The 57,671-nt window shown below is 34.4% G+C and carries 59 protein-coding genes, 3 tRNA genes and 2 pseudogenes (2 of these 64 only partly in view); 41 read left to right on the forward strand and 23 right to left on the reverse strand.

Features of this window, described 5'->3' with window-relative positions:
- Together ACQ4M0_RS03610 and ACQ4M0_RS03615 are read right to left on the reverse strand one after the other, a co-directional pair.
- Positions 1-83, reverse strand: the beginning of a protein-coding gene (locus tag ACQ4M0_RS03610; RefSeq protein WP_438456243.1) for a dihydroneopterin aldolase. 304 nt of this gene lie to the left of the window's left edge; only the first 83 of its 387 coding nucleotides appear in the window; the start codon lies at positions 81-83; the stop codon falls past the left edge of the window.
- 22 nt (positions 84-105) lie between these two features.
- A complete protein-coding gene (locus tag ACQ4M0_RS03615; protein WP_213863796.1) occupies positions 106-765 on the reverse strand; it encodes a CADD family putative folate metabolism protein in 660 nt (219 codons plus the stop codon).
- A gap of 180 nt (positions 766-945) precedes the next feature.
- On the opposite strand from ACQ4M0_RS03615, the gene ACQ4M0_RS03620 reads away from it, so the two are divergent.
- Positions 946-2,067, forward strand: a complete 1,122-nt coding sequence (locus tag ACQ4M0_RS03620) for an alpha/beta hydrolase (protein WP_213863797.1) — start codon at positions 946-948, stop codon at positions 2,065-2,067.
- 853 nt (positions 2,068-2,920) lie between these two features.
- On the opposite strand, the gene ACQ4M0_RS03625 is transcribed toward ACQ4M0_RS03620, so the two are convergent.
- The 3 genes from ACQ4M0_RS03625 to ACQ4M0_RS03635 form a co-directional block, all read right to left on the reverse strand.
- Positions 2,921-2,997: transfer RNA gene (locus tag ACQ4M0_RS03625), tRNA-Ile, on the reverse strand.
- A 39-nt stretch (positions 2,998-3,036) separates the two neighbouring features.
- Entirely contained in the window at positions 3,037-3,363 is a 327-nt protein-coding gene (trxA, locus tag ACQ4M0_RS03630) for a thioredoxin (RefSeq protein ID WP_007302120.1), read from the reverse strand.
- Between the two features lie 79 nt (positions 3,364-3,442).
- Positions 3,443-4,063, reverse strand: coding sequence for a ribonuclease D (locus ACQ4M0_RS03635; protein ID WP_438456244.1), 621 nt, complete (start codon positions 4,061-4,063; stop codon positions 3,443-3,445).
- Positions 4,064-4,222: 159 nt separating this feature from the next.
- Here ACQ4M0_RS03635 and ACQ4M0_RS03640 point away from each other — a divergent pair.
- From ACQ4M0_RS03640 to ACQ4M0_RS03655, 4 genes are all read left to right on the forward strand, one after another.
- Positions 4,223-4,295 (forward strand) — tRNA-Gly (locus ACQ4M0_RS03640).
- A 102-nt stretch (positions 4,296-4,397) separates the two neighbouring features.
- Positions 4,398-4,847 (forward strand): hypothetical protein, encoded by a 450-nt coding sequence (locus ACQ4M0_RS03645; protein WP_019236723.1) that lies wholly within the window; start codon positions 4,398-4,400, stop codon positions 4,845-4,847.
- A 44-nt stretch (positions 4,848-4,891) separates the two neighbouring features.
- Positions 4,892-5,776: a GTPase Era gene (era, locus tag ACQ4M0_RS03650; protein WP_213863799.1), complete on the forward strand. Its 885-nt coding sequence runs from the start codon at positions 4,892-4,894 to the stop codon at positions 5,774-5,776.
- Entirely contained in the window at positions 5,769-6,596 is an 828-nt protein-coding gene (locus ACQ4M0_RS03655) for a 3'-5' exonuclease (RefSeq protein ID WP_438456245.1), read from the forward strand. The genes era and ACQ4M0_RS03655 overlap by 8 nt, the downstream gene beginning before the upstream one ends.
- A gap of 42 nt (positions 6,597-6,638) precedes the next feature.
- Here the strand turns inward: ACQ4M0_RS03655 and ACQ4M0_RS03660 are convergent, their stop codons facing one another.
- Positions 6,639-7,952, reverse strand: a complete 1,314-nt coding sequence (locus ACQ4M0_RS03660; protein ID WP_007302125.1) for a lipase family protein — start codon at positions 7,950-7,952, stop codon at positions 6,639-6,641.
- Positions 7,953-8,283: 331 nt separating this feature from the next.
- Here ACQ4M0_RS03660 and ACQ4M0_RS03665 point away from each other — a divergent pair, with 331 nt between their 5' ends.
- The 7 genes from ACQ4M0_RS03665 (at position 8,284) to ACQ4M0_RS03695 (ending at position 12,717) form a co-directional block, all read left to right on the forward strand.
- Positions 8,284-10,323: a WD0745 family porin gene (locus ACQ4M0_RS03665; protein ID WP_438456246.1), complete on the forward strand. Its 2,040-nt coding sequence runs from the start codon at positions 8,284-8,286 to the stop codon at positions 10,321-10,323.
- Positions 10,324-10,444: 121 nt separating this feature from the next.
- Entirely contained in the window at positions 10,445-10,669 is a 225-nt protein-coding gene (locus ACQ4M0_RS03670) for a ParD-like family protein (protein ID WP_226079579.1), read from the forward strand.
- 32 nt (positions 10,670-10,701) lie between these two features.
- Positions 10,702-10,944 carry a type II toxin-antitoxin system RelE/ParE family toxin gene (locus tag ACQ4M0_RS03675; RefSeq protein WP_438456247.1) on the forward strand — a complete coding sequence of 81 codons (243 nt, stop codon included), beginning with the start codon at positions 10,702-10,704 and terminating at the stop codon, positions 10,942-10,944.
- Positions 10,945-10,981: 37 nt separating this feature from the next.
- A complete protein-coding gene (locus tag ACQ4M0_RS03680) occupies positions 10,982-11,770 on the forward strand; it encodes a DUF2163 domain-containing protein (RefSeq protein WP_438456248.1) in 789 nt (262 codons plus the stop codon).
- A 31-nt stretch (positions 11,771-11,801) separates the two neighbouring features.
- A tRNA-Ser gene (locus ACQ4M0_RS03685) sits at positions 11,802-11,888 on the forward strand.
- Between the two features lie 354 nt (positions 11,889-12,242).
- Positions 12,243-12,452 carry a DUF6290 family protein gene (locus ACQ4M0_RS03690; protein WP_007302130.1) on the forward strand — a complete coding sequence of 70 codons (210 nt, stop codon included), beginning with the start codon at positions 12,243-12,245 and terminating at the stop codon, positions 12,450-12,452.
- Positions 12,415-12,717: a type II toxin-antitoxin system RelE family toxin gene (locus tag ACQ4M0_RS03695; protein WP_230440381.1), complete on the forward strand. Its 303-nt coding sequence runs from the start codon at positions 12,415-12,417 to the stop codon at positions 12,715-12,717. The genes ACQ4M0_RS03690 and ACQ4M0_RS03695 overlap by 38 nt, the downstream gene beginning before the upstream one ends.
- Before the next feature lie 287 nt (positions 12,718-13,004).
- Here ACQ4M0_RS03695 and ACQ4M0_RS03700 read toward each other — a convergent pair whose 3' ends face one another.
- Positions 13,005-13,163 (reverse strand): type II toxin-antitoxin system RelE family toxin, encoded by a 159-nt coding sequence (locus tag ACQ4M0_RS03700; protein ID WP_019236727.1) that lies wholly within the window; start codon positions 13,161-13,163, stop codon positions 13,005-13,007.
- A 138-nt stretch (positions 13,164-13,301) separates the two neighbouring features.
- Here ACQ4M0_RS03700 and ACQ4M0_RS03705 point away from each other — a divergent pair, with 138 nt between their 5' ends.
- Positions 13,302-13,682: a hypothetical protein gene (locus ACQ4M0_RS03705; protein WP_096097218.1), complete on the forward strand. Its 381-nt coding sequence runs from the start codon at positions 13,302-13,304 to the stop codon at positions 13,680-13,682.
- On the opposite strand, the gene trhO is transcribed toward ACQ4M0_RS03705, so the two are convergent.
- Positions 13,679-14,524, reverse strand: coding sequence for an oxygen-dependent tRNA uridine(34) hydroxylase TrhO (trhO, locus tag ACQ4M0_RS03710; protein ID WP_438456249.1), 846 nt, complete (start codon positions 14,522-14,524; stop codon positions 13,679-13,681). The genes ACQ4M0_RS03705 and trhO overlap by 4 nt on opposite strands.
- A gap of 130 nt (positions 14,525-14,654) precedes the next feature.
- Between trhO and ACQ4M0_RS03715 the strand changes: the two genes are divergently transcribed.
- Complete coding sequence (locus tag ACQ4M0_RS03715; RefSeq protein ID WP_052264833.1) at positions 14,655-16,253, forward strand: ABC transporter permease; 1,599 nt, start codon at positions 14,655-14,657, stop codon at positions 16,251-16,253.
- 202 nt (positions 16,254-16,455) lie between these two features.
- On the opposite strand, the gene apaG is transcribed toward ACQ4M0_RS03715, so the two are convergent.
- A complete protein-coding gene (apaG, locus tag ACQ4M0_RS03720; protein WP_012481895.1) occupies positions 16,456-16,860 on the reverse strand; it encodes a Co2+/Mg2+ efflux protein ApaG in 405 nt (134 codons plus the stop codon).
- Positions 16,861-16,966: 106 nt separating this feature from the next.
- On the opposite strand from apaG, the gene ACQ4M0_RS03725 reads away from it, so the two are divergent.
- Positions 16,967-18,043, forward strand: a complete 1,077-nt coding sequence (locus tag ACQ4M0_RS03725) for a 5-(carboxyamino)imidazole ribonucleotide synthase (RefSeq protein WP_029237555.1) — start codon at positions 16,967-16,969, stop codon at positions 18,041-18,043.
- Between the two features lies 1 nt (position 18,044).
- On the opposite strand, the gene ACQ4M0_RS03730 is transcribed toward ACQ4M0_RS03725, so the two are convergent.
- Positions 18,045-19,067, reverse strand: a complete 1,023-nt coding sequence (locus tag ACQ4M0_RS03730; RefSeq protein WP_052264832.1) for an aspartate-semialdehyde dehydrogenase — start codon at positions 19,065-19,067, stop codon at positions 18,045-18,047.
- A gap of 138 nt (positions 19,068-19,205) precedes the next feature.
- Between ACQ4M0_RS03730 and ACQ4M0_RS03735 the strand changes: the two genes are divergently transcribed.
- The gene (locus ACQ4M0_RS03735; RefSeq protein WP_019236732.1) at positions 19,206-19,631 is read left to right on the forward strand and encodes a hypothetical protein; all 426 of its coding nucleotides are present in this window, start codon (positions 19,206-19,208) and stop codon (positions 19,629-19,631) included.
- A 28-nt stretch (positions 19,632-19,659) separates the two neighbouring features.
- Here the strand turns inward: ACQ4M0_RS03735 and ACQ4M0_RS03740 are convergent, their stop codons facing one another.
- The gene (locus ACQ4M0_RS03740; RefSeq protein ID WP_019236733.1) at positions 19,660-20,946 is read right to left on the reverse strand and encodes an APC family permease; all 1,287 of its coding nucleotides are present in this window, start codon (positions 20,944-20,946) and stop codon (positions 19,660-19,662) included.
- Between the two features lie 70 nt (positions 20,947-21,016).
- Entirely contained in the window at positions 21,017-22,291 is a 1,275-nt protein-coding gene (locus tag ACQ4M0_RS03745; RefSeq protein ID WP_438456250.1) for an APC family permease, read from the reverse strand.
- Positions 22,292-22,429: 138 nt separating this feature from the next.
- Here ACQ4M0_RS03745 and ACQ4M0_RS03750 point away from each other — a divergent pair, with 138 nt between their 5' ends.
- Positions 22,430-23,869 carry a hypothetical protein gene (locus ACQ4M0_RS03750; RefSeq protein ID WP_438456251.1) on the forward strand — a complete coding sequence of 480 codons (1,440 nt, stop codon included), beginning with the start codon at positions 22,430-22,432 and terminating at the stop codon, positions 23,867-23,869.
- A gap of 198 nt (positions 23,870-24,067) precedes the next feature.
- Positions 24,068-24,838 carry a 5'/3'-nucleotidase SurE gene (gene surE, locus ACQ4M0_RS03755; RefSeq protein ID WP_213863802.1) on the forward strand — a complete coding sequence of 257 codons (771 nt, stop codon included), beginning with the start codon at positions 24,068-24,070 and terminating at the stop codon, positions 24,836-24,838.
- Here surE and hisS read toward each other — a convergent pair.
- Positions 24,835-26,058, reverse strand: a complete 1,224-nt coding sequence (gene hisS / locus ACQ4M0_RS03760) for a histidine--tRNA ligase (protein WP_007302144.1) — start codon at positions 26,056-26,058, stop codon at positions 24,835-24,837. The genes surE and hisS overlap by 4 nt on opposite strands.
- Positions 26,055-26,627 carry a NifU family protein gene (locus ACQ4M0_RS03765; protein ID WP_006015115.1) on the reverse strand — a complete coding sequence of 191 codons (573 nt, stop codon included), beginning with the start codon at positions 26,625-26,627 and terminating at the stop codon, positions 26,055-26,057. The genes hisS and ACQ4M0_RS03765 overlap by 4 nt, the downstream gene beginning before the upstream one ends.
- A 196-nt stretch (positions 26,628-26,823) precedes the next feature.
- On the opposite strand from ACQ4M0_RS03765, the gene ACQ4M0_RS03770 reads away from it, so the two are divergent.
- The 14 genes and pseudogenes from ACQ4M0_RS03770 to ACQ4M0_RS03835 all read left to right on the forward strand — a co-directional run bounded on the left by ACQ4M0_RS03770 (position 26,824) and on the right by ACQ4M0_RS03835 (position 42,457).
- Complete coding sequence (locus tag ACQ4M0_RS03770) at positions 26,824-27,048, forward strand: J domain-containing protein (RefSeq protein ID WP_438456252.1); 225 nt, start codon at positions 26,824-26,826, stop codon at positions 27,046-27,048.
- Between the two features lie 90 nt (positions 27,049-27,138).
- Positions 27,139-28,212 (forward strand): annotated as a pseudogene (locus ACQ4M0_RS03775) (ankyrin repeat domain-containing protein).
- Positions 28,213-28,441: 229 nt separating this feature from the next.
- Entirely contained in the window at positions 28,442-29,491 is a 1,050-nt protein-coding gene (locus tag ACQ4M0_RS03780; protein ID WP_438456253.1) for an ankyrin repeat domain-containing protein, read from the forward strand.
- A 257-nt stretch (positions 29,492-29,748) separates the two neighbouring features.
- Positions 29,749-30,498, forward strand: a complete 750-nt coding sequence (locus tag ACQ4M0_RS03785; protein WP_438456254.1) for an IS5 family transposase — start codon at positions 29,749-29,751, stop codon at positions 30,496-30,498.
- Between the two features lie 118 nt (positions 30,499-30,616).
- Positions 30,617-32,236: an ankyrin repeat domain-containing protein gene (locus ACQ4M0_RS03790; RefSeq protein ID WP_438456255.1), complete on the forward strand. Its 1,620-nt coding sequence runs from the start codon at positions 30,617-30,619 to the stop codon at positions 32,234-32,236.
- A 131-nt stretch (positions 32,237-32,367) separates the two neighbouring features.
- On the forward strand, positions 32,368-33,594 hold the full coding sequence (locus ACQ4M0_RS03795; protein WP_419214500.1) for a cytochrome b: 1,227 nt from the start codon (positions 32,368-32,370) through the stop codon (positions 33,592-33,594).
- A complete protein-coding gene (locus ACQ4M0_RS03800; protein WP_438456256.1) occupies positions 33,594-34,355 on the forward strand; it encodes a cytochrome c1 in 762 nt (253 codons plus the stop codon). Before ACQ4M0_RS03795 ends, ACQ4M0_RS03800 begins: the two co-directional genes overlap by 1 nt.
- 86 nt (positions 34,356-34,441) lie before the next feature.
- Positions 34,442-36,376 (forward strand): excinuclease ABC subunit UvrB, encoded by a 1,935-nt coding sequence (gene uvrB / locus ACQ4M0_RS03805; protein ID WP_438456257.1) that lies wholly within the window; start codon positions 34,442-34,444, stop codon positions 36,374-36,376.
- Positions 36,377-36,679: 303 nt separating this feature from the next.
- Positions 36,680-37,876 carry an MFS transporter gene (locus ACQ4M0_RS03810; protein WP_438456258.1) on the forward strand — a complete coding sequence of 399 codons (1,197 nt, stop codon included), beginning with the start codon at positions 36,680-36,682 and terminating at the stop codon, positions 37,874-37,876.
- A 38-nt stretch (positions 37,877-37,914) separates the two neighbouring features.
- Complete coding sequence (locus tag ACQ4M0_RS03815) at positions 37,915-38,214, forward strand: integration host factor subunit alpha (RefSeq protein WP_007302154.1); 300 nt, start codon at positions 37,915-37,917, stop codon at positions 38,212-38,214.
- A complete protein-coding gene (locus tag ACQ4M0_RS03820) occupies positions 38,211-38,537 on the forward strand; it encodes a MerR family transcriptional regulator (protein WP_012481900.1) in 327 nt (108 codons plus the stop codon). The genes ACQ4M0_RS03815 and ACQ4M0_RS03820 overlap by 4 nt, the downstream gene beginning before the upstream one ends.
- A 52-nt stretch (positions 38,538-38,589) precedes the next feature.
- A complete protein-coding gene (locus ACQ4M0_RS03825) occupies positions 38,590-39,180 on the forward strand; it encodes a murein hydrolase activator EnvC family protein (protein ID WP_007302156.1) in 591 nt (196 codons plus the stop codon).
- Positions 39,181-39,184: 4 nt separating this feature from the next.
- Entirely contained in the window at positions 39,185-41,653 is a 2,469-nt protein-coding gene (gene leuS, locus ACQ4M0_RS03830; RefSeq protein ID WP_438456259.1) for a leucine--tRNA ligase, read from the forward strand.
- Positions 41,654-41,773: 120 nt separating this feature from the next.
- Positions 41,774-42,457, forward strand: a complete 684-nt coding sequence (locus ACQ4M0_RS03835) for a hypothetical protein (RefSeq protein ID WP_438456669.1) — start codon at positions 41,774-41,776, stop codon at positions 42,455-42,457.
- A 114-nt stretch (positions 42,458-42,571) separates the two neighbouring features.
- On the opposite strand, the gene folD is transcribed toward ACQ4M0_RS03835, so the two are convergent.
- The 6 genes from folD to ndk form a co-directional block, all read right to left on the reverse strand.
- The gene (gene folD / locus ACQ4M0_RS03840; RefSeq protein WP_213863808.1) at positions 42,572-43,459 is read right to left on the reverse strand and encodes a bifunctional methylenetetrahydrofolate dehydrogenase/methenyltetrahydrofolate cyclohydrolase FolD; all 888 of its coding nucleotides are present in this window, start codon (positions 43,457-43,459) and stop codon (positions 42,572-42,574) included.
- Entirely contained in the window at positions 43,443-44,018 is a 576-nt protein-coding gene (locus tag ACQ4M0_RS03845) for a UbiX family flavin prenyltransferase (RefSeq protein WP_438456260.1), read from the reverse strand. The genes folD and ACQ4M0_RS03845 overlap by 17 nt, the downstream gene beginning before the upstream one ends.
- Positions 44,011-44,268, reverse strand: a complete 258-nt coding sequence (locus tag ACQ4M0_RS03850; RefSeq protein ID WP_007302162.1) for a DUF2312 domain-containing protein — start codon at positions 44,266-44,268, stop codon at positions 44,011-44,013. The genes ACQ4M0_RS03845 and ACQ4M0_RS03850 overlap by 8 nt, the downstream gene beginning before the upstream one ends.
- A gap of 9 nt (positions 44,269-44,277) precedes the next feature.
- A complete protein-coding gene (locus tag ACQ4M0_RS03855) occupies positions 44,278-45,555 on the reverse strand; it encodes an HlyC/CorC family transporter (protein WP_438456261.1) in 1,278 nt (425 codons plus the stop codon).
- 68 nt (positions 45,556-45,623) lie between these two features.
- Positions 45,624-46,802 carry an aspartate aminotransferase family protein gene (locus tag ACQ4M0_RS03860; protein WP_007302164.1) on the reverse strand — a complete coding sequence of 393 codons (1,179 nt, stop codon included), beginning with the start codon at positions 46,800-46,802 and terminating at the stop codon, positions 45,624-45,626.
- A gap of 122 nt (positions 46,803-46,924) precedes the next feature.
- Entirely contained in the window at positions 46,925-47,344 is a 420-nt protein-coding gene (gene ndk / locus ACQ4M0_RS03865; protein ID WP_007302165.1) for a nucleoside-diphosphate kinase, read from the reverse strand.
- Positions 47,345-47,449: 105 nt separating this feature from the next.
- Here ndk and ACQ4M0_RS03870 point away from each other — a divergent pair.
- From ACQ4M0_RS03870 to ACQ4M0_RS03880, 3 genes and pseudogenes are all read left to right on the forward strand, one after another.
- Positions 47,450-48,210 (forward strand): annotated as a pseudogene (locus tag ACQ4M0_RS03870) (hypothetical protein).
- Positions 48,207-49,160 carry a ferrochelatase gene (hemH, locus tag ACQ4M0_RS03875; protein WP_438456262.1) on the forward strand — a complete coding sequence of 318 codons (954 nt, stop codon included), beginning with the start codon at positions 48,207-48,209 and terminating at the stop codon, positions 49,158-49,160. Before ACQ4M0_RS03870 ends, hemH begins: the two are co-directional and overlap by 4 nt.
- 61 nt (positions 49,161-49,221) lie before the next feature.
- The gene (locus ACQ4M0_RS03880) at positions 49,222-50,022 is read left to right on the forward strand and encodes a hypothetical protein (protein WP_019236750.1); all 801 of its coding nucleotides are present in this window, start codon (positions 49,222-49,224) and stop codon (positions 50,020-50,022) included.
- Here the strand turns inward: ACQ4M0_RS03880 and gshA are convergent.
- A complete protein-coding gene (gene gshA, locus ACQ4M0_RS03885; protein ID WP_010406439.1) occupies positions 50,019-51,173 on the reverse strand; it encodes a glutamate--cysteine ligase in 1,155 nt (384 codons plus the stop codon). The two genes, ACQ4M0_RS03880 and gshA, sit on opposite strands and share 4 nt — an antisense overlap.
- Positions 51,174-51,255: 82 nt before the next feature.
- Between gshA and hslV the strand changes: the two genes are divergently transcribed.
- Positions 51,256-51,810, forward strand: a complete 555-nt coding sequence (hslV, locus tag ACQ4M0_RS03890) for an ATP-dependent protease subunit HslV (protein ID WP_010406442.1) — start codon at positions 51,256-51,258, stop codon at positions 51,808-51,810.
- Between the two features lies 1 nt (position 51,811).
- Complete coding sequence (hslU, locus tag ACQ4M0_RS03895) at positions 51,812-53,263, forward strand: ATP-dependent protease ATPase subunit HslU (RefSeq protein ID WP_010406444.1); 1,452 nt, start codon at positions 51,812-51,814, stop codon at positions 53,261-53,263.
- A gap of 70 nt (positions 53,264-53,333) precedes the next feature.
- Here hslU and ACQ4M0_RS03900 read toward each other — a convergent pair whose 3' ends face one another.
- Entirely contained in the window at positions 53,334-54,206 is an 873-nt protein-coding gene (locus ACQ4M0_RS03900) for an FKBP-type peptidyl-prolyl cis-trans isomerase (protein ID WP_438456263.1), read from the reverse strand.
- Positions 54,199-54,981, reverse strand: a complete 783-nt coding sequence (locus ACQ4M0_RS03905; RefSeq protein WP_006014603.1) for a polyprenyl synthetase family protein — start codon at positions 54,979-54,981, stop codon at positions 54,199-54,201. Before ACQ4M0_RS03905 ends, ACQ4M0_RS03900 begins: the two co-directional genes overlap by 8 nt.
- 127 nt (positions 54,982-55,108) lie before the next feature.
- On the opposite strand from ACQ4M0_RS03905, the gene acpP reads away from it, so the two are divergent.
- The 4 genes from acpP to murA form a co-directional block, all read left to right on the forward strand.
- Complete coding sequence (gene acpP / locus ACQ4M0_RS03910) at positions 55,109-55,369, forward strand: acyl carrier protein (protein WP_007302173.1); 261 nt, start codon at positions 55,109-55,111, stop codon at positions 55,367-55,369.
- A 6-nt stretch (positions 55,370-55,375) separates the two neighbouring features.
- Positions 55,376-56,647, forward strand: a complete 1,272-nt coding sequence (gene fabF / locus ACQ4M0_RS03915) for a beta-ketoacyl-ACP synthase II (RefSeq protein WP_438456264.1) — start codon at positions 55,376-55,378, stop codon at positions 56,645-56,647.
- An 86-nt stretch (positions 56,648-56,733) separates the two neighbouring features.
- Complete coding sequence (locus ACQ4M0_RS03920; protein WP_265014985.1) at positions 56,734-56,871, forward strand: hypothetical protein; 138 nt, start codon at positions 56,734-56,736, stop codon at positions 56,869-56,871.
- Positions 56,872-56,875: 4 nt separating this feature from the next.
- Positions 56,876-57,671, forward strand: the 5' portion of a protein-coding gene (murA, locus tag ACQ4M0_RS03925) for a UDP-N-acetylglucosamine 1-carboxyvinyltransferase (RefSeq protein WP_213863812.1). It continues 482 nt past the right edge of the window; the window shows 796 of its 1,278 coding nt (coding positions 1-796); its start codon is at positions 56,876-56,878; its stop codon lies beyond the right edge, outside the window.

Consider the following 57,671-nt stretch of genomic DNA (forward strand, 5'->3'; position numbering starts at 1 on the left):
TGGGGAGAAGACTTCTCTTCTGCACTACATCCTAAATGAACCCAAAGCCGCAGATCAGATATAAGAAGATTACATGCTACCACTGAATTTAGTATCTACTTATAATTAATGACAAACATCAACATTCATCATGCCATCAAGAAAACCCCATAAGAGTTTTGCTCCTTTTTCAGCGCCTTGCATAACTTTCTCTTGTTCTTCTTCGTTTAAATCTGCAATAAGGTTTGCACATTCTTCAGAATGCCACTCATCAGCTTCCATATGAACAGTAAAAAATTTGAGAGGACGCTCATCATTTATTGAATAGTGTTTTTTTAGACCTTCAATTTTAGATTTAGAAACCTCTGGAGTTTGACGTTCATAAGCGTACAGAGCTCCAAGACCTGCTGCAAAATCTGATTTTACAATGTCAAAATAACCATCAACTAATTCTCGTGTCTCCTTAATTTGTGCATTTTCACAAAGTTCTGAACGTGCTACTCCCAGTCCTTCAGCAAAACGCTGCCATAATTCTGGGTGATTCTCGTCGCCTTGTTCTTCCTCTATTAAATTACCAAGTAAAACTTGCCGCATTTTCAAATTCGGACACAAGGAATGTATACCGCTGATATAACGAGGAAAAGCAGCAACATGGTGATAATATTCCTTAGCGTAGGTTTGCAGAGCCTGCAGGCTTAAGCTACCTTCATTCCATGACTCGTAAAACGGGTGTTTTAATAAGTGTAAACTATCTAATTGATTATTAAGTGATTGAACAAATGTCATAAATAAACAGTAAATTGTTTTAGGCTACGTTTAGGTTTATCAAATGTCAAGAGGCATTTCTCACTACTACTTTAATTCCGATAAATATAAAGATAGATACGCTATAAGTTAATTTTTTAGTAAAATTGATTTTTTCTAAAATTTCATGTATTATTAAATCAATATAGTGAAAAACGCAAAATGAAAGTAACAGAAGAAAATACAATAAAAATTAGGGAAGAGTTCGTAGAAGTTCAAAATGGAATGCGAATTCAAAAGATAGTGATGTCAAACTCGAAGAGCAGTGCAGATAGCAGAAAGAAAAAGCATATAGTTTACTTTCCAGGGCTTACATATACTTTTGAAAAAGAGCCAAATGAAGACAAAAGTGAATGGAATTGGGCAGCTAAAGCAGGTATGGATGTTCACCTTATTAATTTTCCTGGTTCTGGAAAAAGCAAAGGCCATTCTTTAAACGGTCGAAATCGAGTAAATGCAGGAATTGGAGTCATTTCAGATCTTCTAAAGCAAGGCATTCACCCAGACAATATAGTACTGTATGGAAGCTGTGCTGGAGGACCAATAGCTGCGGAGGTTTATAAAAAGTTTAAAAAAGATGACAATATTCATTTAAGATGCATTATCAATAAATCCTTTAGCTCATTCAAAAAACTTGTAGTGAAATTACTACACATATCAAAACCTAAATGGCTATTTCCTCCTATAATAAAATTCATACTCAAATGCTTTGGTTGGCACTTTAAGCCACACACAATAGTAAACGACATTACTCCATACACAATTTGTTTTAACTTAGAGAACGATGGCTTTATTAGTAAGCAGGCAAACATAGGTACTAAAATTGCCGACATAGAAAAAAGTCATAGGAAAAAAAATTATCAGAAAAAAGAAACTTTTGAAGGTTTTGAGCAATACAAAGAGTTTTTCATGGAGAATACTAATTTAGCTAAAATAAAAAATCTTGAACCTGAAGTTGGAGTAATGAGAAAATGCTGGAATAAGTTTCTATCGTTACTACCTATTAAGGCAGATGATATTCACTTTTCTCCGATTACAGAATTGTGCTCATCAAGTGAACATAAATACACTCTTCCTGAGTTAATTTCACTCTTTTTAGAATCCACAGATAATTATTTTGAAAAGAAGGGCTCGCTCAATCAAGAGATAAAAACAGAAGCGATATGTGGAAAGAATAGTGAAAAAGAAATAGAGGAAAAGAAACAGTATTTTACCAATTTAAAGAATTATTCAATAAGTCAGAGTATACCTCAAAAGCTAACATCCCCGCAAATATTGAAATAAGTGTTTCTTTTGTGATAAAAAAAACATTGCATCTAGAGTATCTGCCATAAGTGATAATTTTGTGCTTTCATCATAGAGATTGTTTTCACTAGCTGCTAATTTCTCACTAACTTGTGAATAAGGTTTAAAAACTTCAGAACTGTACTTATCAAGGCATTTGTTTAGGCAGTCAGGATCTGTCCATTTTTTTGTGTGGATATAGCATTTCTGCCTACATTGATTCTGTCTAAAATTAATCCCTTTCTCTTTGTTTGATGCTTATTGTTCCATAATATTCTCCAATTCAAATAATTCTAATATTAGCATACAAATATGAACATTATGTTAATATCATTACTTTTTAGGTATACATGACAAATTTATGCCTGGAAACAGTTTTTGGTTATTTCCTACACTTTCTTTATAAAAACCACAGGCGCCTGTTATTAGCTAAGGTAAAGGTCAAATATCTGGAATTCTGGACATAAAATCCTCCTGTATAAAAAGACTTGGTAGCGCACATACGGCAGAAATTAAGTATGTGTGTGCACCCACATACGCTGAAGAAGATACGCTACGTTTTTTATTGAAAAGTTAATTGAAAGTCTGCAGACAAATTTGAGCTCTTAAAATATCTCTAATTGTCATTATAATCAGATTCAAAATACGCGGAAGTAATTTTTTTTGACAATAGATTTCTTTCATAACCAGGCGTCATCCCAGCTGAGATCCAATAAGAAAACCGCGCTGGAACTTTTGAATTCCAGTTATGCAAGAAATCTAATATCATGGAGTTTTCAAACACTAACAACCAAGTACTTTAATAAGGCAAAAAGCTTATCTAAGAGAGTAGGCCTTGCAATTGTATCAATAGTGGTGGGATTGGTAGGACTCGAACCTACGACCAATTCGTTATGAGCGAACTGCTCTAACCGACTGAGCTACAATCCCTTTTATCAACACCTATAATACACGCAAAAGGAAATTTGTCTACTCGCTTATTTCACTATCAACCCAACTGTGTAAATCATTTATTGCGCCAATTTTGCGTGCAATTTCCTTACCATCTTGAAATATGATTAAAGTAGGTATAGATTGAACTCCATACTTACTTGGCACCTCAGTTTCTCCATCTATGTCGAACTTGCAGATCTTGATCTTGCCTTTTCTATCCTCAGCCAATTGCTCGATACGTGGCATCAGACTTTTGCATGGTCCACACCATTCTGCCCAAAAATCTACCAGCACAAATCCTTTGTGGTTAGCAACTTCAGATTCGAAATTTTGATCATTTACCGCTTTAATATCATCACTCATAAAATACCTAAATTTTTATAAATATAGCGTATCAATTAACAGCTGATCAACTAAATTTTTCTGGATTCAAGTGAAGTGATTACATATGATGATTAAAGATATCTACACTCCCCCAACCCATTGAATCTAGCTCAATACGAGTAGGAAGAAATTCAAAGCACTTTTCGGCTAATTCTTTTCTATTTTCACGTTCTAGCATTAAATCTAGCTTTTCCTTTATTTTATGGAGATATAAAACATCAGATGCAGCATAACTTTTTTGCTTGTCTGTTAAATTTTCATTTCCCCAATCAGAAGATTGTTGTTGCTTATTTAATTTTATATCAAGTAGTTCTAAGCACAACTCTTTTAAGCTATGATTATCTGTGTAGGTGCGAACTAAACGTGAGGCTATTTTCGTGCAATAGCAAGGCAGTGACCAAGTTTGAAGGTAGTAATGTATTATACTCACATCAAATCGCGCAAAGTGAAATATTTTGGTTATATTTTTATCCTCTAATATTTTTCTCAAATTTGGAGCTGTATAATCGTTTTTGAATTGAACTAAGTGAGCGTTGCCATCATTGAAAGAGAGCTGAACAAGGCATAATCTATCTCTGCTATGCAGTAGCCCCATTGCCTCTGTATCAACAGCTATAGATTTTACATCTCTCGGTATTGCACTAGCTGGCAAGTCATCTTTATGTACAAATGTTCTCATAAATTTAATATATTTTATGACACATATAATAATCAAAAATGAGTTTTAAGTATACGAAAAGATCATAGAAAATTGGCTCTCATGATTTTCATGCATGTAGGGTTTACAAATTGTAATATGTACCTATAATTAGAAGTAGAACCTAAGCAGAATTTAACTGCGGGAGTAGCTCAGTTGGTAGAGCGCAACCTTGCCAAGGTTGAGGTCGAGGGTTCGAACCCCTTCTCCCGCTCTTTAATTTTAACATAAAAAATTTCCTTCCCCTATTCAACTAGTTCAGCTATACTAAAAGTAGCTAAAAGCTTTTTAGAAAATTATTATTTAGGAGGATTATATGGACAACAAGACTAAACCAATGTTATTTATCTTAGGTACAGATATACCAATAGGAGCACTTACAGGCTTAGCGCTCAGTTTTACAGCTCTGTCACCTTTGGTGATGGGTGGAATTATTGCTGCGGTTCCGGCAGCCTTACTTGCATGTCGGATAATCTCTAATGGAAGACTCTCCAAAGAAGTCTTTTTTCGGACTGCTTGTTCTTGTTCTGTAGGTACTGCAATTGGAGTTGGTCTTGCTGCAGCTGCAACTGCTGTTTTCCCTGGTGCAATGCTTGGAATGGGATCGGCAGCTTTAGCAGGTGCGGTGATAGCACCCATAGCAGTAATCGCAGGGGTATTTGTAACAGTTTGTGTTATTGAACCAATAGCTGAAAAAGTGAATGATTATATTATATCACCTATAGTTGAGCGTTTTTCTTCAAAAGGGGAAGAGAAAGCTATATAATAATCAATTGACGTTAGCATTTAGTTTTCTTTATAATTTCCTTTGTGGAAGAACAAAAATGCTTATTTGTAACGATAGCTGGTTTGCCAAATGCTGGAAAGTCAACGCTAATTAACAGCATCGTAGGCAAGAAAATTGCAATTGTCACCCCTAAAGTGCAGACAACAAGGACGCAGGTAAGGGGTGTTGCTATATGCAACAATGCGCAAATTGTTTTTACTGACTCTCCAGGAGTGTTTTCAGCAGAAACAAATCTTGAAAAAGCTTTAGTCAAATCTGCATGGGGAGCAGTTAAGGATAGTGACATTACTTTGTTGCTTGTTGATGTAAACAATTACCTAAAAAATATAGAAAGAATAAAAACGATATTTGCACGACTGGAGCGCACAAAAGGCAGATGCATTTTGGTTATCAATAAAACTGATTTAGTAAAGAAATCAGAGCTCAAGATGGCACATGAGCACCTAAATTTGCTTTATAAGTTTGAAAAAATTTTTACGATCTCGGCACTGAAGAATGATGGACTTTCTGATCTGACTAGTTACTTGTCTGAAATTGCACCGATAGGCCCTTGGTTTTATGAAAAAGATCAAATAACTGATTCCTCAGCTGATTTTTTATCAGCGGAAATTACGAGAGAAAAGTTATTCTTGAACCTACGTGAAGAATTGCCATACTCTACAGCTGTTATAACTGAACAATTTGAGGAAAAAAAAGATAAGAGTTTAGTCATAAAACAGATCATATTTGTATTGAAAGATAATCATAAGAAAATAGTGCTAGGAAAAGACGGCAGTAGCATAAAAAAAATTAATATCGAGGCACGTACAGAATTGGAAAAGTTATTTGAGTGTAAAGTTCATCTCTTTTTGTTCGTAAAAGTGCGACCTTGGACTGATCGCCCTGAGGAATATATAAGTAATGCTTAATTCTTTGTTGGTATTTGATATTGAAACTATACCAGATGTAAATTCCTGCAAGAATTTACTAAATATTAGTGATGATAGCAGTGTAGAAGAAAAGAGGAACGCATTAACAAAATATCATCTTGAAATAACAAACGGGCAAAACTCTTTTCTGCGTCAGCCCTTCCACCTTGTTGTAGTCATTAGTTTTTTACTTTGTAATATAACACGCCAGAGCGGTTATGAAATGTTCACACTACAAGAAATAAGATCTGTAGGCACAGTAAACTCCAATGAAAAAGAGCTAGTAAAGGGATTTTTTAACTACATATCAGAGAAAAAGCCAAGACTAGTTTCGTTCAATGGACGCACTTTTGATATACCGGTACTGAAGTACCGTGCTATGGTTCATGGCATTCAAGCAGAATATTTTCACAAAGCTGGCGATAAGTGGAATAGTTACAATCAGAGGTACAGTAGTGATTGGCATTGTGATTTGCTTGAATCTCTCTCTGATTTTGGAGCTTCTGCAAGAATGAAGATGAACGAAGTTTGCGCAGCATTTAATCTTCCCGGTAAGATTGGAGTTGATGGTTCACAAGTTATGGACTTATATGATAGTGGCAAAATACAAGAGATTCGCGATTATTGTGAAACAGATGTGATTAACACTTATTTGATTTATTTGAGGTTTATACATCATCAAGGAAGAATTACTACAGAAAGCTATAATAAGAGCATAGAAGAACTGCTTTTAGAATGCGAAAAAAAAGAACACCTAAAGAAATTTAAAGAAGAATGGAAAATAACTTCTGGTGAAAATTTTTATATTGAATTTAAATGAATAGATGCTACAGAGCAATCTAATGATTGCTCTGTATAGTAGTTATAAACTCCTTGTAGTAGAAAAGACATTTTGATGTGCCCTTTGCTTAACTTCTGCTTGTTCAAGCTTAGAAAAATTTTCTAAGTTTTTATCTTGGTATTCCTTTTTTACTTTCTCGAAAAAATTTTGTCCACCAAGAATATAATTACCTAAATTAGCAGCATAATATTGAGCATTACCTAAAACTGCACAGTTAATTCGACTTAATATTCTCGAAGGGTAATAAAAGAGAGAAACGTTATTGTTCGATCGGAAATCTTTTTCATCCATTATTTTAATGGCTTCATGATAACCATCTATTTGATGAACAAAATATCCTTCAGGTACTGATATTCTCAATTGTGCACCTACATGAGCATAACCACAAATACCAGGTGATACCGCTGGTACTGGGTCTTGTCTATGTTGAGTTACTCTAATGGTTTTTTCTTGAAGAACATCATTATAAAATTCACTAGCAGTAAGATCAAAAACTCGTGGATCACCAAAAGTTGCAACATGAACATCTTCAGCTCCTTCTGTTTTATTGAGGCATAAAGCAGCTATCTTAGCAATAGCTCCTCCCATACTGTGACCTGTGAGATTAATTTTAAAATCCTTGATTTCTGATCCCTGTTTTTCAGCATGAGATTTCAAAATTCCATACAGATTAGGCCATGAATCCATAAATGAATTATAGAAACCACAATGAATTCTTCCACCTTCAGGTAAAAATTCCGAAGTAGCAAAAAGTACATTTATATCAGTAATTCCATCATTAAAACTCTGGCTCAGACGAGTACCATGGTAGGCTATTGTTATTTCTTTACCTTTTATAAAAACGTGACCAGCATCTTTTTCAAAGCTATTACCAAATGGAATAATTTCATAACCTTCGCTGATGAGTTCAGCTCTAGTTTTATACATTTTTTCAGTAGATGGAACAATTTCAAAATCTTCTACAATTTCAAATTCAGTTTTGTATACTCTTTGAGCTAGGTTGTTACATCTTTTTTTACTTAATTTACCATCATCATCGCCATAGCTTATCTTGCAGAAATTACCCATTTCTAATAATTTCTCTCTATCAAATCCTGCAATTTTTACAATACTTTCATCTATTTTATAGTCAGAAGGTAAAGAACATGGCTCATTTGGATCAGCACGATTTATAAATTCATAATCTTCAATGATCTCAAATTCATCGTCATATTCTTTCATCTCGTATTTGCCATCATCTACTGAAATAGAGTCTGGCTGTTCAGTATTACCTGGCTCTGAGCCTGTAGCAGCACCTGTAGTGCTAAACCAATTGCGTAAAAAACTAAAATCCATAAGTACCCCAATCTATCAAAAATAAAACAATAATCTACCAACTATAATACAAATTAATATTATTGTCAACAATTTATATTAATAATTTAATCTTTTTATGCTTTTACTTTGAGTAAATTTTACTTCCATAGAATAAGTATAGAGTTATAATACACTAACAAGCAAACCTCTGTACTAAATTTTGGTTAATATACACGTTGAGCGTATTAAGAAAGTTGCTTTTAAAGTATTGCATTTTACCTTTATTTTCGCTATAAGGTTGCTTTAAGTTGGATTTTCAACACCTTTATACTATTTATGTTATGATTTTAAAATTTTTTGGGGGCACTTCATGAAAAAATCTATTTATACTAGAACTGCTCTAGCTTCTCTATTGACTTTATGTTCTTTCAGTGGCTTTGCTGCTGACTTTTCTGACGAGAGTATGAAGGAAGTAAAAAAGCAAGAGAGTAACGAGTCAATCAAAACTTCTGGAAAGATGGAAGTGATGAAGACGTCAAATAAGAAACTAAAAGAAAAAATGGACAGGATATGTAATGCTGATCCAAGAAAAAAAGCCGAGGAGCTTAAGAAAAAAGAAGAACTAAGATTAGCAGCTGAGCAGAAGAAAAAAGAGGAGTTAAAATTAGCAGCTGAACAAAAGAAGAAAAAAGAAGAGTTAAAATTAGTAGCAAAACAAAAGAAAAAAGATGAAATTAGGCTAGCAAAAGAGAAAAAAGCAAAGCTTATAGAGGATTCAAAGGCGAAAGCTCTAAGCACTAAAAATTCTAATGTAGAAAAGTCAAAAATTAAGGGTTCTAAAACTAAGAATGCTAAAATTGAAGCTAAAGATATAAAAAAGGATGTAAAAGTTGTTAACAGCAATACAGAGGAAAAAGGTAAGGCAAGTCCTGTTGTTTCAGTTGGTGGGGTTGATATTATCAATACCAATCAAGGGGATGGTTTAAGAATAACTTTCGGTGGCGTTGTTGATTCTCAAGGTTATGGTAACCATGGGCTAAGTGGCTATAACCATTATAATGTTATGCCAGGTAAATCTACAGATTATTTTAACAATACTCCAGATAGTATAAAAGGAGCAAATCCAATATTTCCTAAAGGGATAGGGAATATTGGTGATTACAGTGAAAACATGGGCATGATTTCAGATGCAATATTGCACTTAAGAGCTGAAAATAAAAATGAGGATATTGGTCTTCGTTATGGTGCCGATGTACAATTCCATGTTCCAGTTACTGAAGGTAAAGGAGCTTCACAAGGCGTGAATGCTGCAAGAGGTAGAAGTGCACATGTGTTTTTGAATTCAAAATATGGTGATCTGAAACTTGGTTATCAGTTTGGTCCTGAGTCTCTGATGAGACTTGATGCAACAAGAATTGCAACTGTTGATGGAGCTGCAGATAGTGACTGGTTCAGAAAAGTAAACTTAGAAGGAAGTGCTGCAAACTTCCCATTTTACGTAACACCACGTCTTTACACTGAAAGCTTCTCGAGCGAGAGCGAAAAACTCTCCTTCCGTATGGCAGGAAAATACAACAAAGACGTTATGACCACATTGCCGTTTAGAGCTGCTTACTACTCACCAAATTATATGGGTGCAAGATTTGGTCTTAGCTACGCACCTCGCTATGATAGTGGTTTATCCGTTGTAAAAGAAATAGATTCAGTTCTTTCTAAAAATGCTCAAAAGCAAGATGAGGTAAAGCATAAGGAAACGTTAAGACATGTTGGACCAGATTACGAGCATATAGTAAGCGCTGGTGCATCATATGAATATGACTTTAGTAAACATAATGTAAAAGTTAAAACTTCCGTAGTTGGTGAATATGGGTTTTCAAAGCAACCGAGTAAAGATAAGCACCTTTATAATGAGTTCATAGAATACAATAATCTGGCAGGCATTAATTTGGGTGCAAGCGCTGATTATAAGATTGATGAAGATCAAAGTGTAAAATTCGCTGCTTCTTTTGCATATTTAGGCAAATCTGGTCAACCTAAGAGTATCAAGGAACTCGACCTTGCTTCAAAAGAATATAAAGAGACTACTGATATTGCTAGAAAAAATGGCTTAAAGCAATTTAATGATAACAATACCATGTATTGGACTGCAGGTGCTGGTTATCAATATGATAACATCTACACAAGCGTGACATACTTTGGTAGCAGAATGAGTGATAAAGATATGCTTCATGATGTTGCACTTGGTGTTCAGTATGATCTATCTTCTTGCAATAAGAGCAAATTTGTTCCTTATGCAGCCTTACATTATTTTATGACTGATGAAAAAGGTGCGCTGAAAGATAAAAATAATGCTGATGTACCTTCCAACAAAGGAATTCTTCTCCTCACTGGTGTGAAGTTTTCTTTCTAATTTGTTCTAGTAATACACACCACAACTTGAATGTGGTGTGTGTTTTCACTATGCACTTTCAAAATGTTGAAAAAATTTCCAATATATGATATAATAGCTAAAACTAGGAAGTAATAATCTAATGAGTATAACAGTAAATCTTGATGGGGAGTTCGAGAAAATAGTGCAGTCTCATTCCATATTGCAAAATCGTTCTGTACCGCAACAAATCGAGCATTGGGCTAAGATTGGTCAGATTGTTGAAGATAACCCTGAGCTCAGCTATAACATCATCAAAGAAATCCTTTCAGGCATTGAGGATATCAAGTCAGGTAATGTTGAGGAGTATAAGTCCACAAAATTTTGAAGATTCTTCTCACCAACACTTTTAAGCGGTCAATGAAGAAGCTGCACAATAATCCACTACCCAAACTTGAAGAAGCCATCAAACAAATTCAAGGTAACCCATATATTGGAGAGCTAAAGTCAGGCGATCTTGCAGGTGTTCGCGTGTATAAATTCTCTATTTTTAATCAACTGACATTATTAGCCTATATTCACAACGAACAAAATAACATATTAACACTTCTTGCATTTGCTCCACACGAAAATTTTTATAGAGATTTGAAAAAACAAGTGTAGCTAAATGCAGGTATGCCATTATTTATAAGAGGCAACTATGCAAACCAAATTAAAAAACCATTTAGCTGGAGAATTACTTACCATCGCTACTTGCTGGAAATTAACACTTGTAAGTGGAGAAGTAATGGGATTTACTGACTATGATGAAGATTTAAATCTCAATAATGTATTCTATAAATCTTCAAGTGGGTTTACAGCTAGTAGCATAATATTAAATAGCGATTTGAGAACTGATAATCTAGAAATTGAAGGAATATTAAATAGTACCGATATTAAAGAAAAAGATGTTTTATCAGGAAGGTATGACTTTGCAAATATTGAAATATTTCTTGTGAATTATAAAGATTTGAGTCAGGGAATTATGAATTTGCATGCAGGAACTTTTGGTAAAGTAACATTAAATAGTGGGAGGTTTATCGCTGAAATTAGAGGTCTTGCGACAAAGCTTGAGAGAAGCATAACAGAGCTATATTCTCCTGTATGCAGGGCACAATTTTGCGATGATAGATGTAAAGCTGATGCTAAAAAGTTTAGTAGAATGAGCACAATTACTAAAGTGATAGATGAAAGAAGATTTGAAGACACTAATTTAATCGAAAGCGATGGATATTATAAGCACGGAGTGTTTAGTTCAGCAACATTTGAAGTTGTAGTTAAAGAATACAAAAATAAAGTAGTTACATTATTTGCTTCTCCTCCATATCAAATTTCTACCGGAGATAAATATTCGATACTTGCAGGTTGTGATAAAGCGTTTTTAACGTGCAAAAACAAGTTTAACAATACTGTGAATTTCCGTGGCGAACCATATATACCAGTTGTTTAGCAGCATAATTTTTAATATTATGAATAAGTATGGAAAGGTGGCTGAGCGGTCTAAAGCACACGCTTGGAAAGCGTGCACATATGAAAATATGTCGGGGGTTCGAATCCCCCCTTTTCCGCACATTATTTCTAGTGTAACATAGGATTTTCCGTTTTGTTCTTAAACCGTAATAACCATAGCACTTCAGCTCCGCAATTTTTCAGAGTCATCTACGTCAATAAAAGAATAGAGTTATCAAGTTGCAGAGCCTTCTTGATTTTTGATGATGAAGAGTAGTTGTTATCATAGAAATACATCCAGTAGCCAGCATACCTTCCTTATTCCTAATGATGTCTTGCAATACGTCTGTGTCATTTCTCCCTAAAATCTAATACTAGTATATACTCAATCTACCATAATCCGTCAATACAATTCTTTATTGAAAATTTTAGGAAAATGTTGTATAATTATGCAGTAGATTTCGGTAAAACTTATGGCTGATTCAAGTATTAACATTAGTGAAAAAGTTTTAAAAAACCTTACTCGTTTAGCTAAAGTAAAGAATCAATCAGCTCAAGAGCTAGCAGAGCAGTTTATACAAGAAGCAATTGAAAATGAAGAAGATATGGCAATAGCCAAACTTGCTATTCAACGTGACACTCGAAATGCAAAATTCATCAGGCATGAAGACATCAACTGGTGATAAGTATTTAATCTGCTATGAGGAAAATGTAGTTCACAAAGACATTCAAAATCTTCCAAAGACAATATGGTCAAGGGTAAAAGAAATCGTAAAAGAGCGTCTTACACTTTCTCCTGAGAAGGCAGGAGATCCCTTGCTCGGTGAGTTCAAAGGACATCGTAGAATACGATCTGGTGATTATCGTTTGGTTTATAGGATAAGTAAATTAGAACGTACAGTAATAATTACTGCAATAGAGCATAGAGAATACATCTATAAAAGTTAGAACCTTCCTATAAGCATTGTATATTTCATTATACAGACCTCTTTCCTCTTCACCTTAGGTGGCTTTGCTCAGCTCAAAAATAACTCATTTTTTGACTATACCCCTATAATTTTACTATTCTACAGACTATAAAATCGATGCTAATAACGGATTAGAGATAAACGTTGCAAAGAATCGCAGTGGATCAACCGGAAAGGTTACAGTAAGTTAATACTGGAAGGATATTAATCTAGGATTCATAAATGTCTTTTCTGTGTTTTATTGAAACACTTCATACTTTGCAGCATTTACATGATACGATAATCGCCAGTTCTCAGTCTTCTGTATCCTTTGAGTTTGTAACAAAACGATTCACCAAAATCAATTGGATTAACTGTAAGTCGCTCTTTTACTATCTCTTCAACTCTTAACTTTATTGTTTTTGGAAAAGCTCTTCTTACCAACATTTTTCAGGAATTTAATCTTATCGCGCTTTAGTCCCACCTATAGTGGTAAGATTATCTACTTATTCTTATATGGGAATTTACCAACTATTAAGACATTAAGTGTAATAAAAATATATTCTAATAGTATGGAAAAATAAAATGAATTTTGAAAAATATGTAAAGGATGGCGTTATAAATTTATATGATTTGCGTAGCAACACAAATAACAAAGAAATACAGGAGCTTATCAATTTTATAGAAAAAAGAAAAGATATCAAAGAATTTGGTTTTGGAAGTCATTATACTAGTGTTAATAACATGAAACTTAGGTGCAGAGGTGCAGGAATTGGTTTAGCTGCTGGTCTAGTTGCAGCATGTTGTTTATGGCAAGAAACTTTAGCTCTTATTGGCGGTTCTGGTGTAGTGTTGATTGCATTTGCTATAGTTGGTGCGTTACTTGGAGCTGGAGCGGGCTATGTCGTAGGTAAATGTCTTGATAAAATTGAGGTTAGTAAGTGTGCAATAAGCAGATTTTCTTAGAGGTTCGTATTGAATTCTAGCTTTCTTTCAATACTTAAAGATTTACAATCAGAGCAAACTACCTGGCCACGTGGAACTGATTTCAGCTCATCAGTTGAAACTTTACTTGAGCAGAATATGCATTTTATTTTATCACTTGGGGCGAGTGAGTGATCAACAGCAATTCTATCATCAAAAACAAAACACTCGCCTTCCCAATTACCACTTTTGTTGTGAGTTTTTTCAAGGTAGGAAAGAATACCGCCTTTAAGGTGATAAACATCTTTAAATCCAAGGCTTTTCATATATGCTGTAGATTTCTCGCATCTGATTCCACCAGTGCAGTACATAGCCACTTTCAGATCTTTACTCTCAGAGAAAGACTCTGCCCACTGAGGAAAATCTCGAAAACGCTGAGTATGTGGATTGATTGCATTTTTAAACTTGCCTAGTTTTACTTCGTAATCATTTCGTGTGTCTATCACTAAAACATCAGGTTGAGAGATAAAATCATCCCAATAATCTGGATCAATGTACTGACCTCTAACGGAAGTATCGAGATTACTTACACCAAGATTCACAATTTCTCTTTTTAATCTCACTTTCATCTTACTAAATGGTTGATATTCTGCTGCACTCTCTTTCCATGTAAGGTCCCTTAGTCTATAATCAGAACGTAGAAAATCGAATATTTTATCAATCGCGTTTCTTTCACCAGATACGGTTGCATTAATACCCTCTTCTGCAAGGAGTATAGTACCCTTTAATTCGACATTGTCGCATGCAACTTTTATTTCATCTTTCATGTCATAATAATTAGAGAGTTTTACAAAATGATAGAAAGTTGCAATGACAAAACTCATAATTAATTAGTTTATCGATTTAAAACATAATATATAAAATTATGAAGATATTCAATAGGACGGCTGTTAATTACTGGATATCTTTAGTTTTTGCATATAACATTTTAATATCAAATATAGATTCAAGTTAATGTTTCTGAGAGTATTTAAAAATATATTCTTGTTTTTAGTAAGTGTATTATTTGTCTGCCCTATACTATCGTTAATATCGATTCTATTTACAGAATCAGCAAACTCTGGATGGGTAATTAGTAGACTTTTTCCTGAATATATACTCAATACGTTGATTTTGATGGTAGGAGTAGGGTTAATATCCTTTATATTTGGAGTAATTCCAGCTTGGCTTACTACATTTTTTTCGTTTCCCGGAAGTAGAATTTTTGAGATTGCCTTATTCTTTCCGATATCAATTCCTGGATATATAGTATCGTTTGTTTATGTAAATACGCTAGAGTTTTCAGGTCCGATTCAGAGCTTGTTAAGAGATACTTTTCAATTGGGCAAAGGTGACTATTGGTTTCCCGAGATCAAATCCCTAGGTGGTGGAATATTAGTAATGGGATTTAGTCTATATCCATACGTTTATATGTTGGTCCGCTCAAGTCTAAAGAGCGTTAGTAACTCAGTCACTATTGCATCAACACTTGGGTTCTCCTCATTACAGAGTCTGTTTTCTGTCATCATACCCTCCATACGTCCATCAATTATAGCTGGGTTATCCTTGGTACTAATGGAAGTAATTACAGATTTCGGCACACCACAGTTTCTTGCTATCGATACTTTCACGACGGGAATATACCGTACTTGGTTTTTACTGCATGACAAATATTCAACTACTGTTTTGGCAGTTGCAGAACTGATTTTCGTTGCAACACTAATAGTTATCGAGAAAAAACTACAAAAAAGAGAAATATCTTACTCTTCAATCAATACTAATGCAGATTATCACAATAAACGTAGTATAAACGGTTCTATATCGTTGATCTTTTCTTATCTTATGTGTTTATTGCCGATATTAATAGGCTTTATTTTACCAATGATTCCACTTATATATTGGAGCATAGAGAAAGGCTTTTTCATATACGAAGCAAGATTTTACAATATAATAACAAACAGTATTAGTTTATCATTTATTACCGCGCTAATCTCGATCAGCATTGCAATAATTATTGGATATACAGCACGTAAAAATAAGCTAATAAGCAATATAGCACGTCTAATTTCTCTTGGATATGCAATTCCAAATGCAATTATTGCAATTAGCATAATAATGTTTTTAAGCAGAATATCTTCTTTCATTACTCAATATATTGTAGAAATTAGCTTGGTAGGAACTATTGGTGCATTAGTTTACTCATATTTATTTCGTTTTTTTGCTATATCTTTCAAAGCAATAGAGTCGGGACTCAAAAAAACACCAAATGAAATTGAATGGACTGCATATACTATGGGTCATGGGCCTATTTCCACGTGCCTGAATATTCATATTCCCCTTATCAAGAAAAGCATACTATCGGGATTTCTGCTCGTGTTTATGGATACGGTAAAAGAACTCACGGCAACACTAATTATCAGACCATTTAATTTTGAAACTATATCAACTAGAATATATGAACTTGTCAGCGATGAGCGTTACAGAGAAGCTGCCCCATTTTCGTTAATGATAGTTATTATAGGTTTAACCTCTACAATAATCTTATTCACACTTGATGATAAGAATCAAAAATAAACTATTTTGCATCTGTTCAGCAGAGTAACAAAATAAGATAGACGAAAAAAGACAACTATAGAAGCAAATGGTCAGTGCTTTCGTGTTTATCAACTTAGTTGGATCTCAGTATCAGCTACTCGGATGACATTATGGAAGCTCAAATGACAAAACAAGAAGCACTGGTTTCAGATGCACTTAAACAAATACACTATCTTGATGATCAATGAGGTCTAGTGTTAACGTATGGACTATCTAAGGAAAAGGGTGGTACCATAACATCAAAGGTTTTTATGCTCTCTTCGTTCAGAAATTCATATTTACCCTGCATTATTCCTGATGGTGTATTTAAGTATGTTCCACTTGTATATTTGAATACCTCTCCAGATTTTATTACAGGTTGTTCTCCAATAACACCAACTCCGGCAATTTCATTTATTTTCCCCTTATGATCTATTATTTGCCAATAGCGACTTAATAATTGAATGGTTGATGAGCTTTTGTTTTTTATCTTAACATTATACATCCATACGTAACAATTTTCATAAGGAATGGATTGCTCTTCAATGTAAATTGGCAAAACTGTAACTTCAACAGAATTAGTAATAAGTGTGTATTTCATGGTCATCGTAAAGTGTTCATGATAAAAGTTTAACACACTTCAATTATACACTTTTTTCATAGATTTTCCAAGCATATTATCGTACTCTAACTAGGAAATATTAATCTACATGATGAACAAAACAGATCCACTGGATAAAAAAGTGATAGGAATAATAGGAAGTGGGCAATTAGGTAAAATGACTGCTATCGCTGCAATAAAACTTGGGCACAAAACGCATATTTTTGCCAGTGCTAAAAACGATCCAGCTTGTTCTGTTGCTGATGATTTAACAATAGCAGACTTCTGTGATAAGAGGGCACTTGAATCTTTTGCACAGAGTGTGGATTTAGTCACTATTGAGTCTGAAAATATTCCATGTAGTGCAATTGATATTGTGTCGCAGCATACAGATTTTTATCCAGGTAAAAAGGCGTTACACATTTCGCAAAATAGGCTGAGAGAGAAAGATTTTATTAGAGATTTAAGCATAAAAACTGCTGATTACAAAAGTATACAAAATTATAATCAGCTACTAGAAAGTAGTGAAACTTTTAGCTATCCAGTGAGGCTAAAAACAACAGAAATGGGTTATGATGGAAAAGGACAATATATGATTGAAAATGATTCTGAACTGAAGCAATTTGCTTCCTTCGATTGGAATAAAGAGTACATTCTTGAAGCAAGTGTTGATTTACTGAAAGAGGTTTCAATAGTCGTTGCAAGAGATAAAAACGGTAAAGTAGCTTTTTTTCCTATAGCAGAGAATCACCACGTTGACGGAATACTTAATACTTCAATAGCACCAGCTAAAATAGATAATAAATTAGCCCAAGAGGTACAAAAAACTGCAGAGAAAATAGCAACTGCACTTGATGTAGTAGGAATTCTAGCTATTGAATTTTTCATCACTCAAAATCATGAATTACTAGTTAATGAACTGGCCCCAAGACCCCACAATTCTTGCCACTGGAGCTTGGATGCATGCAACGTTAGTCAATTCGAGCAGCTAGTTAGGATAATATGCGGGCTATCTATGCAGGAAGTAGTATTACGCTTTCCTTGCATGACAAAAAATATAATAGGTAATGATATATATAATTCTCACAAATATTTGAGCAACGAAAAAGCTAGTTTAACCATATATGGGAAAAAAGAGGTTAGGGACAAGCGTAAAATGGGACATGTCAATATAGATTTAAGCTATTGAGCTATAAATGCTCTTTGATCAAGATCTCCAAGATCTGCACTATATTTAGTGCTGCACCTTTGCGTAGATTATCAGCTACTATCCACATATTTAATCCGTGTTTAACGGTATCGTCTTGTCTAATACGCGATATGTATACGGCATTCTCTTGCACAACATCAATCTGAGTCATATATCCACCATCTTCGCGCTTATCTTGCACTAAAACTCCATCGTCTTCACTGAGCATTTCACGAGCTTCTTCTTCAGTTATATGCTGATCAAATTCTACATTTACTGCTATAGCATGACCAACAAGAACAGGTACTCGGACACAAGTTGCAGTTACTTTTATATCCTCTTCTAAAATTTTTTTTGCCTCCTCTTGCATTTTCCACTCCTCTTTTGTAGAACCATCTTCCATGAACTCTCCTATATGAGGAATGCAATTAAATGCTATTTGCTTAGGAAATATTTCAGGTTTTTTAGCTTCATTCATAAAGATTTTTTTTGTCTGATTGTAAAGCTCATCCATTGCTGCTTTACCTACACCAGAAGTTGATTGATAAGTTGAAGCAACGATTCTCTTTATTTTTGCTTTTTGGTGTAATAAATGTAATGCCAGCAACATTTGTATTGTAGTACAGTTTGGATTAGATATTATGTTATGGTTTTTATACTCCGTAATTTTATCTTTGTTGATCTCTGGAATCACTAGTGGCACGCCTTCTTTCATCCTAAAACGAGAGGTATTATCTACGACAATACATCCAGCTTCAGTTGCAATCGGTACGTATCTCTCGGAAACATGAGACCCAGCACAGAAAATTGCTATATTAATTCCAACAAAATCGTAGTTCTCAAGGTCTAAGACAGTTAATTCTTCATCGCCGAAACTTACCTTTTTTCCCTTTGATTTTTTCGATGCAAAAGCAACAACAGAATCTATCGAAAATTTTCCCTCTTTTTGAAATTCAGCAAGCATGGTCAATACCTCATATCCTACTCTTCCTGTTGCTCCAATAACTGCAATCTTACATCCCATATAAATAAACCTCTGATTTTAAAGCTATATTATATTTTTACTGATAAAATTTACAATTACTTTAATATTTTTACCTTGCAATTAACCATAATTTAGTTATAATTATAAGACACTAATAATATTGCATGGTAGAATGAAATGAGTAAAAAACATGATGACACTAAGGTCAAACCTGCAGTATCTGCATTTCAAAAGCCTGAAAAAGTCAATAGATTAGAGATTCAAAATGTTCTTTCGAAAAAAAGCAAGCCAGCGATAAATTTTGATGATAAAAAGTATGGTGTGAAAATTTCTAAGATAGACCAGCATCTTTCAAACAAGAAGCAAGAATCTTTTGGATTAAGAGATTTTTTAAGTTCAATACCAATAATAGGAAGATTTTTAGTGAAAATTTTCACGCCTGAAAAAGAAGAGTATAAAAAACTGCAATCGCAAATAGGTCTTTCTAATAAAGCAAAAAATGAGATCTACATAGATAATAAACGCACAGAAGAAGTAGGTAGCAAACTTGAGAATGGTAATATTGAACAAGTAGATAAAGAGAAAAAAAATCTTGTCCCATAAATATTAACCATTTAAAGTGTATCTCTCACTACTGAATTTGTTGCACAGAAGTTTTGCAGTACCAAAATAAATAAATGGGTATGCCACTTGCAGTGAACAGGCTCGAAATCAGCAGAGTACCTACAGGGGTTTCTAATATCACCAAACAACAAAAGGTTGTTGCTATGCTACCAATTAAAAGCTTATAACAACTCCTCTCCTGTATAATAACCTTTAGAAAGGCAAGACTGCATGCAAGATAGACAAATAAAAATGAAATTACAGAAAAGTCAATAATCGACGTAATCTGCTGGGCAAAATTGTTGTTTGAAGTGAGAATTAGTAAAATTGCAGTTCCAATTGAACTAACTGTTATTCCCCAAAAAGGAGAGCCATGCTTGTTCCTTTTAGCAAAGAATTTTGGCATTAGTCTATCTTCTGCAAGACCAAAAGCAACTTGTCCACTAGATAAAACCCAAGCGTTTAGACTGCCAACACAAAAAATGAATGCAACTATAGAAACAATTAAATGCCAATTACCAGAAAACATAATTTTTATCGCATCAACATATGGTGCTCTTGAACTTGCTAAATTGTTGCCATTGATCAATCCCATAATTGCAAAATTGTTGATAAAATATATAACAGCAACACAAACTGTGCCAAGCACCACAGCTTTTGGTATAGTTTTAGCTGGATTATCAACTGACCCTGCAGGTGCTGTTGCCAATTCAAGTCCAATAAAACACCATAAAGTAAGGAGTGTAGAGCGGGCAAGAATTTGCGATGTTGTAAGACTTAATATTTCTTCACTTATGATAAAATTATTTCTATCGAAAAAAAACAACGCTGCTACAGGTATTGCAAGCAATACAGCAACCTTCACAACCGTGAGCAGAAACTCAACGTGCCCTGCAGTAGCTATTCCCCTTAAATTTATTAATGTAATGATTGTAAATAACAACAGCTCTAAAAATAAACGCATACTTTTGATATCTTCATGGAAAAATGGTGTAAGATAGCCAACACCCACAACTATTAAAGCTGTTGTACTAACCCATGAGATTACCCAATATGTCCAACCAACAAAGAACGCTGCAGCAGGACCAAAAGTATGTTTCACATAAACGTGAGGACCTCCTGTTTCTGGAAACTTTGCACATAGCGTAGCAAAAACTAGCGCAAGAGACACAGCACCAGCTCCTGATATCATCCAACTTATAAGGCTATAAGCGCCATATGGAGCAAGGCTAATTGGAAGCATAAAAACCCCAGAGCCGATCTGACTACTAATGACTAAAGCAAAAACAGCCCAAAAACCTATTTTATTTGACACAATACCTCTTAATTCTATTAATGTAAGCCAGTAGTATAGCTTAAGAATTTTAGCAAATAAAAAATTTAAGTTAAGTTTTTAGTTTATGATACCAAAGTAGATAAATAAGTGTTCCGCTTAAAGGGAATAGACTTGATATTAACAATGTTTTTATAGAAGTCTCGTATATTACCCAACAGCAAAAAGATACAGCCACACCTCCAATTAAAAATTTGCAGTAGCTTTTGTCTTGTATATTAACTTTGAGAAAAGCAAGGCTACATGCTAAGTAGATAAACAAAAATGACACCACAGAGATATCAATTATTGAAGTTACTTGCTCAGCAAAACTTTTGTTTGACGTTAGGATAAGTAAAACTAACACCCCCAAAGTACTGAGTATTATTCCCCATAATGGAGCATCATGCTTATTTTTTTTGCCAAAAAATTGCGGCATTAACTTGTCTTTTGCAAGGCCTAAGGTGACCTGTCCATCAGCTAAAAACCAAGCATTTAAATTACTTACAGAAACGATAAAGGCAACAACAGAAACAATTAAATGCCAATTACCTGGAAGCATAATTTTTATCGCATCAACATATGGTGCTTTTGAACTAGCTAGTTCATTACCACTTATCAATCCCATAATTGAAAGACTATTGATGAAATATATCACAGCAACACAGACTGTTCCAAGCACTATAGCCCTTGGTATTGTTTTAGAGGGATTATTGACAGATCCTGCAGGTGCCGTTGCTGATTCAAGTCCAATAAAACACCATAGAGTAAGGAGTGTAGAGCGCGCAAGGACTTGAGACATCGTAAAGTTTGATACTTCTTCACTTACAACAAAATTATTTCTATCAAAGAAAAATAATCCTGCTATGGGTATTGCAAGAAGTGCGATAATTTTAACAATGGTCAGAAGAAGCTCAACATGCCCAGCAGTAGTTACCCCTCTTAAGTTTATTAGCATGATAGCTAAAATTAATGTTATTTCTAAAAGCAAACGTATATCTTGTATATCATTATGAAAAAGCGGGGCTAAATAACCGATACTTGCAATTGTCACAGCTGTTGAGCTTACCCACGAGCTTACCCAATATGTCCAGCCAACAAAAAAAGCTGCTGTAGAGCCAAAGGCATGTTTCACATAAATATGAGGACCACCCGTTTCTGGAAATTTTGCGCAGAGTGAAGCAAAAACTAAAGCAAGAGATACAGCACCAAATCCTGATATAACCCAGCTTATGAGGCTATAAGCGCCGTATGGTGCAAGGCTGATTGGGAGCATAAAAATTCCAGAGCCAATTTGGCTACTAATCACCAAGGCAAAAATAGCAAAAAAGCCTATTTTATTTGACACGACAATGTTTAATTTTTATCTGAATAATTAACAATATAGTTGAAGCTCAGAAATTTCAATTGGTCTTTACAAAATTTGCATTTTTTTAATTTAAGCATATAATAAAAAGTATATTAATAGATTATTAAGAAGCGGGGTATGAATCCAAGGTTAAAAGATTTTTTGATTATTTGTGGGGGTATTTTATTGTTTGTTTCCGCTATTGGAGCAATTTTTTTATTTGAATATTTATTTGATATCTTTATTAATGCGCTTTATGCATTCCTTCTTGCCAAAACTTCAAGTGAAGTATTAGCATTTTTTGGAACACTTGCAATTTTTTTAGCTGTTGGCGTTTCATGCTACGGACTGCATAAGCTCTGTTCTATTTTTACAGAAAAAATTACAAGCAGCTATCAGTCTTTCAAAAATGAAAATAGTGATGATAACATTTTTTCTGAAGTATATAATGATCCAACAGTAGGGTTAAAAGATAAGATTTTATTTTTTTCTATATACTCAATATACTACATTCAATTACCATTTTTGTATTGTGCATCAAAGATATCAGAACTTAGTAGAATGTTATCAGAGAGTAGAGCGCTCGGTCTTAGAATATGTTTAGTGCTTATCAATACTATATTATTGATCCCTGTAGCGCTTCTTGAGTTAATAAAGTATCCATTAATAAAGCTCTTCTCGCCTCTGGGTTTAAGTGTAAAGCAAATGAGCTTTTTGTTTAATGTAAGTGATGTAGGTACTGGTAATCAGAATGTTCATACTAGAAGTTTTGAGCAAAGTGTTATTGAGTGTGCCAAAAAATTAAAGGAAGAATATGGGACTCCGTCAAATGAGCTGGATGAAGAGTTTAAAAACTATATAGGCGGTTTGACAAATCAGCAGAAAGAACTGATAGCGCCTTATTTGAAGGTAGATAATTATAGAGAAGGAGAATGGGTAAGGTGGGTAGATTCCAAAACCGGACTGACATTAACACAGGCCATAAATCTAGTTTTAATTGCAGCAACAAAGCAAAATGCAGATGTAGAGCTGTTGAAATCCATATTGCTGGTTCGTTTTGAGGAAAGTAATCGCCAATGTGGTCCTGGAATGCTTAATCGTATCATTTATGCATTAAGTGGCCTTGAAGCAGAAAATAATTTTGCAGCTCAACTAGAGCCTCAGATAATAGGAGAATTGGCCGGTAATGCTACTAAAAGATTTCTTGAGAGATCTGTAGATAAGCACTACTTTAAAATAAAAATTTTAAAAGAAAATTTTGATGACTTATATTCGCTAGGTTCTGAAGTGGATTTGAGCAATGCAAGTGATGAAGTAAAGGATGGAATTTCTCATATGAGAAGTGCTATAAAAGAATTTGTATTTAAAGAGTTATATGTGAAGTTTTATAATGACTATGGAGAACATATTCGTAGAGGACAGATAAAACAAAAGCTAAGGGAATTAATAACAGGTGAAGTCGTAGATGCAGCAATATATGGTAAGATAGATGAAGTAGCAATACCTGCAGAACCATCCACTTGCCTTGAAAGAGTGAAAGCATTTTTGGGAAATATAGCAAGGTTTTCTGCTGCTTAGCACGCCTCTAGAGTTTACTAAACTTTGATTGTGAGTTAGGTGTGAAGCTAAAAATTGGTATTTACGATTAACTCACAGCAAACTAAACGATGGCAACCTGGTCACCCTCTAATTTTTCCTTATTGATTCGTAGCAGGTTCTTTGCTATGGTTATGAAAAGAAACCTCATCAGTATACTTTGATAGGTGAGTATTATATATGATAATATTGATAACAAATGATGATGGTTTTGAGAGTGAAGGAATAAGATTACTTAAAGAAATTGCACACAATTTTGCATCGGAAGTATGGATAGTAGCACCAGATACTGATAGGAGTGGAGCTGCAAGGTCTCTTGACTATCCAGTAAAGCAATTTATTAAAATAAGTCAACATAGTGAAAGGGAGTTTAGTGTGTCTGGTACTCCCGCAGATTGTGTCATTATCGCGTTAAATAAAATTATGAATAAAAAACCAGACTTAATATTATCTGGAGTAAATATTGGATCAAATGTCGGCGATGATATTTGTTATTCAGGCACAATCGGTGCTGCAATGGAAGGTGCTGCAAGATCTATACCTTCTATTGCGCTGAGCCAAGTTTATCATGATAAAATAGACTGGAACAATACAAAGATTTTTGCACCAAAGGTTATTGCCAAGCTAATGAAAGTTGGTTGGCCTAAAGATATAGTGATGAGTATAAATTTTCCTGCTACAGAAAAAGTGAAAGGGGTCGAATTTGCTGAACAAGGTGAATATAACATTGATGGTGATTTAACTTTTACTGAAAACTTAAATGGTTCTTTGAGCTTAAATTGGTCTCGGGAACACTCAGGCAGTGGTAGTGTAGATAAAATAAAAGGAGGTTTTATTACTATTACACCGATAAAATTAGATTTTACAGATTATGATATATTAAATGCTATGAAAAATTCTTGTGCAGAGGAATTTTCTTCTATAGCTAACACTCCTATTGCTTCTGATTAGATATTTTCTACGGTTTTATCGCGAGCAATCATTTTTTCTTCACCCGTGTCCATATTTTTAATTTTTAAAGTTTTACTGCTTAGCTCTTCATCACCAAAGATTAATACAACTTTTGCATTTGCTTGATTTGCTTTTTTCATTCGGGTTTTTAGAGTTCCACTATATTCGTAAATCACATATAAACCATTTCTGCGTAATTCACTTGCAAGTGTTAGAGCATGTTCTTCAGCTTCTCCACCGATTGGAATTATATAAATAGGCCTCTCTTTTTTTTCAGCATAGTTGATTAATTCCATTATACGCTCAATCCCCCCTGCAAATCCTATTGCTGGAGTGTGTTTTCCACCTACTGAAGATACTAGATTATCGTATCTTCCACCGGCAAAAACTGCTCCTTGTGCACCTAAATCTTCTGTGACAAATTCAAATACTGTGTGACAATAATAGTCTAGACCTCGAACTAATTTGCTATTTACAGTGTAAGGTATGCCAAGAGCTTGCAGTCCATTTAACACCTGGTCAAAGAAATATGAAGATTCTTTTGTATAATAATCACTGATTTTTGGTGCGTCAGAGATTATTTCTTTATCTGTCTTATCCTTAGAGTCTAATATTCTGAGTGGGTTTTTAATCAATCTATTTTGACTATCTTCTGATAGGTCATTTTGAAACTTTTTTAAATACGATATCAAAGCTTCTCTATACTGAGTTATTGTTTCACTATCACCCAGAGAGTTGATTTCCAGCTTTACATTTTTATTGATGCCAAATTCAGTTAGTAAGTGCTGAGCGAGTGATATCAATTCAATATCAGCTTTTGGATCTTCTATGCCAAAAACCTCAAAATTTATCTGATGAAATTGCCTTTGTCTTCCCTTTTGCGGTCTTTCATAGCGAAATGCAGGCCCTATTGAAAATAATTTTATCGGCGCTTGTAGTTTTTTTTCAATGAGTAACCTAACAATAGCTGCAGTGAACTCAGGACGCAGAGTTATGCTCTTTCCCCCTTTATCAATAAAAGTATACATCTCTTTAGTGATAATATCTGAGCTATCACCTAAAGTCTTTGTAAAGACTTCTGTGTATTCAAATATCGGAGTTTGAACAGGTAAAAAGCCGTATAAACTTGAGATTCTGCTTGCTGTTTGCTCTATGTGTTTAAACTTGTACCATTCATCAAACAGGAGATCTTTTGTTCCTCTAACTGTTTGATTAGTCATAGCATAGTCTCTATACCTGAAACTTCTGGTATGTGATAGCTTAGCATATTCTGCACTCCTTGTTTTAAGGTAATTGCAGCACTTGGGCACCCAGAGCAAGCTCCTTGCAGTTCAACGTAAACTATTCCGTCTTTATAGCCACGGAACTTGATATCACCACCATCTTGAGCAACTGCAGGTTTAATATAACTTTCCATCAATTCTTTTATTCTATTTACAATTTCTATATCATTTTCATTAAAGAATTCTTCCTCTAGCATTTTATTATCACTTACTCCTTCTTTATCAAATGCTTTTCCACCAGAAGTAAAGTGATCCATAATTGTAGTTAAAATTTCCACCTTTACTATATCCCAATTCATTCTATCTGATTTTGTTACCGAAATAAAATCATGACCAAAAAATACTCTTACAACATGTTCTATTTGAAAAAGATTTACTGCTAGTTTGGAGTTCTTTATTTCATCTGCATTTGAAAAATCAGCTGTTTCTCCTTCGCTCAGAATTTCAAAACCAGGAAGAAATTTCAGCGTGTTTGGGTTTGGTGTTTCTTCAATCTGGATAAACATGTTATTTACCATGACAATTATAATTGTTACTATTTAATCATAAAATGATAAAAAAATATACATGTCATTCATCTTCTTCCTTTTTTTGATATTCACAATAATCACGTTTGTTTTACCTAGCGTTGTTGTATTTTTTCTCTTTTTGGCAAAGAGAAATAACATAAGTTTTATGATGCACTCTATATTAAGTAAGTTTTTGAACGAATTTAACAGCAGTAAAAGTTACACCAAAAATTACACTGGTGATAATATGTCCAAAGATGAAGCATTAAAAATACTGGGGCTGAATTCCGAGGCAAGCCAAAATGAAATCAATAAGGCATACCAAAATTTAATGAAACTGGTCCATCCAGACAAGGGAGGCTCGGAATATTTTGCACAAAAGTTAAACGCAGCACGTGATAGGTTGATGAAGACCTAATTTTAACTATTGTTTTCTCTGTAAATTTTGCTTGTACATATTAAGTTGCATGATATAAAACCGGAAACATTATTCTTTAGGAGGTATTTGATGAAAAAACTTGAGAGATTGAGAAAGAATTTATTTGCGGCTATAGATGAGCTTAATATTAATAAAGTTAAAAGATATGTTAAAAAGGCAAGATATATAAATAAAGAAAAAGAGATTATTAATGGTAAAAAAGATGGTATGGCACCTATACATCTTGCTGTTTATAGAGGTAGCTTAGAGATAGTGCGGTTTTTGCTTAAAAATAATGCTAATATTAATGCTGTTAGTGATGGATGTCTTGTTCCTTACTCGTACGTTACTGCCATGAATAGACAAAGCAGAAATAAAAGAAATGATATATCATTGTACTAGTAGTACCACTTCCCAAGTAATGCAAGGTTTTACAGCTTTACACTTAGCCTTTTTTTATTGTCGATTAGATATCGCGAATCTTCTGCTCAATAATAACACTATTAATATTAAAAATGCAAATGGCAAAACGGCATTTGAGGTTATCCCTGGTTATGAAAATCTTTGCAGTGATGGCTGTGACATAGAAAAAATATTCTTAGCTGTGTTAAGATTTCATAAAAATAATTGTACAGAACTATTACTTTCTGCTAGAATAAATACTAAATTAGAGTTAGAAGCTGGTGATACTCCAGATGCAGCAAGTAGTATAGCAAACCCTTTCTCAACCTCCACCAGGGCAAATACTAAGATAGGATTGGAAGCTGGTGATACTCCAAATCCTGCACCAAGCAGTGCAGTAAAACCTTTTTCTTTTATTAATAGTATATTTAGTTGGGTAACCACTGCCACACTCAATGGCTTATTCAGCAGTGCTCCTACTTTACTTCCTGCACAGCAATTTGTTGATCACTTAGCTGGTAGCCCAATTGGTTCTTCACAAGTTGATTTTAATGCAACAGCTCTACTAGTTGATGTAGTGGTCAAAAAGTTCACAGGGAAAAAGTATTCAAGACTACTGGACAATCCACCTCTGACAAGAATTGATATTATAGACAAAAAAGTCGAGACGGCAATTAGTAATTGTGAAAAACGTTATCAATGTCCTCGAAGTCATTAAGCAATTCAACAATATCTAAAGGCATGCATCAAAAGTCCCTTTAAAATAAGCACTCGAGTTTGAGTGCTTATTTTCCTCCTTCTTCAGCATACTGCTTCTTATCAAGTACTGAAAATTTAAATGAGGGGCTTCGAATATCTTGCACAAAAGTTACGTGATAAGTTGCTGAAGACCTCATTTTTAACCATTGAAATTTTTTCTCTGTAAATTTTGCTTGCGCATACTAACTTGTGTGATATAAAGCCAGGAACGGTGTAATTTGGGAAGTATTTAATGCAATATATTCAAAAACGGATAAGGATTGAGAACTTTATAGATGAGTTATTTGTTGCTATAGAAGAGCATAGTCTTCTAAAAGCTAACATATGTATCAAAACTGCAGTGATGATGAAACTAAAAAATCAGGTTTTTATTGGTGAAAGATACGGTATGAAACCTATAAGTTTTGCTGTTAAAGAAAATAGCTTCAAGACATTGAAGTTTTTGGTTAATAACGGTGCCAATGTTAATGCTGCTAGTAGTGAAAGTTTGAGAGTTGCCTTGCACGTTGCTGCTGAATATGGTAGAGAAGACGCAGGACAGTTTCTACTTAGTCGTTATGCTAAGATCAATTTGCAAGATATAATGGGTAAGGTGCCTTTGCACTTAGCGTCTTTCCATTGCCAAGTGGAAATGGTGGAACTTCTGATCAAGCATGATGTTAATATTTATATAAGAGATGCGGGTGGTAGAATACCACTGGATGTTGTTGGAGATGATCCAAAATCTATATGTAATAGTAATACAAGGCAAAAAATAATATCTATATTAAAATGTGCTGATAAAGTTAATTGTCAGACATTAGCTTCTAGGACAAATCTTAAGGTAATAGAAGCTAGCAATAACTTTAGCTATCATAATAGTACAAGTGTGTTAAGCAGCGCAGTAAAACCTTCTTCTTTTATTAATAGTGTATTTAGTTGGATGGGAACTTCAACAACTGCTGCACTCAGTAGCCTATTTCAGAGTGCCCCTGCTTTACCTCCTGCAAAGCAATCTATTGCACATTCGACTGGAAGCTCAATTGGTTCTTCACAAGTTGATTTTAATGGAACAATTCTGCTAACTGCTATAGCAATAAGTAAGTTCACAGGGGAAAGATATTCAATGCCACTGGATGATTCACTTTTAACGATAAGACAGGTTAAAGAAAGAAAACTTAATTCTCTAGAAAGAGATGTCAAGATGGCGCTTAGCAAGTGTGACAAACTTTATCAGTATCCTGAAAGCTCACTGAGCAACTTCACAATATCTAAAGGCGTGCGTCATCAAAAGCACCTCTAAATCACTTAAAACAAGCACTCAAGTCTGAGTGCTTGTTTTTCTATCCCTTGTTTCCTCTTCTAAAGCAGATTGCTTATTATCAAGTAATAAAAATTTTGAATTAGGGGCTTAAAATATTTTGCAAAAAAGTTGCGTGATAGGTTGTTGAAAGACCTAGGCTCTGTGAACAAAATTTTTCTGCGAGAAAAAAGTAGAGAAGAAGTAGGAGAGAAGAGGAAAAAGAGGTAGTTTAACTGTGAATAACAGAGAAACTACCAATGGTATATTACATACAAGAAACAAAATGGAAACAAATTTTTGAATTCTTAAAAGGAATCAAAGGAATACACAGCAAAAATGAAAAAAGGTTGAGAATATTTGTGGAAGCAGTTTGGTACATAGTTCGCAGTGGTTGTCAGTGGAGACTTTTGGCAGAGATTTACGGCAATTACAGGAGCATACATAGAAGGTTTAAAAAGTGGTGTGAAAAGGGAATTTGGAAAAGGCTGTACAAATATACACAAGATCCAGATTTAGAAGTGCACATGATAGATGGAACGATTATTCGTGCTCACGCTTGTTCGGCTGGATATAAGAAAAACTCCGGAGGTCAAGAGGCTTTAGGACGCAGTAGAGGTGGCTTTTCTACAAAAATTCATGCACTTGTCGATGCGCTGGGAAATCCTTTGAAATTTATGCTTACTCCTGGACAAAGAAACGACATTACACAAGCTGAAGCTTTAACAGAAAATATCTCAAACTCGACTATAGTGGCAGATAAAGGCTATGACAGTAATACTTTTATTACCAATCTTAAAAGTAAAGGTTGCAAAGTTGTGATTCCACCAAAACGAAACCGAAAAATGCAGAGAGAGTATGACAAACATGTCTATAAAGAGCGCCATCTGATTGAGTGTTTCTTTGGTAAAATAAAGCATTTTAGGCGCATCTTCTCTCGCTTTGACAAGACTGCTGTAGTATTTATGGGATTTTTAAATTTTGTTGGAGCACTTATATGGCTGGTCTAAAATTTTGTTCACAGAGCCTAATTCTTCACTATTGAAATTTTTTCTCTATAAATTTCACTTGTGCATACTCAATTACATGATATAAAGCCGGGAATGTTATTTTTTTAAAGGTGTTTTTATGCCAATAAGTGTTGAGAAATTAAGAAAAAAATTACTTGCTGCTATAAGCATAGGTAATTTTCAGAAAGTTGAAAAATGTGTTGAAGAGGCAGAGAGTGAGCATGTAAAGAATGAGATTTTGAATAGTAGAGAGCACGTTACAAATCCTCTGCGTCTTGCTACTCAAAAACGTAACTTAAGGATATTACGCTTTTTAATTACCAAAGGTGGCGATATTAATGTTACTATTAGTACTGTATATTTGAGTACTCCCTTACATATTGCTGCTGCTGCCAACGAAGCAGAAGTAGCACAATTTCTACTTGATAATGGTGCTAATATCAATGCTACAAATTATAAAGGTTTTACACCTTTGTACTTAGCATCTTTCTATTGTTACCTAGATATGGTAAAACTTCTGCTTTCTAATAATGCTGATATTAGTATTGAAGATAAAAATGGCAAAACAGCCTTAGATGCTGTTGGAAGTTATAGAAGAAATATGTGTGATAGCAATGCAAGACAAGAAATATTATCTATGTTAGAAGATGTTGTTAAGATCACTTCTGTAGTAACTATTAAGGCAGCATTAGAAGCTGATAATAATTCTAGCAATTATTATACCACAGATGTAACAAACAAAAAAGCTGAACAATTGATCGATGAATTATTTGCTGCTATAAACATAGGTAATTTTCAGAAAGTTGAAAAGTGCATTAAAGAGGCGGAGAGTATAGGTATAAAAAGCGAAATCTTGAGTAGTGAAAAGCATAATATAAAACCTATACATTTTACTACTGACAAGTGCAACTTAAAAATATTGCAGCTTTTGCTTAATGAAGGTGCTGATATTAATGCTACTAGTACTGAATATCTTAATACTTCTCTGCACATTGCTGCTATTAATGGTAAACTGGAAATAGCACAGTTTCTAATTGATAGTAGTGCTAATATCAATGCTACAAATTATAAAGGTTTTACACCCTTATACTTAGCGTCGTTTAATTGTCAATCAGATATGGTAGAACTCTTGTTTTGCAATAATGCTGATACTAGCATTAAAGATGTAAATGGCAGAACAGCATTGGATGTTGTTGGAGGTTATAGAAGAGATATGTGTAATAACAGTAGTGAAATGCAAAGAGTAATATCTATATTAAGTGGTGCCGTTTCAATTGATTGCAAAGCGATATTAACTTCTACTAGAGTAAGTCTTAAAGAAGAATTGGAAGCTAGCAGCGTGGTAAGTAACGCAGCAAGCAGTGCAGTAAAACCTTCCTCTTTTATTAATAGTATATTTAGTTGGATAACTGCTTCTACATTGGGTCGAAATACTCCTGCTTTACCTTCTGCACAGCAATCTATTGCACATTCGACTGGAAGCTCAATTGATTCTTCACAAGTTGATTTTTATGGAACAGCTCTACTAACTGATGTAATTGTTAGAAAGTTAACAGGAAAAAAGTATTCAAAGCCACTGGAAGATTCACTTCTCACAATAGAAGAAATTAGAGCAAAAAAGGTAAATGCTATAAAAGAAAAGTTTGATATAGCGATAAACAAGGTTGCTCAATGTCCTAGAAGTTTATTAAGCAACTTAACAATATCCAAGGGTGTATGTCATCAAAAATCCCTCTAAATCAGTTAAAACAAGCACTCAAGTCTGAGTGCTTGTTTTCATGAAATCTATTCTTTAAATTTAAACTTTTTATTGTGCGTTACAGGTAAGTTGTTACAATAAAATGAGTTGAGATGAAAAAACTTTAAGTTATGGAAGATGGTAGCAAAAAAGAAATAACAGAAGGAAAAGGTATATTAGGTTGGATAGAGTATAGATTGCCTATATTTTCTTTTCTAAAACATACTGCTTCTTATCAAGTGCCAAAAAATTTAAATTATGCTTGGAACTTTGGTTCTTTAGCTGGTATAGCACTAATTTTACAAATAATAACAGGTATATTTCTTGCCATGCACTACACTCCGCATGTTGATCATGCATTTAATAGTGTGGAGCGTATAATGCGTGACGTAAGTTATGGATGGCTGATACGTTATACTCATGCTGTTGGGGCATCACTCTTCTTTATGGTGGTCTATGTTCATATCATGCGTGGATTATATTACGGATCTTATAAGAGGCCGCGAGAAATGGTGTGGTTTATTGGCATATTTATATTTTTTGCAATGATGGCAACTGCCTTTATGGGATATGTTCTTCCATGGGGACAAATGAGCTTTTGGGGTGCAACAGTCATAACCAACTTATTTTCAGCCATACCTTTAGTTGGCAATAAAATAGTTATATGGTTGTGGGGTGGTTTTTCCGTTGATAACCCAACGCTCAATCGTTTTTTTGCACTTCATTATCTTCTTCCTTTCATTATTATTGCTTTAGCTATGTTGCATGTTGTTGCTCTGCATAGATTTGGCTCTAATAACCCAAGTGGAATAGAAGTAAGGTCAGGTAAGGACACTATTCCTTTTTATCCTTATTATATAGCAAAGGACTGCATAACTTTTGGTTTATTTTTTATAATTTTGTTTGGATTTGTTTTTTATGCCCCTAATTATCTTGGGCATCCTGATAATTATATAGAAGCTGATCCTATGGTAACTCCAGTACACATAGTACCAGAGTGGTATTTCCTACCTTTTTATGCGATGTTGCGCTCAATTCCAAATAAGCTTATTGGTGTACTTACCATGTTTGGATCTATTTTAGTTTGGTTTCTTTTGCCTTGGCTTGATAAATCAAAAGTTAAAAGTGGTGCTTATCGCCCATTATTTAAGAAATTTTTTTGGGTTTTTGCAATAAATTTTGCATTTCTTGCTTGGCTTGGGGGGCAGGAAGTTAAAGAGCCTTACATTACTTTAAGTAGACTCTCAACTCTTTATTATTTTTCATATTTTGTGATAGTTTTACCTTTACTTAGTAAGTATGAGAAACCAAAAAAATTACCAAAAACAATAAGCGATTCTGTTCCGGAGATGAAGTGATGCTGTTGGTTAAAGTTGCTCTGTTTTGTGTATTATTTCTCACTAATTCTCTTTCTGCAGAGGAGTTTAAACCTTTACCAAATAAGAAAATCGACTGGAGTTTTGATGGAATTACTGGATCTTTCGATAGAGAGTCAATTCAGCGTGGCTATAAAGTATACAAGGAAGTCTGTGCTGCTTGCCATTCAATGAATAGAATAGCGTTTCGTAATTTGCAAGATGTTGGTTTTTCTGAAGAGGATGTAAAACAAATTGCAGCCTCTTATCAAGTGAAAGATGGTCCAAATGATTTGGGTGAAATGTTTGATAGGCCGGGAGTGTCTTCGGATTATTTTATTGCACCTTTTGATACAAAAGAATCAGCTGCAGCAAGTAATAATGGTGCAATTCCACCAGACTTATCATTAATTGTCAAAGCAAGACATGATGGTGCAAATTATATCTATTCACTACTAATTGGTTATCAAAACGGTGAACATGATGAGAACGGTTTATATTTTAATCCATATTTTTCAACAGGCAGGTTAGCTATGGCCCCACCGCTTTCTGAAGGAATGGTAGAATATGATGGTGCAAGGCAAGCCACAGTTGAAAATATGGCATATGATGTGGTAAATTTCTTACAATGGGCAGCAGAGCCAGAACTGGAGCGCCGACATAAACTTGGGCTAAAAATAGTGACATATTTTATAATTTTGACGGTATTTTTTGTTCTCACTAACAATAGAATTTGGAGCCAACTCTATAAAAAAGGAAAATAGAACTTCATTTACGCTCGTTTTTATACCTTACTCAGAATATCATGTGTATTATGTAATGATAAATATATTATGAAAATATAGGAATTATGGCATTTCAAATAGTTACAAATTTTCAGCCAGCTGGGGATCAACCACAAGCAATAGATAGTTTAGTTGAAGGACTAAATAACAAAAAAAGAGATCAGGTTTTGCTTGGAGTTACTGGCTCTGGAAAAACTTTCACTATGGCAAATGTTATTGCAAGAACAAACAGGCCTGCGTTAATTATGGCGCATAATAAAACTTTAGCGGCACAGCTTTACGAGGAGATGAGAGGATTTTTCCCCCACAATGCTGTTGGATACTTCATTTCTTATTATGATTATTATCAGCCTGAGGCTTATTCACCACAAACTGACACTTATATTGAAAAAGACTCTTTAATAAATGAAAGAATTGATATGCTACGCTATTCTGCTATATGCTCTCTTTTGGAGCGTAGGGACACGATTGTAGTTGCAAGTGTTTCTTGTATATATGGTCTTGGTTCGCCTGAGAGCTATCTCAGCATGACCTTGACTTTAAGTGCTGGAGATAAGATTCATGTTAATGACTTTCTGAATAATTTAGTTAATCTCCAATATAAACGTTCTAATGTCAGATTTGAGCGAGGATATTTCAGAGTGCGCTGCGATATTATTGATATATTTCCTGCCTATTATGAAAATAAAGCTTGGCGTTTATCATTGTTTGGTGATGAAATAGAAGAAATTTCTGAGATTGATGCCATGAACGGCAATATTATCAGACGCATAGATAAAGTCACCATTTTTCCAAATAGCTATTACACTACATCACGTGAGACTCTTTTGCAAGCAGTTCAACTGATTAAAAAAGAACTACATGAACGCCTGGATTATTACTATTCACAGAACAAAATTGTTGAAGCAAAACGCCTTGAGCAGCGTACTAATTTTGATATTGAAATGATGATGGCAACGGGAGTGTGTAAAGGTATTGAAAATTATTCGCGTTATCTTTATGGAATGAAAGCCGGAGATCCACCGCCTACATTGTTTGAGTATTTACCTAAAGATGTAATTTTATTTGTTGATGAAAGCCATGTAACTGTTCCCCAGATAGGTGCAATGTATAGCGGTAATGAAGCACGTAAAAAGAAATTGATAGATTATGGTTTTAGGCTCCCTTCTGCTTTTGATAACCGTCCATTAAAATTGGAAGAGTGGGAGGCAATACGGCCCCAGACTATTTACGTTTCGGCTACTCCAGGAAAATATGAGTTAGAAAAGACTAACCACGCATTCATAGAGCAAGTTATCCGCCCAACAGGACTGACAGATCCCATCTGCACCATAAAACCAACAGAGAGTCAGGTTGATGATGTGATTCACGAGGCGCAAGTAACAATAAAAAAAGGATTTTGTATTCTAATTACCACATTGACAAAAAAAATGGCTGAAAAGCTAGCTGAGCATATGAGTGAGCTCAGTATGAAAGTAACTTACCTACACTCAGATATTGGTGCACTGGAAAGAATTGAAATTATATGCAAATTAAGATCTAAAGAAATAGATGTTCTTGTTGGCGTTAACTTGTTGCGGGAAGGTCTTGATATTCCCGAATGTGGGCTGGTTGCAATTTTAGATGCTGACAAAGAAGGTTTTTTACGATCAGAGACTTCGCTCATTCAAACGATAGGTCGTGCTGCACGCAATGTTGAAGGCAGAGTAATTTTATATGCAGACAAAATTACTAATTCTATGGATCGTGCACTGAAAGAAACTGAAAGGAGAAGAAAGAAACAGACAGAGCATAATACACTGCATAATATTGTACCAAAAACTATAATAAAGCCTATATCAAATACTTTACGGGAAAAAGTGGTGATTGAGAATTTTAGTCAGAATGATCTAAATAGTTTGAAAAAGCAAATGTTGAAGCATGCTGAAAATTTAGAGTTTGAAGAGGCAGCAAAAATAAAAAGTATTATTGAAAGGTTTAATAATAGATCCACTGCATAATTAGAAAAAAGATGAATAATTAATAGCTAAACTGACTTTGATTTATCAACAATTTGAAAAAACATCATCTAAGTGGCAGAAAAATGAGCCAGTTCATGATAATTTCAAATTTTCACCTTTTATCTTATAGGTAATGATTGTTGAACTTATTTCTTTCTTGAGATTATGTACAGACTCTAACAAATTAAATCTCACAACAAATTTGTTGTTTCATAGCTTTTATATAATCTATAATTGCAACTGTTTTAACATTAATCAGAGACTAAAAGAGGCCTGTTATTAATGGATTACTTATAAAATCTTATGGAAAGTAGAGCTTGGTTCATTTGGCTGATCAGCAACTTAATTGTTATATTCAGCAATATGCAGATAATCTACACCTTTATAAGTGTGAATCTTGAAAAAGAACTTGGGCTCACGATTGCGCAAGTTGCACTAGCTAATTCAGCATATACTTGGACTTTTGCTATCTCACAATTTTTTAGTGGGGCAATGTTTAATGTTTTTTCCAGCAAAAAAATTTATTTTTTCTCGTTGTCAATCATGCTCTTTGGTTTTTTTGTCCTTATCAAGAGTGACAATTTTGCCCATTTAATTTTATCTCAATTTTTGATCGCAATTGGAGCATCGTTTGGTTTTGTTGGCGCTGCTCATGCAAGTAGCACATATTTTCCCCTTACTCAATTTGGACTGATGTTCTCACTAGTGCAGACAATTTCAAGTCTTTCTGCTTTGATGATTCAAATGTGCTTCTCTAGCTTGCTTGCCGAAGGTGCAGATTGGAAAAATCTTATTGTATGCGTAATATTATTTGGCGTATCAATATTCGTACTTATGTTTTTTTATCCGAAAGGACTTTCAAAAAAAAATTTGGGGGAATACACAATAAAGAGCTCTATAAAAACAGTAATATGTTCTGTACTAACAGTGCTAAAATTAAGAGATATCTGGATAACCTCAATAGTGGGTGCTATTACTTTTGGAACATTTTTAGCGCTTAATATGCTGTGGGCACCAAGGTTACTAAGCAACTTAGAACTCAATACAATGGAGTTAGGTGTGGCAACTGCAATATTGTGGCTTGGTCTTGCAGTTGGTGCTCCAATTGCAGATCTAATCTCAAATCTATTTAAAAATAGAAGGCACGTAATCTCTGCTTTTGCCACATTGCAAAGTATTTCAGCTATTATTTTACTATGCGGTAATTTAACAGTTCATATTATATACTTTTGTATGTTAATGTTTGGTTTTTTTGCAGGAGGACATATGCTTAATTTTACTGTTGGTAGTGAGATTGTTGAGCAGAAGTATATTAGCACATCATCATCCATTATCAATGGATTTATGTTTGTTATGAGTGGAATTTTAGTGTCAATTTTAGCACTTTTTTCAGATCATCAAATGGCGCTTTTCACAATATTTGCAATGTTAACATTTGCTAGTATTTTTAATTATGCTACAAAAGAAACATACTATAAAAATAAAGTAGCTGAATCTTGAGTCGATTGTTATATTATATTAACATACTGTAATAAATTATGACAACAAAAGACACAACAGTAACTAAGGCAACAATAGCTGAATGTATAAACCAGGAAATTGGATTATCGAAAGAAGACTCTATTGCAATAATAGATGACATATTGGATGAGATAAAAACGAGCTTAGCAAAGGATGGAATAGTAAAAATATCTTCATTTGGAACATTTTTGGTTAAAAACAAGAAAGAAAGACCAGGAAATATACCAAAGACATCGGAAAGGGTAGTAATTAAAGCGAGAAAATCAATTTCTTTTAGACCTTCAAAAATGATGAAGAAATTAATAAACAACCGATGAATAAGGAAAAATTATTTTACACAATTGGAGAAGTAGCTGAAGAACTACATTTGGAGCAGCATGTTTTAAGATTCTGGGAAAGTCAATTCCATCAAATTAAACCCATAAAACGGAAGGGAAGAAGACTATATGATCATAAGTGTATAGAGGCAATAAAGAAAATAAAATATATGCTATATGACAAAGGATATACAATAAAAGGAGTACAAAAGGAATTTGGTAACGATGTAAGAATTGATCATTATTCAAGAAATTTGTTGAAAGAACTTACCGATTTAAGAGACTATTTGACTGATAAAATAAATGAAGAAAGTAATAAATAGACGAAAAACACTATAAAGTTTTGTGAAAGTTGATATATCTAGAGATAAGTGTATGTGTCGTATAGCCTTGTTCTTTATATTATCAGCAATACTGATAAGCTGTGGCCTGCAAAAACCTGCACCTGTACTACTTAAAGGCGAAGAATTTTATGGGAAAAGAGACCTAGAGTACACAAGGGAGTATCATTTGATTAAAGAAAATGTTGATTCTTCGCTGCGAAAAGAAAGTAGAAAAGCCTTTGTAGATAAGGTATATAACAATAATGCACAAAGCATGTGTAAATTTGTAATACCGGTTAAAGGTGCAGTTACCTCTTCTGATAAAATATGTCAAGATGGCATAAAAATTACTGCTCAAAGTGGAACAAAGGTTATTGCTTCTGCACCTGGCAAAGTAATATACGTAGGCAAAGGCCTGAGGTGGTACGGAAATTTAATTATAGTGGAACATAAAGATAATTACATGACTATGTACTCCTATTTAAAAAACATACAAGTTGAAATTGGTGATAAAGTAAAACAAGGTCAAGTAATTGGATCTGCAGGTAAATCAAGCACACAAGATAAAGATCCGCAGATGTGTTTCACAATAAGACATAATGGTCAAGCAGTCGATCCTTTAGTACATATAAACTGTGATTGAATTTATGAAATATGATTTTAAAAACGTTGAAAAATTCTACCAAAATAAGTGGGATTTTTCTGTAAGCAAAGATAGTAAAAAGAAGAAATGTTACGTGTTGGAAATGTTTCCATATCCATCTGGTAAGATTCATATGGGGCACCTGCGTAACTATGCAATAGGAGATGTTATAGCACGTTACAAGAGAGCTCGTGGATTTGAGGTTTTGCACCCAATTGGCTGGGATGCGTTTGGATTACCAGCTGAAAATGCAGCAAGGGACAATAACATTAACCCTGCAGCATGGACACAAGATAATATAGATAATATGCGCACGCAGCTAAAATCTATAGGTCTTTCATACAATTGGGATCGTGAGCTCTCCACATGTGAGCCTGATTATTACAAACACGAACAGAAATTTTTTCTGGATTTTTTAAAGCATGGTCTTGCCTATCGAAAAGAGTCGTGGGTTAATTGGGATCCAGTGGACCAAACAGTGCTTGCAAATGAGCAAGTGGTTGATGGAAAAGGATGGCGATCAGGTACAGTTATTGAAAAACGTAAGTTATTCCAATGGTTTTTAAAGATTACTGATTTTGCTGAAGATTTGCTTCATTGTCTGCAAAGTTTAAAAAATTGGCCAGAAAAAGTCAAAACTATGCAAGAACGATGGATAGGAAAATCTGAAGGTGTAACTATAGATTTTGAAATAGTTGGCTTGAATAAGAAGTTAAAGATTTTTACAACTTCTCCTCATACTTTATTTGGAGCTTCTTTTCTTGCAGTAGGAGCAGAGCACCCTATTGTACAAGACCTTAAGGACAAAGAAATAAGAGACTTTATTGGTAATATGAAGGCAAAGGGGGAGAATGATGAAAAAATTGGAATTTACACTGGACTGAACGTCAGGCACCCATTTCTCGACAAGGAATTACCAATTTATATAGCGAATTTTGTGTTGATGGAGTATGGAGAAGGTGCGATTTTTGGTTGCCCTGCACATGATCAGCGTGATTTTGAATTTGCACAGAAGTATGGTTTACCGATTATTCCTGTAGTTTGTGAAGAGAGCACAGAGAGCACAGAGATCTTAAAAGAACCGTACTTCGGTGATGGAGTGATGTTCAATTCTGAATTCTTAAACGGACTAATGATTAATGAGGCAAAAAAAGTAATCATAAAAAAACTTGAAGAAAAAGGAATAAGCAAAAAAACAGTAAACTACCGTTTGCATGATTGGGGAATTTCAAGGCAACGTTATTGGGGATGTCCTATACCTATTATACATTGTAAAGATTGTGGAATTGTTCCAGTTCCAGAAAAAGACCTCCCTGTTGTTCTACCAACGGATGTAGAATTTACAAGTGGTGGTAATCCCCTGTATAAGCACCCAACCTGGAAATTTGTTGATTGTCCAAAGTGCGGAAAGCAAGCAGAACGTGAAACTGATACATTTGACACTTTTTTTGAATCTTCTTGGTATTTTGCTGCATTTTGCAGTGAAAATAAATCGATTAATAAAGATACTTGTAATCGTTTTATGCCTGTTGATTATTACATAGGTGGAATAGAACATGCAATTCTACATTTGCTTTACTCAAGGTTTTTCTGCCGTGCTTTAACTAAATGTGGCTATTTTGATGTTAAAGAGCCTTTCTCTACTTTAATCACTCAAGGAATGGTCTGCCATATAACTTATAAAGATGAGAATGGCAAATGGCTCTTTCCCGAAGAAGCAAAAGAGTTGATTGCGAAGGGTGCTAAGATCCAAGTTGGAAAAGTCGAAAAGATGAGTAAGTCAAAGAAGAATACAGTTGACCCAAACTTTATCATAGAAAAATACGGTGCTGATACTGCTCGTTTGTTTGTATTATCCGATACCCCCCCAGAAAAAGATATGGAATGGTCTGATGATGGCGTGGAAGGTTGTTTTCGCTACATAAATAAATTGTGGCGTATGGTAGTGCAACTTAGGCCCGTAAACATACACTATGATAATGAAAACATTGTAGGTAAACTCCTAGAGTACAGAAAAAAAATCCATAAACTATTGCAAGTGCTTACAGATGACTTGAAAAACTGCAGATTAAACTGTGTGGTAGCAAAGTCTCGTGAAATGACAAATTTAATAGCTGAAATAGACGTAAAAACTGGAAAATCTCTTATTGATGAAGGTATATGCATACTAATCAGAGTAATTGAGCCATTCATGCCACACCTGGCTGAAAATTTATGGCAAAAAATAGGAGGCGAAGGCATGCTATATATGCAACCTTGGCCAAAAGCTGATGAATCACTACTAATTGATAATATGGTAACTGTGGCAGTACAGATTAATGGAAAGTTGCGTGCGACTATCAAAGTAGAAACTGATTTACCTCAAGAAGAATTGAAGAAAATAGCAACAGGTTCTGTATCTAACAAAATCGATCAAAGCAAAATTCGCACTATATATGCTGTACCAAATAAGGTAGTAAACATAGTTATATAAAAATTTTGAGTAGCATGTCCCTAATTTCGTAGGTATACTTTTTTTGATATGAGGTTATATCTTTTTTAATATAAAGGATATATACTTGTGCATTATATATTTTTTTGTATGGGTAGTTATATGAAAATAAAAGGATTGTGTGTTTTAGCTGTTTTGCTCACTTCATCTCTAGCAGGTGCAGGAGATCCTATAGGTGAGTTGAAAGATAAATATTATGCAGGTTTAAACTTTGGTGCTGGTTGGGGTGGTGGCTTTAAAATGAAACCTGGCGTTGTCCTTGGTTACCATCATGACGAAAACTCTGAATTTGAACTTGAGGTTCTCAGTAATGTTAAGTCATTAAAGAGCATAGGAGCTAGTTTATTGGTAAATTACCGCTTCTATCCTGACCTTAATATTGATCCCGTTAGGCTATATGCCAGTGTAGGTTTAGGTGGGTATCTCCAAGTAGTACCTTTCGGCTTTGGTATTAGTAATACAGCTGATGACAATGGAGATGGAGCTGGAGATGGAGATGGAGCTGGAGATGAAGCTGGAGATGGAGAGCAAGCACCAAAAAAAGTTCCACAATTTGCTGATGAACCTAACAAAGATGATGGAGCTGATAAAGCTGCTGATTCATCTTTAGTAGATAAAATACTGAGTTCTATTTCCTATAAAGTAAAGTTAGGTGTTGATTATGAAATTACTCCGCAGATAATTGGTACAGCTGGTATGACCATGGGTGGGCAACTAAGTAGTTTTAAACCACCATTACAAATACCGGACGCGATGCTAGAAGTAGGCATACGTTATAATTTTTAATGCTCTAAATTGCATATTTTCTGTAGTGGATAAGGTGATCCTGCAAACTGATTTGCTGTTTGGACAAAATTAGATGTTATTATCTAGAGACGGATATCTATTCTTCTCATGCCCTCAACTAATGAAATCAGAAGGATCAACTTCCCGGTGTAAGCAAACAGCAACTACAGTGTTTATCATAAGAAATGCTATTGTCATCGGGCCAACTCCACCAGGCACTGGAGTAATAGCTTTGACTTTTTCTTTTACTCCCTCAAAGTCAACATCACCCACAAGCTTACTTTGATTTCCTATGTTAATGCTATTTATGCCAACATCAATCACTATTGCACCTTTTTTTATCCAATCTGGTTGAACAAAATTTGGCTTTCCAACTGCTGCAACTACTATATCCGCCTTAGAGCAATAATCAGCTAAATCCCTACTTTGTGAATGCAAGATGGTAACAGTGCAATTTTCTTGCAACAATAGGTGAAACATTGGCTTACCCACAATATTTGATCTGCCAATGATTACCGCATTTTTACCGGACAGATTATTTTCAACTGACTTAATTAAATGCAAAGAACCTTTGGGAGTACAAGGTATCAGACAATTTTTTTCACCTTTAACTAACCTGCCAACATTCTCATCATGAAAGCCATCTACATCTTTTTCAACACTTACTGTATTAATTATTCTGCTTGCACTGATGTGCTTTGGTAAAGGTAACTGAACTAAAATTCCATGCACAGATGAATCTTCATTTAATGTATTAACTTTTTCAATCAATTCATCTTCTGAGATACTATCAGGCAAAACAATAGTTTCAGAACTTATGCCTATTGATTCTGCTTTTCTTTGTTTATTACGAACGTAGACCTGACTTGCTGGATTGCTACCCACGAGAATTACTTTAAGACAAGGAAAAACATTATACTCTTTCTTTAAAATATCAATTTTTTTTGATAGCTCCTCACAGAGATCATTTGCTGTTTTTTTACCGTTAATAATAATTGACATTTCCTTGCCACTCCTCGAAGTCAGGTAATGCGATATCAAATAAATTCAATACTTTACCAACAGAATGATTTACAATATCATCCAAAGATTTTGGTTTAATATAAAAAGCAGGCATCGGCGGAGAAATAATTGCTCCCATCTCCGTTAGTTTTAAGATATTTCGTAGATGTCCAAGATGTAGTGGAGATTCTCGCACCATAAGAACTAATTTTCTTCTTTCTTTTAGAGTTACATCTGCAGCCCTTGTTAATAGATTGGAAGTCACCCCCGATGCTATTTCAGACATTGTTTTCATAGAACATGGAGCAATAACCATACCTGAGGTTTTAAATGAGCCGCTTGCTATTTTTTCTCCTATTTTTTCTTCAGAATAGTAAAAATCTGCAAGCGACATAATATCTTCAAGTTTTTCTTTAATCTCATGAGCTATAGTTATTTTTCCAGCACTGCTGATCACTAAATGAGTTTCATGATTGGTATTTTTTAGTGCCTCTAGAATCCGTACACCGTAAATAGAACCAGATGCTCCACTTATTCCAATTACAATCCTACTATTCACCTTCGTAATTCATTCCCAATGCACGTTTGTAGGTATCAAGTAATATTTCCTGTTCCTCCCTGTCATCATCATCCATCTTTCTTAGCCTAATAATCTGTTTCATCACTTTTATATCCCAACCTTCATCTGCAGCTTTTGCATATACATCACGAATGTGATCTTGCACATCCCTCTTTTCTTGTTCAAGTTTTTCTATTCTCTCTATATAGTTCTTCAAATCTTCAGCCGTTATTTTTAATGTATCTTCCATAGAACCCAACTAATTAATTGCTACTACAGTATTATCAGTTTTTACTTGTACTTCAATCATAGTAATAATATTTTTATCTTTTTTTAAAATCTTAAAGTAAAAACCGTACATGGAAAACTCTTCATTTTCTTCAGGAATGCGCTCTATCTCGTTTACAATCATACCTGCTAGAGTTGTAGCTTCTTCATCAGGAAGATCCCAATGTAACTGTCTATTAATATCCCTAATAGTAGATTTTCCTTCTATGTGATACATATTATCGGATATCTTTTTTATAAAATTCTCTGTGATCAAATCATGTTCATCTGAAATTTCTCCAACTATTTCTTCCAGTATATCCTCAAGAGTTACGATTCCCTGTAGTACTCCATACTCATCAATAACAAATGCAAGGTGTTTCCTGTTTTTACGGAAGTTGTGAAGTTGTACACTGAGTGGCGTACTTTCTGGTATAAACCAAGGCTTTGACATAACTTTGGCAATCTCTATTTTATTATCCTTTTCACGCAAGGCATTTATTAGATTTTTCACGTGAACCACTCCAACAATATTATCTGGTTCTTTTTGCCATAAAGGTACTCTGCTATGGCTACTGGTTAAAATCTCTCTTATTAAATCCTCTTTGTTTCGATCTATATCAAGAGAAAATAAGCTTCTCCTGTGAGTCATAATCTGTGATATTTCTGTCTCAGCCAAATCAAGTATACTACTTAGCATATCTAAATCCTGTTGTAACATAGTTCCTTCACTGCGATGAAGAGTAATCATGTTACGCATTGCATCTGCTGCAGATATTACCTCCCTATTCTTATGAAGCCCACATAACTTCAGAATGAGATTGACAATAAACTGAATGCCTAATGTCAATGGAGAAAGAATCTTGACAAAAAACAGCATAAAATAAGAAGAAAGCAATGTAAATTTTTCAGGATTTTGCATGGCGTAAGTTTTTGGTAAAACTTCACAAAATAGCAAAATACAAAACGTCATCATGAATGTTGAAAGAAAGATGCCTTCACTTTCAAAGAAATGTATAAATATTGCTGTAAATAAAGCGGAACAAGTAATGTTAATAATTGTATTGCACAGTAATATTGTTCCTATTGTTAATTCTTTTGTATTCAACAAGCGGTCTATTATCTTAGCTCTTTTATTGCCATCTAGCTTTAGTTTATTAACTCGGGAGCGGCTAATTGAGGTTAACCCTATTTCTGCTCCTGAAAACAAAAACGATAAGATCAACAAGAAGAAAATTGCTGACAATACTGAAATCAATAACCAATCCATTAAAGTATGATGTTATTGCGATATAGAAACAGAGTTGATTTTATATGTTGTAAGAAGCATTTGCAAGTCTATATATCTTTAATATAAAAAAATAAATCATGAAATATATCACACACTGCATTCACATGCATACTCTCAACAACAAGTGGAGGAGTTATTCTTATTACCTTATTATTTAAAATATTAGTCATTATTAAGCCTTTGTCAAGAGATTGTTTAACAATTTTATCAGCCAAAGGTACTCTAAGCTCTATCCCTATCAATAAACCCTCCCCACGAACTTCTGAAATGATCTTCGGAAATTCTTCAGTCAAAGGCAACAACTTTTCTTTTAGATATTTACTGACCTTCTTAACATGGTCAAAAAAGCCTTCCTTTAGCATTACATCGAGTACTGCATTACCAACAGTCATGGCAAGTGGATTACCTCCATAAGTTGACCCATGAGTTCCTGGAGTGATTGCTTCTGCTATATAATCTTTTACTAAACATGCAGCCAGAGGAAATCCATTACCCATAGCCTTCGCACAAGTGAGCATATCAGGTTCAACTCCTATATTTTGATAGTAAAATAGAGAGCCAATCCGTCCATATCCGCATTGCACTTCATCAAAGCATAAAATTATTCCTTGAGCTTTTGTTATCTCTCTTACTTTTTTAAGATACTCTACGTCCAATGGATGTACTCCGCCTTCACTTTGTATGGGCTCTAAAAATATGGCAGCTGTTTCGCTATTGATTTTCTTTTCTAATGCTTCAATGTTATTTCTTGGAACTTTATCAAAACCAGAAAGGAGTGGAGCAAAACCTTCGCGTGATTTTTCATTTCCCCCAGCTGAAATTGCAGCAATACTGCGGCCATGAAAACCTCCTTCAATTGTAATGATGTGACTGCGCTTTTCTTGTCCATTTAAGTAGAAATAGCGGCGAATAAATTTAATTGCAGCTTCTGTTGCTTCAAGTCCACTTGAGCAGAAAAAAACTTTATCGGCAAAGGTAAGTTCTGTTAAACGCTGAGCAAGCCTTTCCTGCTGAGGAATAGTAAAAATATTAGAGCAGTGCCATAATGAATCCAGTTGCTCCTTCAGTTTATCTGTAATGTATGGATGACAATGCCCTAGAGAGGTTGTAGAAATTCCTGCAGCAAAGTCTAAATATTTTTTACCATCCTTATCGAAGAGATATACTCCTTCTCCTCTAACTATAGAAGCTTCAGATCTATTATAAGCGTTAACAACATGATCCATTTTAAATATTATCTATACTGTGCATGAAAAAGCTTTCCCTTAATATTGCTTAAAATAAAAATTGGGCTAGTATTATACAGTTCAACATAAAATTCAGAAATTTAATATGTAAAAAGGTAAAACTACACCAATTCACATTCAGCAAAAAAGAAAGCTATTTCTCTATGAGCATTCTCTAGACTATCAGAACCATGCACTCTATTTTCACTAATATCATTAGCAAAATCACCCCTAATTGTACCTTTATCTGCCTGTTTTGGATCTGTAGCACCCATGATTTGTCTGTATTTACTGACTGCATTTTCACCGATTAAAACTTGAACTATCACAGACCCAGAAGTCATAAATTCCACCAACTCTCCAAAAAAAGGCCTATCCTTATGAATTTCATAAAACAGCTCTGCTTGTTTTTTTGTCAGCAGCATCTTTCTCTGTGCTATAATTTTTAGTCCAGATTTTTCAATGTAAGAATTTATACTGCCTGTAATATTATTTTTTACTGCATCAGGTTTTAATATCGAAAGTGTTCTCTCAATTGCCATATCATTCCCTTATATTAAGATCGTATATTTACTTTATTGTGAATTTTTGTTCCATCAAAGAGATTTTTTATTTATAGTCAAGAATAAAACATCAAGGGGTAGTTTATGGTTTACTGTCGTAAGAAACTAGTGAATAATCTTAAATCATCAATTTTCTGCGGAACAAAAGGTTTTTTAACCTTTAATTTGGCATTTTTAAGTTATTTAGAGTATAGCTTACACAATAATACAAAATTAAAAGAAGGTGCCGCTTTTGGGATGAAAAGGAACGTTGTTCCATTTGGTGAAATGATTGCCATACCGCTGTTTTTTTGCTTTGTATTACCAGCTATGGTAGGCAACATAAGCCTTATCGAGTGCGCACTTATATGTGCTGCACTGATGGTTGCAACATGTTTTGTTGTAAGAACCTTTCACTTGCGTGAAAAGTTATTGAAAAAAATGACTAATAATGAAAATTATACCGAGGAACAAATAGAGCAGGAATTTAAGAAAGACATTATAAATTTCCTATCTTTGATAAAAACAGACAGCATATTGAGTATAATTCTCCTAATCCAGGACAACTAATGAATGAAAGTCCTCCCTCTCTCTTTGTTAGGGTTTTACTTTTTCCCCTTACGATTTTTCTGAAGGCTCTACAAAGCTGCATAATGATATCTTTGGCTGCTGTTGAACTTTTTGAAGCAGTGCCAAGTTTTTGTGTTGATGTGGTTTTTGATAGAAACTTTGTATCTACACAGAGTAACGTGAAGAGATCTGGCCATCTATTGTATGCTAGTGTGAGAAATTTAGTGCCTGTAACTAAACTTGATGAGTGTGTAGCTGATTTTATAGGCAAACCTGAAGAAAGGTGCTGTCAGTGAAGAAGGCAGTAATCTTATTTAACCTAGGCGGACCTGATTCACTAAGTGCGATCCGTCCTTTCTTATTTAATCTTTTTTACGATAAAAGAATAATAAATCTACCAAATCCTTTTCGCTTCCTTTTAGCAAAGTTTATCTCCAAAAGGCGAGAAAGTACTGCACAAGAAATATACGAGCACATTGGAGGTAAATCGCCAATCTTGGAGAATACGAAAGCACAAGCTGATGCTTTAGAACTAAAATTAAATGAAAATGGAAACCATGTATATAAGATATTCATCTGCATGCGTTATTGGCATCCATTTGCTGATGAAGTTGTTAAAAGCGTAAAGCAATTCGACCCTGACGAAATCATTCTGTTACCACTATATCCGCAATATTCAACCACCACAACTCTATCATCCATCGAGAATTGGCAAAAAAATGCCAAACTGGAATGTAACACAAAAACAATTCACCATTATTATGACAATGAAGACTTTATTGAAGCTCATGTTAATCTGACGTCTAAATATTATAAATTAGCTAGCAAAATCGGTAAGCCAAGAGTCCTATTCTCGGCTCATAGCTTACCTCTTAGTATCATTAAAAAAGGCGACCCTTACGCTTCACAGATAGAAAAAACAGTAAAATTAATAGTAAAAAAATTGAATATTGAAGATCTTGATTGGGGAATATGTTATCAGAGTAAGGTTGGCCCTGTAAAATGGTTGGAGCCTAGCACTGAAAGTGAGCTATCACGCGCAAAAGACGATAATATACCTGTAGTTTTATCACCTATATCTTTTGTTTCTGAGCATTCTGAAACACTGGTTGAACTTGATATAGAGTATAAAGCAATTATCAAAGACGGATATTACTTTCGCGTACCAACTCTCAGTACTGATCTCTTATTTATCAAGTGCTTGGCCGATTTATGTTTAGATCACTCTCAAAGTACTGATTTATAGCACTTTTCTTTTTAGATTTTTATAGTATAATATTAAAAAGTTATTATTTTATTATCTACTTATGCCAAAAGGTAAGCCAAATACATTTATAGAAAATATACATGATGCTCACAATCATGATATTAGAAAGATGTATTGTATTGCAGTAGGTTTAACAGGCATATTGTGTAAAATTTCATTGCAATTCTGTTGCGAGTTTATTGATAACAACAGATCCAATATTTGCACTGTATTAGATATTTCTAAGTTCATAAAACTACCAACATCAATAATATTTGCTCTTCATTTTGGTCTCAATTTAGCTGGATATAAATCTAAAAAACTTCAGAATGGTAAAGGGGGAAATGAACCTGAAAAACCAATACAGGTTGTGGGTAGCTTAGCCTTCTTGGCAAACTGTGTCATAGGAATATTGATGCAGACAAAAATCATTCATTTCTTAGCTAGAAACAACAAGGATGTAATAAGTTATATTAGCTTAACATCAGCAGTTCTATTTCTATTTTCAGAATGCATAAACTGTTATTATACATGGAAGAAGTATCTAGATAATAAGGATTCTGAAAAGTCTGCTAAATATGGCAAAGAAGTTATTTTTAGCACATTCACTTTGTCATTGGGCTTGTTAAGCTTCATATTAAAAAGAATGGAACTTCCAACCATACCAATAGACTTGGGTGGTGGCATAATCTATAATTTCAACTTAACTGTTACGGTTAGTTTGATACTAAGTATAGCATATCTAGTATCAAACATCGATAAGTTTGTCAATCAACCTAATAATGGTACTGATCCTTCTACTGGACTTGATGACGCTCACCATATTCAGCATAATGGCAGCATTGTAGAAATTAATTATTAGAGATGAAAAGACTTAATTTCTACTGCCAATGCTAGCACTGCTAATTTGCTAACAATATTCCAAAGTGGCAAAGTTTTATTTTCTTGGCTGATGTCATAAAATTCACAGTCAGTGGAATTCAAGCTAGAATATACATCTTTCCTGCTATTACATCGGTATAAGTAACATGTTGGAGTATCTCCTATATAGTATATTAGCGGTTCTGCAGAACTACTTTTAAATATGTCAATAGTTGGTACACCTTCTTGTATAATAACACTATTGATTGCTATTCCTTCTTTTATCTTTTTCATTTTATGACGCTTTTTTTTATTGAGATTTAATATTTCCTTTCCACTTGTTGCTGTTATAATGCCCATTCCATATGTGCCATTGCTTGCTTTGATAAAAACGTAAGGTTGTGTTTTTATTTCATATTCCTCATATTTTTTTTGCACTAGAGATAATATTTGGTCAACTTTAGTCGCTACTGCTCCTAGTGATGAATCATCATTAAAGTCAACTCCATTACAGCTTTCTGTAAGCACAGAAATAAGCCATGGGTCCATTTTAAATTCGCCACAAAATTCGGACACTAATTTTTGATAGATTTCAAAATATTGAAATTTCTGCCTACTGTGCCAGCCATATAATGGACTTGGCACTATCTCTTGTTTTACGTTTTCTAGCGTGTCTGGAATGTGGCTCGTCATATCACGGTTCAGTATAATAATATCAGGCACAAATCCTGAAGTTGTCTTCAGCAAAGAGTTTTCTTTCACAACAGTTTCATACTGTTCTATTAAATTGTACGTTTCATTATGAAAGAGGCCAATTCTAGTTTCAAAACCTGCGAGTTGCAGTACCTTTTCTATAGCAAATACATTTTCTATATACATTTTATTTCGTGTGTAATTCTCCGGTATTATAAGGGCCTTTTTATATTGTTTTGTTTCGAAGTAGCTTTTTATCAATTTTGCTGCTATCGCTTTTGATACTTCACTTAGGTTATTAAACCCTGCAGGAAATAAATTGGCGTCTACTGGAGCAATTTTGTAGCCTGAATTCCTAAGATCTATGGAGCTATAAAATGGTAATGTAAAACCATTAAATTTTGTTTTGAACCAATTATTTATATCTTTTTCCAGATTTGGATGAATTATGTTTTGCATCTACACTTTAAATGTTATAAGAAAAGTACTATATTATAAGTTATAATCTTAATATAATATAACGAATTAAAATAACAAAAAAATGATTCATCATGACAGCAGTAAAATGTATGGTACTACTATACTGTCAATTAGAAGAGACAAAAATGTAGTAGTAATAGGTGATGGGCAAGTCTCGCTAGGCCATACCGTTATAAAATCTGGAGCAAAAAAAGTTAGGCGTCTTTCTGGTGATTCCGTAATTGCCGGTTTTGCTGGAGCAACAGCTGATGCATTTACTCTCTTCGAAAGGCTAGAATCTAAACTTGATAAGCACCCAGGACAGTTAATGAGGGCATGTGTTGAACTTGCAAAAGACTGGAGAATGGATAAATATCTAAGAAAATTAGAAGCTATGATGATCGTGGCAGACAAGTCCATTTCATTGGTCATTACAGGAACGGGTGATGTTCTTGAACCTGAAGATGGCATTGCAGCCATTGGCTCTGGAGGAAATTTTGCTTTATCTGCAGCAAAAGCTTTGATTGACGTTGAAGGAATATCAATAGAGGAGATTGCAAAAAAGGCTATGAAGATAGCTGCTGATATATGTGTTTATACAAACCATAATCTAATTATCGAAAAAATAGAGGAGTAATATGTCAAGAACTTTGTGTGCCAATTTTTCTAGTCAATCTGTAGTGGGTCAATTTGATAATAATGATGACTATAATGAGAAAAATAGCCTCTATGAAAATGAAGGTACAGGAAGTAGCAGCATTCAAAGCTCACAAGCTTTATTAGATGATCTACCACCACAGAAGATAGTTAAAGAATTAGACAGATTTATAATCGGGCAGAATGATGCAAAGCGCGCTGTTGCTATTGCACTCAGAAATCGTTGGCGTCGAAATAAAGTCCCACTTCCACTACGTGAAGAGATTATACCTAAGAATATACTCATGATAGGCCATACGGGAGTTGGTAAAACTGAAATAGCTCGCCGTTTAGCAAAGCTTGCTGGTGCACCTTTTATAAAAGTTGAAGCAACGAAATTTACTGAAATAGGATATGTTGGACGTGATGTTGACTCGATAATACGTGATTTAGTTGACGCAGCAATAGTTTTAGTTAAGGAAAAAGCACGTAAAGCCTTAACTAAAAAAGCTTTAGGTTTGGCTGAAAAGATAATAGTCAACTCCATGGTTGGTGAAGATGCAACCGAGGAAAGCAAAAAAGTTTTCAGAGAAAGACTGAGAAATAAGGAATTTGAAGATGGAGAAGTTTCTATTAACGTCAGGGAGAGCAAGGGTATGTTACCCACTTTTGATATACCTGGCATGCCAGGTGGGCAAATTGGTGTGATGAACGTAACAGAAATCGTGGGCAAGATGTTTAATGGGAGCAAAAAAACAAAAACTATTACAGTTAAAGTGAAAGAAGCACGTGAAATATTGATTAATGAAGAAAGCGAAAGGTTAATGGATGAAGACAAGATAATCAAAGAAGCGATTGATCTTGTTAGCAATGAAGGCATAGTGTTTTTAGATGAAATAGATAAAATTGCAGCACGTACAGAAATAAAAGGTGAAGTCAACAGAGAAGGAGTGCAGCGCGATCTGTTACCATTACTTGAGGGAACAACTGTTTCAACTAAGTATGGCCCCGTAAAAACAGACTATATATTATTTATTGCATCTGGTGCTTTTCATTTATCTAAGCCATCTGATCTTTTACCAGAATTACAGGGTAGATTGCCAATTAGAGTGGAACTTAAGGCGCTTACTCAAGAGGATCTAATAAAAATATTAAAGGAACCAGAATCTAGTTTGTTAAAACAGTATATAGCGTTAATGAAAACGGAAAATGTAACACTTGAGTTTACTGATGATGGTATAGAGACTATAGCTGAAATAGCATTTACAGTTAATAGAGAAGTGGAAAATATAGGTGCAAGAAGACTTCATACTGTCATGGAGAAGCTTTTGGATGAAATAAGTTTTATCGCTTCTGAAAAAAATAGTGAAAAATTTGTTATAGATAGCAAATATGTAAGAGATAAACTAGAGTCAATTTCAAAGCAGCTTGATTTATCTAAATTTATACTTTAGAGGAAGCCTACTTTAAGTAATATAGAGCATTCAAGAGGTTTTATTTTTTCTTACTTCGTAATTCTTCAAGCTATTTTCCAATAGTAGAATTCAAGCTTAAATCAATTATTGCAATATCACAATCTATGCCTTTTGTTAACACATCAGTTAAAAGATCAGGTGAAGAAAGAACTGTTCTTTTATTACCAGCTCTCATTCCCACAACTCCAAGTTCTATAGCAAGTGGTATTTTTTTGTCACCAACCTTAAACTGCACTATTTGATCTTTGATTATATACTCACCATTATGTCTCTTTATGCTATATTGAACTGATATCTCATCGCCACATTTTACTCGTTTTCCAGTTTTGTTAATTAAGTCATTAAAAATCATTAGGTTATTTACTGAATCAGGATATTTATCTTTTACTTCAATCAGTTTGATGTAATAAGAGTTAAAACTCATTTTGTTGTCATCAGCGGCAATAGTAACTACACGCTCTCCACCTTCTTTCATACCTATTACCCCTAAACTCACTTCTTTTAAGTAATCCTGACCTATTTTCAAATTGACATCAGTCGGAAGTAGCGTTGCTAGGTTGTTGGAGACTTTGTACATTTGTAGCAGAACTTCTTGGCCACAGAAAACTTTACTGCCACTGCCTTCAGTAATTTCATAAAAGTTTATCATCTCTTCTTCTTTTTGCTGTGTTATTTCTTCTAAATATTCTGCTAACCCATGCTTTTCAATATAACGATCAAGAGCTGATTCAAGTATCGGCCTGACCAAATAACTTGCTATCATCTGTGTCAAACCACCATGTGTAGCATTTATTTCGTAAAGCTTTTCCCTTTTCTCTGGTTTATCTTTGTTTATATAAACAATCGTAATTATAAAAGCAGAAGCTAAAGTGAGAGTCATTACTACAGAGATAAACATTTGTAATATAATTTTTCTAACCATCTTTTTTTACTTGATTCAATAAATCATATAAGTCACTAGTATTCCCTGAAAGCGTACTTAAATTATCTGAGGCCTGTTTAAAGAGACTATCTATATAGTTTTCCATTTCATTTTTTCCAAGCACGGACATTAAATTGTTTGTTTTATCTTGCTCATAATCTTCGATATCATCCTTGGCTTGAAAAATAAGCCCTAGATTTATTCCATAGTTATATAATGCTTCCCGCTCCTTGTCTGTAGCGCCTCCTATTATAGCCCCTATTTCACATGAAGCTGCAAATAGTTTTGCAGTTTTCATCAAATGAATTTCTTTTATTTTGTCAAAATCTGCACCTATATCTAAAATCTGCCCTCCCACCATTCCCTTCATTCCTATTGCTTGAGAGAGCACTTTTATGATCTCACAATTTAACAAAGATAATACCTCAAAAGCCAGGGTAAGTAATGCATCTCCGGCCAGTACTGCTGTTGCTTCACCAAATTTTTTGTGGCAGCTTGGCTGGCCTCTGCGGGTGTCACTGTTATCCATACATGGCAGATCATCGTGAATTAGGGAGTAAGCATGAATAAATTCAATTGCTGCTGCTGCTGTTATTGCTTTTTCAACCTTTATGTTGAATATCGACGAAGATGCTATAACTAAAAAAGAACGTATATGTTTTGCAGGAGCAAGAAGCACATAACGCATAGCTGATATAAGTTTATTCTCGCTATTTTCAGGTAAGAGCTTATTCACTTCTACAACAAGCAAATTTTTTGTTGTTTCGTCTAGCATTTTTAAATTTATTAACTATCGAGTGCTAAGAGATAGGAAGTTTTTAATAGTTTATATAATCATAAAAGCTATTGCAAACATCAAAATTTCTTATAACATCAGAGAATAGGTTATTTTTTAGTAAGAAATGAACGAATTGGCAAAAAGCACTAGGGAAGATATAGAAGAAAAAGTAAAGAAGATTATACTAGAGCACATCAGTAAGGATGTAGAGGGATTTAGTAGTTCTTCAAAGCTTTCAGACCATGGCACAGATAGTTTAGATGCAGTTGAAATAATCATGGCAGCTGAAGAAGAATTTGGTATAGAGATTCCTGATGAAGATGCGCAAAAAATGGAAACTATGGAACAGATAGTTGAATATGTAGTAAACAAAGCAAACAATTGATGTTGAATGAGCAGAAGAGTAGTAGTTACCGGTGTTGGCTTAATTACTCCACTAGCAGCAGATGTTAATAACACCTGGTCAAAGCTGAAAGAAGGTAAATCTGGCATCAAAGCAATCAATACAGATAGGTTCGACTCTTCTGATCTTGCTTGTCAGGTTGCAGGGCAGGTGCCTATGCAATCCGATAACATTGAGCATTATTTTAATTCACCAGATTATATTTCTGAAAAAGACCTAAAAAGAACAGATCGTTTTATTCACTACGGAATTGCAGCAGCTGTTCAGGCAGTAGAAGATTCACTAATTTTGGAAAATAAAAATATTAATAAAGAGCGAATAGGTGTAGCTATTGGTTCTGGTATAGGTGGTCTTCCGTCAATTCAGGAAAATGTAATTACCATGCAGGAGAAGGGGCCTAGACGTGTTAGCCCATTTTTTGTTCCTGCAAGTCTAATAAATTTGATATCTGGTCATATTTCTATTAAATACGAATTTATAGGTCCAAATGACTCAGCGGTAACTGCATGTGCAACAGGTGCGCATGCGATTATAAACTCAGCAAGAGCTATAAAACTCGGTGAAGCTGACGTTATGATTGCAGGCGGAGCAGAAAGCGCGTTATGCAGAGTTGGAATTGCAGGTTTTGCATCGATGAAGGCGCTATCAACTAAATTCAATGATAAGCCTGAAGAGGCCTCAAGGCCATGGGATGAAGAACGTGATGGATTTGTCATGGGCGAAGGAGCAGGTATATTAGTGCTGGAAGAGTATGAACATGCAAAAAAAAGAAAAGCAAAAATATATGCGGAACTCACTGGATATGGACTCACAGGAGATGCGCACCACATCACAGCACCACGTCCAGAAGGAAGAGGCGCACTTAAGGCAATGGAACTTGCTTTAAGGAGTGCACAAGTAAGCCCAAGTCAAATTGGGTATATCAATGCACATGGGACTTCAACAACACTTGGGGATAAAGTTGAAGTAATAGCAATGAAGCAGTTATTCGGTGACTATGCCTATAAAATACCTGTTTCCTCGACTAAATCTTCTATAGGACATTTACTTGGTGCCGCAGGAAGTGTTGAAGCAATATTTAGTATCCTTGCATTAAACAATGGAATTGTTCCACCAACTTTAAATCTACACAAACCTTCAGAAGGGTGTGATTTAAATTTTGTACCACTTAAAGCTCAAGAGCATAAAATTCAATATGCGCTTTCTAATTCATTTGGTTTTGGTGGTACCAACGCGTCTCTCATCTTTGGAAAGGTGTAGTTAATTATGCTATTTTGAATCGACTACGAAAATGTTATTCGAGTAGCTGAAACTAGAATCCAGTTAAATTGGTCAGCATAAAAGTAATGTTGAAATATAACATTTTGATGATGATGAAGAAATGGATCCTAGTGTCAGCTACTCGAATGACAGAAGAAGAAAAAGCAAAATTTTGCCTTTTACCGCTAACCTATTATACTTACTTGATAAGTTCTATCGCTTGATTAAATGCATAAAATATTAGTAAGAAGTAACCATAAGCCCTTGATTGGAAAAATCAAGATTAATGGTTCAAAGAATGCCGTCTTGCCAATAATGGCGGCAAACTTGTTTAGTAATTCTTCAATAACTTTGCATAACGTACCTGATTTAATTGACGTGCATTTGATGTCTGAGCTGCTTAAGAGTCTTGGTGCAGAAGTAAATTTTATATGCAATAAAGACTATAAAGCAAATCACACTTTGGAAATTGACTGTAGCAATATCAATAACTATTTAATATCACATGAAATTGCAAGCAGACTGCGAGCATCTTTTTTAATGCTAGGTCCAATGCTCAGCAGATTTGGTAGAGTTTCAACAGTATTTCCTGGTGGATGTAATATTGGAAAACGTCCTGTTGACATTCATATTAAGGCACTTGAAGCAATGGGAGCTAAAATTGAAATTGATAGCTGTAATATAACTGCAACAACAAAGGGGAAATTGCAAGGCAAAGAAATAACATTTGAAAAAGTAAGTGTTGGTGCAACAGAAAATATAATAATGGCAGCAACACTTGCAGAGGGAGTAACAATAATAAACAATGCTGCAATCGAGCCGGAAGTTCTTGATTTAATAGAGTTTCTGAAGATTATGGGTGCCAATATTGAAGTTAATAATACAAAAATCACAATAGAAGGTGTTGAAGCATTAAATGGGTGTGAGCATAAAATAATACCAGATCGCATAGAGGCCGGTACTTATGCTTTGGCTGCTGTCATTACCGACGGCGAGCTAAAGTTAGAAGGAGTAAGTTTGTCTG

Source organism: Wolbachia endosymbiont of Kerria lacca, from assembly GCF_051602725.1.
Classification (GTDB): Bacteria; Pseudomonadota; Alphaproteobacteria; order Rickettsiales; family Anaplasmataceae; genus Wolbachia.

Coding starts and splice junctions, on each gene's coding strand:
- ACQ4M0_RS03615 (WP_213863796.1), bottom strand. CDS start 765: ATGACATTTGTTCAATCACTTAATAATCAATTAGATAGTTTACACTTA.
- ACQ4M0_RS03620 (WP_213863797.1), top strand. CDS start 946: ATGAAAGTAACAGAAGAAAATACAATAAAAATTAGGGAAGAGTTCGTA.
- trxA (WP_007302120.1), bottom strand. CDS start 3,363: ATGAGTGATGATATTAAAGCGGTAAATGATCAAAATTTCGAATCTGAA.
- ACQ4M0_RS03635 (WP_438456244.1), bottom strand. CDS start 4,063: ATGAGAACATTTGTACATAAAGATGACTTGCCAGCTAGTGCAATACCG.
- ACQ4M0_RS03645 (WP_019236723.1), top strand. CDS start 4,398: ATGGACAACAAGACTAAACCAATGTTATTTATCTTAGGTACAGATATA.
- ACQ4M0_RS03655 (WP_438456245.1), top strand. CDS start 5,769: ATGCTTAATTCTTTGTTGGTATTTGATATTGAAACTATACCAGATGTA.
- ACQ4M0_RS03660 (WP_007302125.1), bottom strand. CDS start 7,952: ATGGATTTTAGTTTTTTACGCAATTGGTTTAGCACTACAGGTGCTGCT.
- ACQ4M0_RS03665 (WP_438456246.1), top strand. CDS start 8,284: ATGAAAAAATCTATTTATACTAGAACTGCTCTAGCTTCTCTATTGACT.
- ACQ4M0_RS03670 (WP_226079579.1), top strand. CDS start 10,445: ATGAGTATAACAGTAAATCTTGATGGGGAGTTCGAGAAAATAGTGCAG.
- ACQ4M0_RS03675 (WP_438456247.1), top strand. CDS start 10,702: ATGAAGAAGCTGCACAATAATCCACTACCCAAACTTGAAGAAGCCATC.
- ACQ4M0_RS03680 (WP_438456248.1), top strand. CDS start 10,982: ATGCAAACCAAATTAAAAAACCATTTAGCTGGAGAATTACTTACCATC.
- ACQ4M0_RS03690 (WP_007302130.1), top strand. CDS start 12,243: ATGGCTGATTCAAGTATTAACATTAGTGAAAAAGTTTTAAAAAACCTT.
- ACQ4M0_RS03695 (WP_230440381.1), top strand. CDS start 12,415: ATGCAAAATTCATCAGGCATGAAGACATCAACTGGTGATAAGTATTTA.
- ACQ4M0_RS03700 (WP_019236727.1), bottom strand. CDS start 13,163: ATGTTGGTAAGAAGAGCTTTTCCAAAAACAATAAAGTTAAGAGTTGAA.
- ACQ4M0_RS03705 (WP_096097218.1), top strand. CDS start 13,302: ATGAATTTTGAAAAATATGTAAAGGATGGCGTTATAAATTTATATGAT.
- trhO (WP_438456249.1), bottom strand. CDS start 14,524: ATGAGTTTTGTCATTGCAACTTTCTATCATTTTGTAAAACTCTCTAAT.
- ACQ4M0_RS03715 (WP_052264833.1), top strand. CDS start 14,655: ATGTTTCTGAGAGTATTTAAAAATATATTCTTGTTTTTAGTAAGTGTA.
- apaG (WP_012481895.1), bottom strand. CDS start 16,860: ATGACCATGAAATACACACTTATTACTAATTCTGTTGAAGTTACAGTT.
- ACQ4M0_RS03725 (WP_029237555.1), top strand. CDS start 16,967: ATGAACAAAACAGATCCACTGGATAAAAAAGTGATAGGAATAATAGGA.
- ACQ4M0_RS03730 (WP_052264832.1), bottom strand. CDS start 19,067: ATGGGATGTAAGATTGCAGTTATTGGAGCAACAGGAAGAGTAGGATAT.
- ACQ4M0_RS03735 (WP_019236732.1), top strand. CDS start 19,206: ATGAGTAAAAAACATGATGACACTAAGGTCAAACCTGCAGTATCTGCA.
- ACQ4M0_RS03750 (WP_438456251.1), top strand. CDS start 22,430: ATGAATCCAAGGTTAAAAGATTTTTTGATTATTTGTGGGGGTATTTTA.
- surE (WP_213863802.1), top strand. CDS start 24,068: ATGATAATATTGATAACAAATGATGATGGTTTTGAGAGTGAAGGAATA.
- hisS (WP_007302144.1), bottom strand. CDS start 26,058: ATGACTAATCAAACAGTTAGAGGAACAAAAGATCTCCTGTTTGATGAA.
- ACQ4M0_RS03765 (WP_006015115.1), bottom strand. CDS start 26,627: ATGTTTATCCAGATTGAAGAAACACCAAACCCAAACACGCTGAAATTT.
- ACQ4M0_RS03780 (WP_438456253.1), top strand. CDS start 28,442: ATGCAATATATTCAAAAACGGATAAGGATTGAGAACTTTATAGATGAG.
- ACQ4M0_RS03785 (WP_438456254.1), top strand. CDS start 29,749: ATGGTATATTACATACAAGAAACAAAATGGAAACAAATTTTTGAATTC.
- ACQ4M0_RS03790 (WP_438456255.1), top strand. CDS start 30,617: ATGCCAATAAGTGTTGAGAAATTAAGAAAAAAATTACTTGCTGCTATA.
- ACQ4M0_RS03795 (WP_419214500.1), top strand. CDS start 32,368: ATGGAAGATGGTAGCAAAAAAGAAATAACAGAAGGAAAAGGTATATTA.
- ACQ4M0_RS03800 (WP_438456256.1), top strand. CDS start 33,594: ATGCTGTTGGTTAAAGTTGCTCTGTTTTGTGTATTATTTCTCACTAAT.
- uvrB (WP_438456257.1), top strand. CDS start 34,442: ATGGCATTTCAAATAGTTACAAATTTTCAGCCAGCTGGGGATCAACCA.
- ACQ4M0_RS03810 (WP_438456258.1), top strand. CDS start 36,680: ATGGAAAGTAGAGCTTGGTTCATTTGGCTGATCAGCAACTTAATTGTT.
- ACQ4M0_RS03815 (WP_007302154.1), top strand. CDS start 37,915: ATGACAACAAAAGACACAACAGTAACTAAGGCAACAATAGCTGAATGT.
- ACQ4M0_RS03820 (WP_012481900.1), top strand. CDS start 38,211: ATGAATAAGGAAAAATTATTTTACACAATTGGAGAAGTAGCTGAAGAA.
- ACQ4M0_RS03825 (WP_007302156.1), top strand. CDS start 38,590: ATGTGTCGTATAGCCTTGTTCTTTATATTATCAGCAATACTGATAAGC.
- leuS (WP_438456259.1), top strand. CDS start 39,185: ATGAAATATGATTTTAAAAACGTTGAAAAATTCTACCAAAATAAGTGG.
- ACQ4M0_RS03835 (WP_438456669.1), top strand. CDS start 41,774: ATGAAAATAAAAGGATTGTGTGTTTTAGCTGTTTTGCTCACTTCATCT.
- folD (WP_213863808.1), bottom strand. CDS start 43,459: ATGTCAATTATTATTAACGGTAAAAAAACAGCAAATGATCTCTGTGAG.
- ACQ4M0_RS03850 (WP_007302162.1), bottom strand. CDS start 44,268: ATGGAAGATACATTAAAAATAACGGCTGAAGATTTGAAGAACTATATA.
- ACQ4M0_RS03855 (WP_438456261.1), bottom strand. CDS start 45,555: ATGGATTGGTTATTGATTTCAGTATTGTCAGCAATTTTCTTCTTGTTG.
- ACQ4M0_RS03860 (WP_007302164.1), bottom strand. CDS start 46,802: ATGGATCATGTTGTTAACGCTTATAATAGATCTGAAGCTTCTATAGTT.
- ndk (WP_007302165.1), bottom strand. CDS start 47,344: ATGGCAATTGAGAGAACACTTTCGATATTAAAACCTGATGCAGTAAAA.
- ACQ4M0_RS03880 (WP_019236750.1), top strand. CDS start 49,222: ATGCCAAAAGGTAAGCCAAATACATTTATAGAAAATATACATGATGCT.
- gshA (WP_010406439.1), bottom strand. CDS start 51,173: ATGCAAAACATAATTCATCCAAATCTGGAAAAAGATATAAATAATTGG.
- hslV (WP_010406442.1), top strand. CDS start 51,256: ATGATTCATCATGACAGCAGTAAAATGTATGGTACTACTATACTGTCA.
- hslU (WP_010406444.1), top strand. CDS start 51,812: ATGTCAAGAACTTTGTGTGCCAATTTTTCTAGTCAATCTGTAGTGGGT.
- ACQ4M0_RS03900 (WP_438456263.1), bottom strand. CDS start 54,206: ATGGTTAGAAAAATTATATTACAAATGTTTATCTCTGTAGTAATGACT.
- ACQ4M0_RS03905 (WP_006014603.1), bottom strand. CDS start 54,981: ATGCTAGACGAAACAACAAAAAATTTGCTTGTTGTAGAAGTGAATAAG.
- acpP (WP_007302173.1), top strand. CDS start 55,109: ATGAACGAATTGGCAAAAAGCACTAGGGAAGATATAGAAGAAAAAGTA.
- fabF (WP_438456264.1), top strand. CDS start 55,376: ATGAGCAGAAGAGTAGTAGTTACCGGTGTTGGCTTAATTACTCCACTA.
- ACQ4M0_RS03920 (WP_265014985.1), top strand. CDS start 56,734: ATGTTGAAATATAACATTTTGATGATGATGAAGAAATGGATCCTAGTG.